Below are 54396 nucleotides of genomic sequence, written 5' to 3' on the forward strand. Positions count from 1 at the left end.
CGAAACGGTCCATCAGCTTGCGGCCCAGCGCCGGGCCTGTCATACCGTCGGCAAGCCTGAGATCAACCAAAGCAATGTCTGCTTTGTTGGCATAGGCAAGCGCCTGCTCCATCGTCGCTAAGGGCTCCAAGCTGCAATATCCGGCTTGCTCGACGATGCTCTGGAGATCCATTGCGATATAGTACTCGTCCTCCACGATCATGACGTTCATTTCCTCTTCCTCCTAAAGAGGAAATGTAGATCGCAAGTGTCAGCGTACCAGCGTCAATCGCGGGCCAATCGCGGAAAATTAAAGCTGATAAAGCCGCAATCGCGAAGATACAAACGTCGGACGGACGGTAACTTATCCTTTTAGCGTTAGAATCTGCTACTTGAAGGATTCTTGCCGGCGCCGGAACCCGCGCCGATCAGGTCCAACAGGTATGGCAAACTTACCGGCTTCGTCGAGCGTAACACAACCGCTCCCTCACGATCCACCAGAACAGCCTCGAACTCTTCTGGAGACGGGCCGTTCAGGTCGTGGCGGATTACGTCTGCGTCGATTTCCACCGGGCTATCCGTGCTTGAGAACACCCCGCCGCCTGCAACACGCAGAAGGGCGATGTCATGGGATCGGAGTGCATCTTGCTGGTTTTCCAGCAAATCCTCCTGCATTTCGGGCCGCTCGTCACTAGCTCCCTCAAATAGAACCAACACGTGGCACTTGTTGCGAAATGGCAGGAGGCTCGGGCAGCGTTCAAGAACTCCGGACGATGCACCGACGAGCTCCTTTAGAAGTGATTTCAGCATGTCTTCACGCCTTCAGGATCAAGGGAAATAGCAGTACGCCATCCGCCACTCTCCCTTAACGGGAACAGGCTCATTGCTTAGGTAACATCTCATCACTGTCAAAGTTCCTCGTAGCGTTCTTGGATGGATCGCGCAGCTCCTCGCCATGTTCACGCAGGTACTTCACAGTAGACCTGGCCGCACAGCGCCAATGTTTCTTTCATTGCTTTGACGCGGGCTTCCGCGTCCTCATGCGAATAGGCCCAGATGCTGGCCGCCCAGCAGGCGTCGCCCATCCGATACTCGATCGCGAAGCTAAACAGGTCGCGCCCAGCCGCATCCTGACGCCTGAATGCCGTGTCAGGCTCGGTGTCAAAAAGATGTCCAATGTGAATTACTGTCACGACTAAACTCCCTGGCGCAGCCCCTTTTGTGACAGAACCGGCCGGGACCACAACAGTTCCCTATATTTTGCCGGTCAGCATCGTTTTGATGACCAGGGCAAATCGACACCTCAAATATGTGGTGACACGCCTATGCAGCTGGGCGGTCCCCGCAAATTGCGGTAAGCTGGTCCCTTGGCCAATCAGAGCCTTGCGTTGCGCTCCTTCCAATCGCGATAGGGAAGCAGTAGCTGTCCGGGAAAGCGCCGCTCGATTTCGCTTTCCGCCAGAGCGATCCTCGAGAGAATTTCGTCGAGGTCTTGGCGCTGACGCGCCTCGCTCGCCTGTTCGAGAAACTCCATGGCTGCAAATAATTCGTCATCGATCATCGACGCAAAGCGGCGCGCCAGATCATCGACGGGTTCGCTGAGTATTTTTTTATCTGTCATAAGTCAGAGCCTGTGATTTCCAAACAAGATCGACAGCAACACGCATGGCAGGTTCCAAAATGGCCAGCCTGTTGCCCCATAACGTACACACTGCCTTGGAGATGATCCAAGACGATGGAGGCACATGCTCAACCCGATCCGACCGCGGTCCCCAGCAAAGACCATGGAGCCCGCGCCTGCGACCGAATGATTGCGAGGCTTGCGGCCTGCCTTTGCCTCACGATATTGTCCTGCCGCTTGGGATCTCTCTGGGTTTTCATCTCGGACCGAACTGATGAGCCCCATTTAACCTTCAAAATCGCCGGATGTTCCCGCGACAACTACGTCCAAATCGGCGGATATCGGATAACACTCAACTGCTCCCGCATTGCCAACAATGAATTTTTTTGACCCTGGAACCTGGCCCCCGTTTCGGGGTTAGTGAGCAGCGGAGGCGGAGATGTCTGACCGAAGAAGTGAGTGGATCAGCAAAAGGGCCTATGCGCTCTGGGAAGAGGCAGGCCGACCGGTGGGCCACGACGAGGAACATTGGATGAAGGCCGTTGCCGAGCGCGAACTGATGGAGCGGACACAGGCATCTTGCGATGGCCAAGAGGTTTTGGCGAGGAAAAGAGCTCTCGCTTTAGTGAATACCGTCGCTCCGGCGCGTGTGCTTTTAGTAGACGAGGTGGTGGCGCAACGGCATCATACCATGGTCGCTCTTGCTCGGGCCGGCATCAGTGCGGCCGAAGCTGGCAATGCTGACCAGGCATTGGTCCTTCTTAAGAAAAATCGCTTTGATGCAGTGATAACGGACATGAGCATGCCTGGGCATGTCAACGGCCTCGGTCTGGCGTCGTGCGTGCGGTCCTTGTGGCCGCGCACGAAGGTGATTATCGTATCTGGACTGGCGAAGGTACGAAAAGTGGACCTTGGTCCAGGTGTTTCATTCCTCGCAAGACCGGTCCCTGACGCCCGGCTGATTGCCGCTGTGCACGGCTCTATCAGGCACCGCTAGGCAGTCCTCCGTGCCCTTTTTCCCAAGAATGATCAAATTCCGACCGTATCAGCAGTGAATTTTTCTTACCGTGGCCTGGCCGCACGCTCCTCTTGTTGAACCCGCGAGGCTTCTTCGTTGCACGCCATAGGCCGATTTTCGTCCTATGTCCATCCAGGGACTGTCGGCCGCCTAAGGGCTTTCCCTCTTCTCCTCTTCGTGACCCGCTGAGCGTTCGTCGGGGGAGAGTGAGCGCTGAGGCTAGTTGAAGCCAGCTGGGCCGGCATAAGTTCGATCCTCGGCGAAGTCACAATTACAAATGAGCTCGATACGGAACAGGAACAAAGTCTAGGATAACACGTTGGAGGCTCGGCTTTGGCCCCTCAAAGCCACTCCTGTTGCAACTCCACCCCCGCAACCGCGACTGCGGGGGATTTTTGCTGCTAAGATCGGGTGCCGAGTAAGGCAAAGCCCAGAGCTGCTTACAAGGCGCGTAACGAGGTCCAACTTCTTTCGGGCAAGGCAGCTTTTAACGGCCGGGTTAGCAAAACTGAGATCATGGATCTCACCACCTGCCGAAAAATTATGCTTCTTCAGTGACCTCGTATTCCCGAGCCACTGCCGTCAACAGCCTCTTCAATTCTGGTTCCTTGACCCGGCGCGCCGCCTCCGCCGGCTTCATCCAGGCAACGCTCCGTTGGGTCATTTCCGGAAATCGCTTCTTCTGGCGCCGAACTTTCAAAAAATAGACTTCGACGATTGGTTCGACTTCACGGCCGTCGGCTAAAAGCTTGGCATACCGAAACCGACCGCAGCGTTTTCTCTCGACCTTCCCAATAGCGCCAGCCTCTTCCCAAGCCTCGCGCTTCGCGACCTGGTGAGGCCGCAATCCTCGGATCGGCCAACCCTTCGGGATCATCCACCGCTTCGTTTCTCTTGTCGTTATGAGAAGGATCTCTGGTCCATCCGACGTCCAGCGCAGGCAAAGCGCTCCGAACTGCCTTACGGTGGTATCCCCCACCCCCTCCTCCGACTTATCACTCTTCATATTCATTTTTGGGCTCGACGATTGAGCGCTCCTAACACTCTGGGCACCGCAGAGTTCCACGGACGGAAGTTTGGGAAACGGGACAGCCCTTCGGCACGTCGTTGAGCGGCGATGGCTTCGCAGCGACGATACCGTTCAGTCAAAGAGGCAGTCCGGCCATTAAGGGAACAATGAGTACTTGGCGTCGTTTGGGCCAACCACGGACATAACATTCGGACGAAAAGGATTTTGAATCATGATCACACCGGGGTGGCAGATCCTTTGCCGGAAAGCTGGAGGCACATCATGACCTCAATACAAAATGAGCCCGTGCTTCCAGGTGATCCAACGAGCCCCCCGATGCCGCCTCCCTTCAAACCAGACCCTCCCATCAAGGAGCCGGATCCAGACAGGCTACCTGACGAAGTGCCGCTGCCCAATCCGGACGAAAACAACTCTCCTCCGAAGGTCGCGATACGGGTTTGGGAGCCCTCGGATGCACAGAAAATTCTTGGCCAAGGATCAACGATCGATAGAGTCGACCCCGTAGCGTCGGTACGGCACAGGAACTACGAGAACCGCGATGTCAATGAGCGATTGCATCTTATCTGGTGAGCAGTTGGGCGCGGCAAGAGCGCTGTTGCGATGGCGTCCGGAGGACTTGGCCAAAGCCGCTAGTGTTTCGGTGTTGACGGTCAACGCGGTGGAGGCCCAAAAGGGCCCCCTTCCTCAAACGGCAACCACGCGGGCGCTCGCCGATGCAGTTGCTGCTGCCGGTGTCTTGCTCTTCGGCGAAGGGCCTGTCGATGGAGGACTGGGTGTCCGTCTGATTGCCAAGCCGTCGGCGACAATCGATGTCAACGAGGCCGAGACGGTCCAGTATCGTGAGTTTCTTGAGAATGATGCACCTCCAGGTGTTGGTGGCTAGGAAGCGAGCGGCTCGCTTCGACTTCCGCATAGCCCGAAACCAATCAGGTACGCGGTCATACCTGCCCGGTCAGGGGCATCGACACGAACGGTACGCTATCTGACCTTACCTCCACATTGCGAAACCGCTCATTGACGACTGAACCAAAGTCGGCGTGAATGGCAGCGCGGATTTAGTTTGGGAGAGGGACATGTTGTTTGCGGACCTTCTTGGAAAACATATTCTCGTCGTTGAAGACGACTATCTGCAGGCGAACGCGCTTGGCGCGGCTTTAGAAGAGCAAGGAAGCGAAATTGTCGGGCCGTTCCCTGGCCTGGAGGATGGGCTTTCCGCTATCGAGCGCGAGCCGGTCGACGCAGCCGTTCTCGATATCCAAGTGAACGAAACAAGAATATTCCCGTTGGCGGATAGGCTCGCCGAGCGCGGAATCCCGTTCGTCTTCGTGACTGGCTATAACAGGGATATTCTTCCGGCCCGATTTCATGGACGCGATTGCATTTTCAAGCCAGTTTGCATGGACGCTCTGGCAGTGGCATTGGCCACCTCGATAACCAAGGCCGATGGAGAGCACGGGCACAAAATTCCGCCCGCTCAAGTGACGTAACCAGAAAGTCAACCATCAAGCCCGCGTCATTACTCCCAGCCAAACACGCTACGCCCGCCAAACCCGGCGGAATCGCGAAACTCACCGGCAACGATTTCCTTGAAATCGGGTCCCATCGCATAATGTTCGACCCGGCGTGCTTGTTGATCGAGACGCCTCAAAGCGGCAAGTTCGTCCTCGCGGGCAAGCTTCCCCTTGGCAACCGCCGATTTCAAAATGCGAATTGTCTCGTCGTAAATCTTCAGTGGCACCGGAAAGGGATGCCGATCCTTGCCACCATGCGCAAGAGAAAACCTCGCCGGATCGGAAAAGCGGCACGGGGCACCATGGATCACCTCTGAAACCATGGCGAGCGCCCTCACGGTCCGAGGCCCTACCCCCGGAACGAGAAGCAGTTCCGGATAATCTGTTGGTCCGCGATCGGCAGCAGCGGCCAAGTTCGCGTAGAGGCGCTTCATTCTTACGTCACTTTCGCGCACGTCGTGATGCTCGGGCATGATCAGGTGAGGCAGCAGCGGCTCATCACAAGGATGCGGAACAACAGCGGTTGGGCGATCCAGAGCCACGGCTTCACGGGCGATACGGCCCGGATCGAGGGTCGCCAGAAGATCGAGTTGGCCACTTCGCGATCGATCGGCCCGCCGATCGGTAAGATTAATGATATTGCCCTGGCTGCGGCCCTCAATGGCGCTATGCGGCGAGTCCAGAAAATTCTCCAACCCCTCCGACAGCCAGTGATATCGTCTCGCCTGCCGTCTTTCCGGATTCATTCCCTGCTGCACGACGACCCATTGACCATCACTGGTCACAATGAAGCCGTGGAGGTAGAGATCAAAACCATCCTGAACAGCCGCGCTATCCACCTTCGCAATCAACCGGCTGACATTGGCCAACGCCGAGCCGTCAATACCGACACGGTAGCCTATGTCGATGAGCTCTGTCGGCGTTCTCCGAGAATGTGAACCTCGCCCACCGCAAACGTGCAATCCCAACTCTGCCGAAAGAGGCTTCAAGCCTCGCTTCAGGGCACCTAGCACGCTCGTCGTGACACCGGACGAGTGCCAATCCATGCCCATCACGGCGCCGAAGGATTGAAACCAGAAAGGATGAGACAGCCTGCGCAGCATTTCCTCGCGCCCATAATGATGCACGACAGCCTCTGTAATCAGAGCACCGAGCTTCGCCATCCGGTCGCTCAGCCAGCCTGGGACACGTCCACTATGGAGGGGCAAATCTGCACTTCCTGATCGCTTTGACATGGACCGGCTTCTCAGCTGCTAATCGAGACGTCTCCGCGCGCTTAGCACACTCGCGACGCCCATTTTCTTCGGCATATTTGGCTCTTTCGCTGCGTCGACGCAAGGCATGCTGAGCTTCCTTATTGCAGCAGTCATTTAAGCCGGAGACAAAAGGGCGACGCTCAAAGATGGGTCTTGTACAACCAGTCACGCAAGGCAGTAACAACATGTCCTATTGGATCGTTAGCCGCCCACTCACACGCCTGTCACGGCTCGGAGAAAACGGTTTCCTGGCCCGTGTCCTATGACGCTCCAGTCACCACCACTTTGTAGTCGCTTCCGTGGGATCACCCCGGCTCCAAATCCGCATAAAATTGCCGTTCGATGGAACATCCAGTTTTGCCGAGGGTTCCGACCGGGTGATCCACGACAACAACGAGGAGAATTCCGATGCAGTTCAAGATTCTTGCCGTGGCAGTGCTGTCACTTGGAATGGCGACATCGGCTTTTGCCCAGTCCAATCCGGTCCCCAACAACATGACAGGCGACAAGACCCCGGGGCAGGACGCAGGCGGCGGCGCAAGCGGTGACGTACAGACGCAGACAGGTACCAACAAGCCGATCGTCGTCGATCCGAACGCCACGAACAGCACGACTGGTGCCAACACCAATTCGACTGGCACGGTAGATCGCTCTCGTTGCCCCGCCCAACCAGCCCCCGGCTCAGTTGCGACCCAAGGCGGTAACGGTGGCGCATCCAAGAGTGAAGCCTGCCCGGACAACCAGTAGTGGTCGTTCTGACGAGGGTTAACGTGAGCCCTCGTCAGATATCTATCTCGCAAAAACGCTCATTTGGTTGGTTCTCTTCCCGGCCGGCTCAAGCGCGTGGCGTGCGTGCATGTCCGACGCCGTTAAAGGCTCTCAAGGCACTTGCGATAGCGACCGCGCCGCGGCGTGCTTCAGCAGAAGAGCTATCCGGGATCCATAAATTGAGCGAGTCGACACTTCATCCGGCGATACCGGACCAGCAAGGGGATGCCTGCGCCGGTCTTTCTTCCAGTTGGCATGCTCAGTCGATCAAGGAGCTTTCAAGATGTCACAGACGGTCGGTGACTTTGTGGTTTCACGCTTGTACGCCTGGGGGGTACGGCGAATTTTCGGGTATCCGGGAGATGGAATAAACGGTGTCTTTGGCGCTCTCAATCGTGCGGATGGCAAGATAGAGTTTGTTCAGGCGCGACATGAGGAAATGGCGGCCTTCATGGCGTCTGCCCACGCGAAGTTCACCGGCGATCTTGGCGTCTGCATGGCAACATCAGGTCCTGGGGCAACGCACCTCATCACAGGAATGTATGACGCGCGCGCTGATCATCAGCCGTTGCTTGCGATTGTCGGCCAGCAGGCGCGTGGCGCGATTGGCGGTCATTACCAGCAGGAAGTGGATCTCGCAGCGCTTTTCAAGGATGTTGCTCGCGACTTCGTCTATCAGGCCTCGATGCCGGCACAAGTGCGCCACCTCATCGACAGAGCCGTGCGTGTTGCGATCGCCAGGCGGACGGTGAGTGCCGTTATCCTCCCAAACGATCTCCAGGAAATGCCTTATGAAGAACCCGCGCGGGTTCATGGAACGGTCCATTCCGGCTACGGATACAGACCTCCCCGTATCGCAGCTCACCTCGACGATCTAAAGGATGCCGCTGATATCTTGAATGCGGGGGATCGCGTGGCAATTCTGGCAGGAGCGGGTGCGCTGCGCGCGACCGATCAGCTGATTGAGGTTTCCGATCGTCTTGGCGCCGGCGCCGCCAAGGCCCTGCTCGGCAAGGCTGCATTACCCGATGAATTGCCCTGGGTCACCGGCTCCATCGGGCTGTTGGGTACCAAGCCTTCATGGGACCTCATGAATGATTGCGACACGTTGCTGATGGTCGGGTCCGGATTCCCATATTCGGAGTTCCTACCTGCCGAAGGCCAGGTCAAAGCCGTTCAGATTGATATCGATCCGGCAATGCTATCCCTGCGCTATCCGATGGACGTCAATCTGGTTGGAGATGCATCCGAGACGCTGGCATCGCTGCTTCCCTTGCTCGACCAAAAGCCCGGCCAGTGGCGCGAGACCATCGAAAAGAACGTCACGCAATGGTGGGAGCTGCTGGAGAAGCGCGCGCTCGCCGAGGCCAAGCCAATCAACCCGCAACGCGTCGCCTGGGAACTGTCGCCTCGACTGCCGGACGATGCGATCATCACTAGCGATTCCGGTTCATGCGCCAATTGGTATGCGCGCGATGTCAAGGTCAGGCGCGGAATGATGGCCTCGCTTTCTGGGGGATTGGCCTCCATGGGAGCAGCTGTTCCCTATGCGATCGCGGCGAAGTTTGCGCATCCAGGCAGGCCTGTTGTTGGCCTGGTCGGCGACGGCGCCATGCAGATGAACAACATGGCCGAGCTTATCACAGTCGCGAAATACTGGCGCAGATGGGAGGATCACCGTCTTATCATCTGCGTGTTCAACAATCAGGACCTTAACCAGGTCACATGGGAGCAGAGGGTCATGGAAGGTGACCCCAAGTTCGAGGCCTCGCAATCGATCCCCGATGTCCCCTATCACCAATTCGCCAAACTGATCGGGTTGCGCGGAATTTTTGTCGACACTGCCGAAAATGTCGCTCCCGGTTGGGACGAGGCCTTTGAGGCTGATTGCCCCGTGGTTTTGGAATTCAAGACGGATCCGGAAGTGCCGCCCCTGCCGCCGCACCTCACGCTGAAACAAGTTCGTCATCTGACGGACGCGTTGCTCAAGGGCGATCCGAACGAGACCGGCCTCGTGCGCGGCACCGTCAGGCAGATCCTGAGCGCGGTTTTGCCAGCCCGCAAAGACGAGGAATGACAATCGAGAAATCCGCATGAGCCAGATTACGCTTCGTGCCGACCCTCTTGTTGACAGACGCCACCTTTTGCCTCCCAGGCAGCGCCAACAACGTCCAGAAGCGACCACGCTCTCTTTCTGGAACCATACGCAAGCTCGGTTGTTGGAGGATCGTCTTGGTCGCTCAGGAGGCAGATGCCGAACAGCCAGACAGACAGGCTATCCCCAACCGCCAACCGGTCCTAAGGAAAATTGCCCATGAAACCCGCTGCCCTTCCCTTTGTCCTCGCCGTCTTCATGGTGGCCCCAGCGTTTGCCCAATCGGCCGCGGAGAAATCCGGCGTAAACTCCCTGATAGGGGTCGCTCCAAAGACCGAAGACTTCGTGATGGAAGCGGCGACGAGCGACATGTTTGAAATCGAATCCAGCAAGCTCGCGGTCGAACGTTCCGACGCACCAACCAAGTCCTTCGCCGAACAGATGATCGCCGATCACCAGAAGACAACCGATGCATTGAAGGCGCTCGTCGCCAGTGGCGACGTGAAGGCTGCGCTTCCATCGGCAATGACATCATCACAGGAAAAAGAGCTGAATACCCTAAAGGGCCTTCAAGGCGTTGACTTCACGAAGCAGTATCACTCAGACCAGGAAGACGCGCACAAACAGGCAGTCGACCTTTTCAAGCGTTACGGCAACGAAGGTGAAAATGCTGCCTTGAAAGCTTGGGCCGCCAATACTCGCCCGGCGCTCGAGCAGCATCTACAGATGGCCAAGGATCTGAATGAGTGAGCCCGTGACTGGAGTTGCATTTGCGGGCAGCTTTGTTCTTCGTCAAGGAACGGCGCCTGCAAATGCGCCGTGGTCAGCGAAGTCTCGAGCAGAGCTCAAACCTGTCTTCATAAAACGAAAAGCTGAGATCCGTACGTTTCCCCACTAAGCCTTTCTGCCGACTTATCACCAGTACAGTGGAACGTGTATTCTTAATCTGTCCAACGCTGTCGGAAACGGGAGGTCTCCGAGCACCCTACATCGTGGGCCTCCCCGTCGGTTCAGCGGGGGTCTTTATGAGCCATTACGGAAATTCCGCCACAAGCTGCTCCGGATTTCCCCGCATTTGCAAAGGAGCGTCAGGATGCCGCGTTTGAAAGATCCGAAGCTGCCACGCAATACTGCGCGCCGGCATTTTTTGGGAGTGGCAACCGCTGCAGGCGCTCGCGTCGCAGCCCTTGCGATGGCAGCTTCCTCTTTGCCAGCCAGAGCAGCTGGCCTGCATTTGGGATTGGGCACCGGGAACGACAAGTCCGAGGGTGCGCAATGCTTCCTGCGCGGGACGTCGATCCTTACAGATTGTGGCAAAAAGCGCGTCGAGGATCTCCAGACTGGAGATCGTGTTGTTCTTCTGGGAGGAGATACCAGCCCGATAAAGTGGGTCGGCCTGCAAGTATTCCGTAAGACCGGCGCGTGCTGGTGCGAGGATGTCGTTCCCATCCGGGTGGCGCGCCACGCGCTCGGCAATGGCAAGCCAGATTCCGATCTTTACCTGTCGCCTGGCCATGCTCTGTTCCTGAATGGCGTTCTAATCCGGGTGAAGGATCTCGTAAATGGCACGACAATCGCGCCAATCGCACCGCATGATCAGATGGCCATTGAGTATTACGCCGTCCTACTTGCAACGCACCAAGTAATCCTTGCCGAAGGCGCTGCGGCAGAGACGTTTCATCCTTCTGCCAGCAATCGCGAAAATTTCTCGAACTTCCCCCAATACGAACGTCTATATGCTGGTGAAGAACACCAGGCGATGTCATCTTATGCGACGGTCCTGGGTGAGGAAGGCGGCTGGCAGCATCTAAAGGCCCTGCTTCTTCTCGGCGCCTGGCCTTTGGTGCCACGGCATGATCCGTTCGAGGATGCCTACGAGATGATCAATACTCAAGCCAAAGAGCTGTCGATCTAGACAGGCTGATTTTGGACGGCCTGCGCTTACTCTCTCGCGGAGCCCCTATTGTGCGAAACAAGCTCGACCCGGATGTCCACTGCTGGGCCTTGGACAGTCAGCTCTTGAGAGTCTCGACCCGCTGGAAGTCCCTTCGCCAACTCTACACCTTCAATGTGGCGGTTGCTCTTGGGTATTTTTTCCCTTGCCATCTACGTGCGGCGCTGTCTGCATGATCTCCCGCCCTGTGCTTGAGCACTACCCCTCGTCCGTAGCGCCGTGCAACGCTGACCATTTGGAGATGAAGATACCACAAAGATCGAGCCACTTTCATTGCTGAGTGAAGCAGGAACATTTCCAACGGAGTTTGGTTGTAAAATCAGAAAACCTAGGAGCCTCACCATGGGAAAAACACCGCAGGATGGCGCACCCGGCACGACCGACCAATCACCTCGCTGGGAAGGACCAAAGGAGAACAGACCTCGAGGATATCTTCCTGCAGAAGACGACCCTGATACCAATCGCGACGCTATGGAGGAAAACAATTGCGATCCAGAGATCAATGATTTCAGCGACGCGTTGAAACAAAAAAAGGATAAGCATCGGGACAATTGACGTCAGGCCTTCCAAACGAGTGAGAGGATCGACTCTCGACAGGAACGCAGGCAAGCAACCCTTAGCCCGTCGCTATAAAATTGGCGCTGCTGCAGCCGCTGACCGGCTCCGCAACGTTTCCGTTTCAATTCCGGTATATTCTGGACGACCACCTCGACATCGGTCGTCAGGAGATCGCCTCATCGAACAATCAAATCGTTCAGGCGTTGTACGTTGTTGGGGTTTGTCTCGTCGGGCGGGAGATTTCCTATGTCATCCGAAGTTGAACTCAAGCTTGAGCTGTCCAGCGAAGCTGCCAAGCGATTATCAGGCTTCAAAGCCCTGACCAAACCTGCCGAAGTCCTCAACCAGACGTCCACCTATTTTGACTTCGAGGATCAAAGGCTTTTTCGGAGGGGGTTCACCCTTCGCATCCGACGGACCGGTGATCTGCGTGTCCAGACCGTGAAAGCTGTGGGACGGAGCCGATCCCTTTTTGCTCGTTCGGAATGGGAGGTACCCCTAGACGGTGACGAGCCGATCCTCGACCATTCCAGTCCGTTGAAGACCGAATTCGGTGACGAGCTCGCAGTCTCGCCCGCCTTCGACGTGAAGGTCGAGAGGCGCCTCTGGACAATCGACGAAAATGGCTCCCAGATCGAGGTGGCGATCGACAAGGGATCGGTCGTTTCCGGTGACCGAAGTACACCCCTGCGGGAAGCCGAACTCGAACTGAAAGATGGCGACCCGAGGGACCTGTTCGTGTTCGCGCGCAAGATCGAAGCGGTTGCTCCAATCCGCTTTGGTGTCCGCTCCAAGGCGGAAAAGGGCTTCGCACTGATCGAGCAGCAGAGGTCCGTCTTCAAGGCGGAACATCTCGACCTCGAACAGGATATGCCCGCATCCGATGCCTTCCAGGCAATCGCGGCCTCATGCTTTCGACACTTCCGTCTGAACGAGGATGTGCTCCTGCGACAGAGAAATGCCGAAACGCTACACCAGGCGCGCGTAGCGTTGCGTCGACTGCGCTCGGCATTTTCGCTCTTCAAGCCATTGCTTCCGGACGCCGAGCCACAAAGGCTGAAGGATGAATTGCGCTGGCTAGCTGGCGTCCTCGGTGAAGCACGCGATCTCGATGTGCTGTTGCCAAAGGCGACCGACGCGGATCTGCAACGCCGGCTGGAGGTCGCCCGCGAGGCCGCTTACGACGACGTGGCTGAGGCATTGGAGTCCAGCCGCGCGCGTGCACTCATGCTGGATTTTAACGAGTGGCTTCGGTGCGGCGAATACCTTTTTCTTCCGGAGACCGACAAAATCAGGAACCTGCCGGCGGTCGAGTTCGCCGGCATGGCGCTGGGGCGGATGCGCAAGAAGCTGAAGAAGCACGGACGGGCGCTCGCAAAGGTCGATGACCAGCAACGTCATGAGGCTCGCAAGGACGCAAAGAAACTGCGTTATGCAGTCGAATTCTTCGCCTCGCTGTTCGACGGCAAGCGCAGCGTCCGTCGCCACCGGCGTTTCCTCAAGAAACTAACAGAGCTTCAGGACCAACTGGGTTCGTTGATTGACCTCGTGACCGGGCCTGACGTTCTGTCCAGGCTTGGACTCACAGACCATACAGCTAGCGACAGCATTATCTCCCATGCGGACAAAGACGCTCTTATCGAGGACGCCCAAGCTTCGCTTGACAACGTGCTGCACGCAAAGCGGTTCTGGCGTTGAACGAACAAGCGGTGCACTTCGCGTTGGCTCGAACGATTCAAAGAATTGGCAACAACGGGGTGGCAGCAAACGGGCGAATGGCGAGCTATTCCCAGGACATTTCAGAGCGAGACCGTGATGCCGCCGTCGACATACAGCACATGTCCGTTCACGAAAGAGGAAGCGTCGGAGGAAAGAAAGATGCAGGCGCCGACAAGCTCCTCCACCTTGCCCCAGCGGCCAGCCGGCGTGCGCTTTTCCAACCAGGCTGAGAAGTCCGGATCGGCGACAAGAGCAGCGTTCAGCGGTGTGTCAAAATAGCCCGGTGCGATTGCATTGCATTGCAGGCCATATTTCGCCCAGTCCGTCGCCATTCCCTTAGTCAAGTTGCCGACCGCGCCTTTGGTCGCCGTATAGGGCGCGATGCCGGGGCGCGCAAGCGCGGTCTGAACGCTGGCGATATTGATGATCTTGCCGGCACCGCGTCTGATCATGTGGCGAGCGACCGCCTGGCCGACGTTGAAAACTGTGGAGATGTTGGTTTTCAGCAACCGCTCGAAGGCATCGGCCGGAAAATCCTCCAGTGGCGTACGATGCTGCATGCCGGCATTGTTGACAAGGATGTCAATGGCGCCGACGTCCGCCTCAAAGCCATCGACAGACTTGCGCACCGCCTCATGATCCGTGGCGTCAAAAGAGAGCGTATGCTTCGCGCCGAGACGCTGGGCCGCCGCCCTCAGCTTCGCCTCGTCGCGGCCATTGAGGACAATTTCGGCGCCCGCTCTTGCAAGACCCTCTGCCATTGCATAGCCGATGCCTTGCGAGGAGCCGGTGATGAGGGCTCGCCTGCCCGTTAAGTCGAAGAGTCGGATGCTCATGTGTCTTTCCTTAAGCGAATGAGATGCACCGAAGGCGATCGATACGCTCGTCTTCTATCAGAAGCGATAACGGTAAAATCCCACTGCCGCGAGCCGAGTAGATAACGTCTCGCAGAAATGGTCAGCTCCACGAAAGGAGTTTGAAATGGGCTCGCGTTGACAACGGGACGCGAGACAACCGTTCTTGATGAAGACGATGACGCGTTCGCGCTTCCAAAATTACTTTGTGTGGGGCATCTCATGCTTGACACTCGTTTGCGCGTAATGTTTTTGCAGGTCTGGCTGTTGCTTGCGCTTGCACCAGCGAGATCATCGCGTCGCAATTTTACCGAATCGCCTGGTGCATCGATATTGTCTCCTCATTCTATAGACAATGAAACGTCAGCCTGAAGCGGCAGCCAAAAAGAAAATGTCTTTCCTCGAAACATACCGTCGAATGCCGCATCGTGGCGCCGGATAAACGGAGGCCGCCCATGCACACGCAATTGCACCACGTCACCTTGGATCGTCTTACCGCGAGGCGAATAGAAAACGAACAGCATGCTATTAACGTCGCGCGCGAGCTTGCCGACCGATTTGCATTGACGGCGTCAAAGCGAGATAGCGAGAGATTGCTGCCCTTCGCCGAGCTCGATGCCCTGTCGCAATCCGGCCTGCTTGGGATCACCGTTCCCGAGGAGTATGGCGGGCTCGACGTTTCCAACTCGGTGCTTGCGGAGGTCACCGCCATTCTTTCCGAAGCAGACGGATCGATTGGCCAAATCCCGCAAAACCATTTCTACATCCTGGAGGCGCTTCGCACCGATGGCACGGAGGAGCAGAAGCGCTTTTACTTCGATCGAGCGCTCGCAGGCGACCGCTTTGGCAACGCGCTTTCGGAACGCGATACAAAGACGGTCGGCCACTACAATACCCGCATCACCCGCGACGGCATTGGCTACCGCGTTAATGGCCGCAAATACTATTCGACCGGGGTTCTCTTCGCTAACTGGATTACGATCTTCGCGCTCGATGAAAGGGAACGGCTCGTGATGGCCTTTGTGCCGAACGGCACGCAGGGCGTGGAGATCATCGACGACTGGGATGGCTTCGGCCAGAGAGTTACCGGCAGCGGCACGACGGTTCTCAACAATGTCTATGTCCATGCCGATTCAGTCGTGCATCATCAAAAGGGCTTCGAGCGCCCGACGACGATAGGCTCAGTCGGGCAGATCATCCATGCCGGCATCGATCTCGGGATTGCCCGTGCTGCTTTTGCCGAAACGCTCGACTTCGTGCGGACCAAGTCGCGCCCGTGGACGAACAGCGGGGTCGACAATGCGTCGGACGATCCCTTGACAATTGCCAGGATCGGCCAGATCGCCATTCGCCTGGAGGCCGCAACCGCGATGGTCGAGCGGGCTGGCCGCAAGGTCGATGCGGCACAGGTCGACACCACGGAGGAGAAGGTCGTGGAAGCAACGCTCGCCGTGGCGGCCGCAAAGGTTCTGACGACAGAGATCGCTCTGGAAGCAACCAATACGCTCTTCGAGCTGGCCGGTACGGCATCTGTTAAGGTCGATCTCAATCTCGACCGGCACTGGCGTAACGCGCGAACCCACACGCTCCATGATCCGGTGCGCTGGAAGTACCATGTCGTCGGCAATTATCACCTGAACGGTGTCATTCCTCCGAAAAGCGGAGCATTGTGAGGCAGCGTTAAAGCAAAAACCCCATTCCCGCGCCGGGAATGGGGTGTCTCTCGCTCCAATCTACGGGAAAATTCAGCTGTAGAGACTGACCTGCGGAATCTTGTCGTTTAGAACGAACTCCCCCACTTCCTTGGCCTTGTAGAAGACCGGGTCGTGCAGCGTGTGGGTGCGTACGTTTCGCCAGAAGCGATCGAACCGATGCCGCTCCGCCGTCGAGCGCGCACCGGTCAGTTCGAAGATGCGTGACGTTAGATCAAGCGACACATGGGTTGCGTGGATCTTGGCGGCATAGGCCTCAGCCGCCGCTTCTCCACGCTCGCGCGCGGTCACCTGATGTCCCTTGTCCAGGTTCGCCTGAACGGCTGCCGCAGCACCATCCGCCAGGGCAGCCGATGCTTTCAGCGCAGCTGTGAACTCGCCGATGCGTTCAAGGATATAGGGGTCGTCGGTGGCGCGCTCGACGCCGGAGGTGACCCATGGTCGAGTGGTGGTGCGGACATAGTCGATCGCGGCCCGTAACGCTCCCTCGGCTGTGCCGAGATAGAAGTTGACAAACACAAGCTGGATCAACGGCGTGTTGAAGGTGGCAAGCACAGGCGGCGGCTGATCCGTCGCATCTACGAAATCCTCCGCGTATACCGGAAAATCGTGAAACTCGACGCTGCCGCTGTCTGAGAGGCGCTGCCCGAAATTGTCCCAGTCGTCGTTGGCCGTGTAGCCCGGGCGGCTTGTGGGAACCGCAAAGCCAACGATCTTGCCATCAAGGCTCGCATTCGCGTTGATGTAATCGGAAACATGCGCAGCCGTTGAGAAGGACTTTCGCCCGTTAAGCACATAACCACTGCCGCGACGTGTCAATACCAGACCGGGATCGCGTGGATTGACCGCGGCGCCCCAATAGAGGCTCTTGGCGGCCGTCTCCGTCCCCAGAACACGAGCACGCGCCTCATCGAACGCCCAGTAGACATACTGGCTATTGACGAAGTGATAGCCAAGCAATTGGCCGATCGAGCTTTCGCCGCGTGCGAGAATGCGAACCAACCTCAAGCCGTCCACCCAGTCCAATCCGCCGCCGCCGATCTCCGGCGCATGCAGAGCGTTCAAAAGCCCCGAGTTCTTGAGTTTGACGATCTCAGCAAGCGGAGGGCGCCCGTCACGGTCGAGGGCGGCGGCGCGTTTGGAGAGATCGGCGGAAATGTCCTCGGCACGAGAGAAGAGGTCCGCTCGACTGCTGTTGCGATTGGTGGCGAAGAGCACGTTGGAGTGGCTCATGGATAAAACTCCGGTTCTTGATTTGACCTCGGCGGGGCATCGCCGCCCCGCCGAGGTGACGAGGCAGGCAGCTTAGAAAAGCTTGTCCGGGATCCAGGTTGCAGTCGCCGCATCGCTCCTGCTGAACGCCGGCACCTTTTGTGCAAGATCCTCAATCGTCTTGACGCCGGCTGCGCGCAGGCTTTCCTGCGTGAGCAATGTCGGCTTTACGGTGATCTGCTGGGGTACGTCCTGACCCGCGACTTGCAGCGCTGCGACGCGCACCGACACCGCGCCGACCACGGCCGGATTGGTGGCAACGGTCGCAACCCACGGGCTGCCCTCCTCCGTGATCTCCTGGATGTCCGCGGTCGAAACGTCGGCTGAATAGATCTTCAGCTTCTTGGCAACGCCAAGATCGTTTGCCGCCAGTTTCACGCCGCGGGCGAACTCGTCGTAGGGAGCAAAGACCACGGTGATATCGGGATTGGCCGACAGAACAGCCTTCGCCTGATCGGCGGTGGACGTTGCCGTCGTATCGTTGACGACGCCGAACCGCGCCTTTTCCACGGCACCGGAATTTTCCGATCGAAACTTGTCCCAAACTTCGTTGCGGCGGTCGAGCGGCGCAAAACCGGCAACGTAGGCATAGCCTGCATTGAAGCTTGTGCCATTGTCTTTTACTGCCTGCTCAAGCGCCAGTTTTGCAAGCTCGTGGTCGCTCTGCTCCACCTGCGGGATCTTCGGATTGTTGAGGTTGACGTCGAAAGCGACGACCTTGATGCCTTTGTCCAATGCCTGCTGGGCCACATCGCCGAGGGATTCCGGCAGGCCGTGGTCGATCACGATCGCGGATACGCCGAGATTGATCGCCTGCAGTACCTGCTCGCGCTGCTCTGCCGCGTCCTGGCGACCGGGAAAGACCCGCAGGTCGATATCGAGCGATTTCGCCTGCGCTTCGGCGCCAGCCTGATAGGCCTGAAAGAAGTCACCCGCGGAGATGTAGCTGATCAATGCAATCTTGACGCCTCCCTTGTCGAACGGGGCGGGTGCGCCGCTGACGCCGCCGGCGAAGGTCGCTTCGGAGGCAAACAATGGAATGGCGGCGCTCAAAGCGAGCCGTAAGATAAGTCTCATCCTCAAGTTCCTTGTGATCATTCGAAAAATGCGTCGCCGTCTGATCGCCGCGACGCATCAATTATTAGAGATAATATCTAGGGTTTTAGTAGATTAAATTGTTCGATTTTGCAGTCCAGGGGAGATTCTTTGTTCCGCCGGAAACTGGCGAGCGGCAAAGGCTTGCCTGGAATTTCCCCTGTCCCCCAACCAAAATTAATCGTTCGAAGCTGCTCGGAATTGCAACAATGCCACTTCTTCATATCGAGAACCTCACGCACAGTTTCGGCGCCACCCGAGCGCTCGTGGGGATCGATCTAAAGGTCGAGCGGGGAGAGATTGTCGCCCTGATGGGTGCGAACGGCGCTGGAAAGTCTACTCTCGTCAAGATCCTCTCAGGCGTTTTGACCGCCGACGGTGGAACGATCGCCCTGAAAGAGCGCCCTTTCGCGCCAAAAACACCGCACGAGGCTGCCGGTGCAGGGATTGCGACCGTGCATCAATCCACTGATATCGTCGGAGTGCCGGGACTGACGGTTGCAGATGCGCTCTTGCTGCATCGCATCGCCGAACACCGCACGTCTCTTTTCGTCTCACGCAGCGGTCTGCGTCGCGAGGCAAAGGCTTTGATCGACGCCGCTGGCTTTTCGCTGCCTCTCGATCGCGATTTCGGGGAGCTTGCCGCCGCCGAGCGCCAGCTCGTCGCGATCGCCCGCGCCTTGGCGGACAAGGCGGACTTGTTGATCCTCGATGAACCGACCGCGAGCCTGTCGAGTGAGGAAAGCCAGCGGCTCTTCGACATCCTTCGACGGCTGCGCGCCCAAGGCATTGCGGTTCTTTATATATCCCATCGCACCGCCGATCTCCAAGCCATCGCCGACCGTGCGCTGGTGATGCGCGGTGGCCGGATTGTCGCTAGCTTCAGCCGACCGATCGACTTCTCAAGCGCCATTCAATCAATGATTGGCCGCAGGCTCGACGCTGTACGCCCGGATGCGCGCCCTGTTGGAAACCCGGTCCTCGAGATACGCAATGGGCAGCTTGCGGCGACAAGCGTGCCATTCGACCTGACCGTAAAACAAGGCGAGGTTGTCGCGATCACGGGACCGATCGGTGCGGGCAAGAGCCGGCTGCTTTCGGCGATTTTCGGCGTCGGGCGGTTCGCCTGTGGTGAGATGTTCCTGGATGGGCGACCCTATAGGCCGCGCTCTCCGGCCGAGGCGATTGCCGCTGGCGTGTCGATGGCCGCGGAAGACCGGCATCGCTCGTCTTTGATGCCAGCAGGTTGGCCGGGACATTCTCTTGCCGCCACGATCAGCCTTCCGCACCTCACGAAGTGGTATCGGAAAGGCTTCCTCTTCGGCAACCGGGAACGGCGCGAGGCAAACCGGGCAATTTCGCGCTTTGGGATCAAGGCTTCAGATCCTCTCGCCTCCGTCTGGAGCCTTTCCGGCGGCAACCAGCAAAAAGCAGTAATCGCCCGCTGGGAGGCCGAGCCAAGCCGGCTGCTTCTTCTCGACGAGCCCTTTCAAGGCGTCGATGTCGGCGCGCGCCGCGAGATCGTCGAGGCGATCCGCGTGCGGACCGATCGTGCAACATTGATCGCCACGTCCGATCCCGAAGAAGCCTATGAGGTCGCCGATCGCATTCTGACTATCGATCGCCACGCGCTGCTGCCGACGGCAGCCGATCCAACCACCAATTTAGCCATCACGGGGACATAGGCATGACGACAATCGATCAAACGGCTGTACCCGGGGAAGAGACGGCACCGGAACGCAGCCGCGCTGCGTTAAAGACCGCCGGTGCGCTGTTGCGCTCGGGTGCAGTCTTCATTTTGCTTGGTGCAATGCTGGTCGGCTTCACCCTTGCTGAGCCGGCTTTCTTCAACATCGGTAATTTGATGAGCATCCTGCAGGCAGTCTCCGTCGTGGCGATCCTCGGTGCCGGCGTTACGGTGACACTCGCCGTCGGCGGCTTCGACCTATCGATCGGCGCCGTTGCCGCCTCGAGTGTCATGGCGGCAAGCTACGCCATGATCGTCTGGCAACTCGATGCGTTTGCGACAGTGCCGCTGGTCTTGGCGTTCGGTGCTGCAATCGGCCTCATCAATGCACTGCTTATCGTGCGCCTGCGGGTGCCCGATCTTTTGGCGACACTCGCCATGATGTTCCTGCTGTCGGGCTTGCAGCTCATCCCAACGGCGGGCCGCTCGATCTCCGCAGGTGTTGCCCTCCCGGATGGATCGAAGGCGGAAGGTGCCTATGATCCTGCCTTCCTCCTGATTGGTCGCTATAACCTGTATTCTACGCTCCCCGTCTCGGTCGTTCTGATGGTGGTCGTGGCCCTCATTCTCTATGTTCTGACCGAACGAACGCGCATCGGAAGGCTGTTGTTTGCAACTGGTGGCAACGAGGTGGCGACCCGGCTCGCAGGCGCATCTCCCGCACGGCTAAAGACACTTGCCTATCTTATCTCGGGGACCCTCGCCTCTCTTGGCGGCGTTGTGATCGCCGCACGCGTCGGTCGCGGCGACGTCTCCTCTGGCGGTTCGCTTCTGATGGATTCGGTGGCCGCCGCGCTGATCGGTTTCGCAGTGCTCAATCTGCGCCGCCCAAACGTGCTTGGCACAATCGTCGGCGCCGTGTTTGTCGGTGTACTGCTCAATGGCCTGACGATGCTAAACGCGCCTTACTACACGCAGGATTTCGTGAAGGGCGCAGTACTGGTCGGCGCCTTGGCCCTGACCTACGGCCTCGGCCGCAATTGAAATTTTTCCGCCGTCCAGCGCATTTGGAATAGCGTTTCTCCTTAATGACCGAAATCCATATATTTTATGCACTAATTGAAACGTGAGGACTATTTCGATGACAGAGGGAACCGCTTCCGGTCTTGGACGCCGTGAAATCTTGAAGCTTGCCGCTGTTGCCGGGGCAACCTTTGCCGGTGCGGGCGTATTCGCTTCCGCACCGGCGAGCGCGGCGGCCGACGATGGACTTTCCCTGAAGGGCAAGCGCGTCGCAATCAGCGCCACCGGTACTGACCACTATTTCGATCTGCAGGTCTACAACGCCCAGATCGACGAGGTGAAGCGGCTGGGCGGGGAGCCAATCGCGGTGGACGCCGGACGCAATGACGGCAAGCTCATTGCCCAGTTGCAGACGCTGGTTGCCCAGAAGCCGGATGCGCTCGTCCAGATCCTAGGCACGCTCAGCGTCATCGACCCGTGGCTGAAAAGAGCACGCGATGCTGGCATTCCCGTGCTGACGGTCGATGTCGGCTCAACCAATTCGCTTAACAACACGACCTCGGATAACTGGGGGATCGGCAAAGACCTGGCCCTGCAGCTCGTCTCCGATATCGGCGGTGAAGGCAACATCGTGGTATTCAATGGCTTTTACGGCGTCACCCCATGCGCCATCCGATACGACCAGCTCGTCAACGTCATCAAGTATTTCCCGAAGGTCAAGATCCTTCAGCCTGAGTTGCGCGACGTCATCCCGAATACGGTTCAGGATGCGTTCACGCAGATAACGGCAATCCTCAATAAGTATCCGGAAAAGGGCTCCATCAAAGCCGTCTGGTCCGCCTGGGACATTCCGCAACTCGGCGCCACTCAAGCGATCGCCGCAGCCGGCCGCAATGAGATCCGCACCTACGGCGTCGACGGCAGCCCTGAGGTTCTTCAGCTCGTTGCCGATCCCGACTCTCCGGCAGGTGCTGATGCCGCGCAGCAGCCGGCCGAGATTGGCCACGTGGCGATCCGCAACGTCGCCAAGCTGCTTGCCGGCCAGACTTTGCCGCGTGAAACCTACGTGCCCGCCCTTCTCGCTGATAAGGAGAATGTCGGCGAGATCACCAAGAAGCTTGGTATCGGCTGACAATGCATGCGATGCGGCTCCCGCCGCATCGCATCCATCATCGTCAAGAGCGAGCAACATGACTGCAGCCGAAATAGCCCTGCATGGCGACGACATCATTCGTTTCGATCGTATCGTGAAGCGTTTCGGGGGCGCGCAGGCGCTCGCAGGCGCATCACTCGCCGTTCGGCGTGGAACGGTGCACGGGCTCGTCGGCCAGAACGGTGCCGGCAAATCCACGCTCATCAAAATCCTCGCCGGCTTGCATACACCCGACGAAGGGCACGTCGAGATCGAAAGCCGCGCCTACAATCGCCTGACCCCGCTTCTTTGCGAAGAGCTCGGTATTCACTTCATCCATCAAGATCGCCTCCTGGTACCGACCTTCACCGTCGGTGAGGCACTTTTCCTCGGCGCGGAGATGCGGATTGCCGGCACGCCGTTTCTTAATCGCCGCGCCATGCAGCGGCGTTCCGAGGAAATCCTAAGCAACTACTTCAAAATACGGTTGCCGAAGGATGCCCTGATTGGAGAGCTCTCCACCGCCGAACGGCAGATCGTCCAGATCACCCGCGCATTGCTCAACAAACCGAAGGTGCTGATCTTCGACGAGCCGACTGCCGCACTCGTCAGGCGCGAGGCCGAAACGCTTTTTGCCCTGATCCGTCGCCTCCGCGACGAAGGTGTTACCATCATCTATATCTCCCACTACCTCAACGAAATCGCGGAACTCTGCGACCACGTAACGGTTCTGCGCAACGGCCTCGATGTTGCCTGCCTGCCGATCACGCAAACTTCGGCCAAGGCCATCGCCAACCTGATGATCGAGCGAGACATCACCGAGATGTTTCCGAAATCGCAAAGAGAAGCGGGTGCCGAGATCCTCAGAGTTGACGCGCTCTCGGCACCTAATCGCTACGACAATGTCACTTTCACGTTGCGCCGCGGGGAGGTGCTCGGCATCACCGGTCTGCTCGGCTCAGGGGCCAAAGACCTCATCCGCACGCTCTTCGGATTGGAGCATGCTGCATCCGGTCAAATCGCAATTGATGGCAGCCCAGCGCAGCTGAGCAATCCCGTAGAGGCGGTCGACCGGCAGGTCGCGCTGGTGCCTGAGGACAGGCGCAGCCACGGCGTCGGCCTCGATCTCAGCCTGTCCGAGAACATCACCTTGCCGAGCCTTTCCCGGTACAACCGCTTTGGCTTCCTGAAACGCAATCGCGAGCGCTCTGACGTCGACGACCTGGTCCGGCGCCTGCAGATCAAGACCTCCGGGCGCGATGCCCTGGTGCATACGCTCTCCGGGGGCAACCAGCAGAAGGTCGCAATTGCCAAATGGCTGAACCGGCAGTCGGAAATCTACCTTCTGGACGAGCCGACGGTCGGGGTCGATATCGGCTCCAAGGTGGAGATATACACACTGATCGGCGAGCTGGCTGCGCGGGGCGCAGGTGTCGTCGTCGTCTCGTCAGACCTGTCCGAACTTATAGGCATTACCGACAGGATCCTCGTTTTCTTCCGAGGACAGATCGTGCGCGAACTCGTCTCTTCTAACACCACAACAGATGAAGTGCTGGCAGCATCGACCGGCGCTTCGGAAGGGCTGCCCCATGTCGGCTGATGTTCAATTCGCGTCCTTTTCCAGGGATTGCGCGGGCAAGAGGCTGAGGTTGAAAGGAAATCTAGCGGCGACAGGGCTCCGCTTCGGTTCCCTGCTCGTCTTCGCCTCCGTTCTGGTCATCTTCTCACTCACCGCACCCTACTTTTCGACGATCGGCAACATCGGCAATGTTCTCGGCCAGTCGGCCATTGCAGGCGTTCTTGCGATCGGCCTCACGATCGTCCTGATTGCCGGCGGTTCGAACATGGTCACCGGCGGAATAGATCTGTCGCTTGCGGCCAACATGGGGCTCAGTGCCGCCATTTATGCTTCGCTGATCCGGCTCGGCTATGGGGATCAAGCCGCTGCCGCGGGGGCAATCGTGACAGGACTTGCGATTGGCGCTGTCAATGCAGCCGCAGTCGTATTGGCCGGTATCGTGCCGCTTCTGGCGACCCTTGCCGTGATGAATGTCGTGGCCGGTCTCGAACTGGTTCTAACGCAGAATACAGTCGTTCCCGCCACTACCGACTTCTTGACGACGATTTCTGCCTCCGATGGCTTCGGTGTGCCGATCCTCGCCTATATCCTGATCGGCTTCGCAGCAATTGCGACGGCGATCATCCAATACACGCCGCTCGGGTTGCGGCTTTACGCGGTTGGCGAATTTCCCGAGGCTGCCCGTGCGGCGGGCTTGCCGCTGAAGCGTCTCGTCGCCGGCGCATTCATCGCCAGCGGCCTTTGCGGTGGACTGGCCGGTATCCTCTCCGTTTCCTACCTCAGCGGCAGCACGACAGGTTCCAGCGAGATGCTTCTGCCGGTCGTCGTCACCGCCCTGCTTGGCTCGGTGTTTTCGCGCCGCCTTGTTCCGACCGTCACCGGGACCCTGATATCGGCCCTTTTCGTCAGCTTCCTAATCAACGGCTTTCAGCTCCTGAACCTGCCGAGCACGCTGGTCAGCGGGGTGCAGGGTGTGCTGATCCTGATCGTCGTTTCCGCCACGACCCTGCTGCGCAAACGAAAGATCTGACCATGTCAGTTTCGATCCTTTTCGAGCGATCGCTCGCCAGCCTTTCCCGCTACGGCCTGATACTCGCACTGATAGCCGTCTTCTTAGTCTTTTCCGCCGCCGCCCCGACCTTCCTGACACCTGGCAATCTGCAAAGCATTCTGGTCAATAACTTCACGCTTCTCGCCATCGTCTCGATTGCGATGACGCTTGCAGTGTCGGCGGGCGGAATAGACCTTTCCGTCGGCACCGCGGTGGATTTCGCAAGCTTCGCGTTCGTCTTGGTTGTTCTTGCCGGCCAACCGGTAGCGCTCGCGCTCGCCGCCGCGCTTCTGGCCGGCGCTCTTGTCGGAGCCTTCAATGCAGTCCTGATTTCGGCCATCGGCGTGTCGCCGTTCCTTTCAACGCTCGGCACGCTATTCATCGGCCGCAGTATCCAGCAGTTGCTGACCGATGGCGGAAATCCCGTCTATCTACCGCCGAGCGGCGTGCCCGATGCCTTTCGTTTCCTCGGCCACGGAACCATCGTTGGCCTACCCGTTCCGCTGCTCATCGCCGCCGTCGTGATTGCAAGCGTGGCGGTGCTGTTTTCGCAAACGCCTTTTGGCCGTGTGGTGCTGTCGATCGGAATGCAGCAAAGCGTCGTGCGCTATTGCGGCATCGGGCCTGGCCGGCATGTCGCTGTTACCTTCATTCTTGCCGGCACGATTGCGGCTATCGCCGGGGTCATCCTGACGTCCACCGTTACGGTCTACATTCCTTCGTCAGGCAATGCCTTCCTATTGAATGCGATCGGCGCCACCTTCATCGGCACGACCTTCTCGCCGCTTGGCCGCCCGAACGTCGTCGGCACCGTGCTCGGGGTTCTGCTTCTCAGCATTGTCGCCAATGGTCTGCTTTTGACTGGCATGAATTTTTACTGGCAGCAGGTCGCCACCGGTAGCCTCATCTTCGCAGTGCTGACCTTCAGCTTCTTCAACAGGAAAGCGGTGGGCACTTGAACAAACCGAACCAAGACAATGCAGGAACGATGACATGAGCCGCGAAATCAGGCTGAACGCCTTCGACATGAACTGCGTCGGGCACCAATCCCCCGGCCTTTGGCGCCACCCGCGAGACAAATCCTGGACCTACAAGGATCTCGATTACTGGGTGAATCTTGCCAAGATCCTGGAGCGCGGCAAGTTCGACGGCCTCTTCATAGCCGACGTGCTTGGCGTTTACGACGTGCTGAACGGCAATGTCGATGCGGCACTGCGTCATTCCGCTCAGGTGCCGGTCAACGATCCGCTGCAGTTGATCCCCACCATGGCATATGAGACCGAACACCTTGGCTTCGGGCTGACCGCATCGCTTTCCTTCGAGCACCCCTATACTTTTGCCCGCCGGATATCGACACTCGACCACCTGACCAAGGGGCGCGTTGGCTGGAACATCGTCACCTCCTATCTCAACAGCGGCGCCCTCAATGTCGGGCAGCCGGCGCAGACGAACCACGACGATCGCTACGACCTCGCGGACGAATATCTCGAAGTCTGTTACAAGCTGTGGGAAGGCAGCTGGGAGGACGACGCCGTCGTGAGGGATCGCCAGAAAGGCATCTTCACGGACCCGCGGAAAGTGCATCCGATCCGCCATTCGGGGAAGCACTTCAGCGTGCCGGGTATTCACCTTAGTGAGCCCTCTCCGCAGCGCACGCCAGTGCTCTATCAGGCAGGTGCTTCGAGCCGCGGCAAGGACTTCGCGGGTGCCCATGCCGAGTGCATTTTCGTCGCCGCCCCCTCCAAGCCAGTTCTCAAGCGCTATGTCGCGAATGTCCGCCAAGCCGCCGAGCGCGCCGGCCGCAACCCTCGTGAAATCCTCGCCTTCAATCTGCAGACGATCGTTTTGGGCGAAACGGACGCCGAAGCGCAGCGCAAGTTTAACGAATACCGCCAATATGCATCCTTCGAGGGCGCGCTGACGCTGATCTCAGGTTGGACCGGAATCGACTTCGGCCAGTTCGGCCCGGACGAGGTGCTGCGCCACCGCTATACCAATGCCGTGCAGTCTGCCGTCGAGACCTTCACGACGATCGATCCCGGCAAGGAATGGAGCGTGCGCGAGATGGCGGAATGGGTTGGCATTGGCGGCTTCGGTCCAGTCTTTGTGGGCTCACCCTCGACTGTAGCCGACCTCATGCAGGAATGGATCGAAGAAACCGATGTGGACGGTTTCAATCTCGCCTACGCGGTGACACCAGAGAGTTTCGAAGACGTGGTAGAGCTTCTTGTGCCAGAGTTGCAGAGGCGCGGCGTCTACAAGACCGAGTATTGCCAAGGTACTCTGCGCGAAAAGCTTGGTGGACATGGTCCACGCCTTACAGCTCCGCATCCCGGCGCAGCCTATCGCGCTACTCCGCAATCGGCGGCCTTTGAGCTGCGTCCACATCTCCATCCTTAAGGGCCCGAGGGCGGGGTGATGATCTTGCAAGCTCCGGCGGGAGCCTGCGAGACCAATTTGCTAGAACGTCGAGAAACCGTGTGCAGTTCGAATTAGAGCGCGACGACGCGAAGCATGGATAGGTTTCGGCTATTCAGGCGGCCTTGTCGCGGCCGACAGCCTGAAGGCGCTCCCAGACCAGGCCGGGCTGGGGAATGTCGAGGTCGAACACGGTCTGGAACGTGTCGGCAAGGTGGTCGGCGCTGGTGATGCTCTCATGGCTGAGGCTGTTTGCCGTCACGCGGCGAAGACGGTCGTTCTGAAGGGCAACATAGCCGTCCGTCGTGTGTCGCAGGACCGCCAGCGCATTGGTGAACGGCGAGCCGGGATCCTGCATCAGCCAGCCATGCGTTGCGGCCATTGCGGCTTCGTCGATATGGTCCGGCCGGAAATCGAAGCTTTTCGCGATGCCGCGTGGATGGTTATTGAAGCGCAGCCAGCCGCCGTCCGCTGGCATGATCGAGAAGTCGAAGCCGCGCTGGCTGATCGGCCCGACGGCAAGCGGCACCGGCTCGATGATGGCGTCTGCGACGCCGACCTCGGCGAGATAGGGACGGTCGAGGTCGACACGCAGCGTCAGGTGGTTGCCGATCGCTATGTCGCCGAGCTTCTCCCGGTCAACGCCGCCACAAAGACGGGTCACTCGAAAACCGAGTTCTGCAAGCGCGGCGCCTAAGAGGCCGTTCATCTCGTAGCACCAGCCGCCGCGCCGCTTTTCGACCATCTTGGCAAAAGCGGATGCCGGGGTGATTGCGGATGGCCATCCCATGAAGGCGTCCAGTGCCTCCCATGTAAAGCTCGTGAGATGGGCGCGATGGAGCTGCGACAGGCTCAGGATGTCGAGGCTGGTCGGCCGCTCCATTCCTATCCTGGCGAGATAGGCGTCGAGCTGCGCTGCCGTCAGGGTCATTCCGTCTTTCTTCGAAGGCGCGTGTGTCATCCTTGGGTCTCCTTTCGATGGACCGTTGTTGAAGTTGCGTAGGTATGGTTGGGTGGGTCAGGCGACCTTGCGGTCGTCGCACGGAAAGATCAGGCCGAAGCCCTTGGCGACCGAGGCGATCTGTTCGGCAGTTTCGGGCCTGGAGAGCTCGACGATCGGAAAGAAGCTTTCGAACCCGCCAGGTGTGACGACGACCATGAGGTGGCCTTCAGTCTTGCCGATATTTCTGAAGCGGTGGGCTACACCACGTGGGAGGGCGATGCTGCCGCCTTCCGCCAGTTCGACATAGTCGTTGGCGCACCAGAAGCCGAAGTGGCCGGCAAGGACGTAGAAGAACTCGTCCTCGCGCTCGTGGACATGCAGCGGCGGTCCTTCGCCGGCCGGCACGAAAGCTTCGAACATGCCGAGCGAACCGCCGGTGCTGGCGGCCATTATGCGGATGACGTGCCTGCCGAATGCCATTGCCGGCGTCCCATGTCCTGGTGGCGAAACCGCAGCTTGGGTAAATGTCATCATGTCGGGTCTCCTTTTGCTCGAGAACACCCCACCGATTACTTTGCGTCCCCTCCCATGATAAGAGGGATAAAACAGCATCATTGTATGGATAATTGCACTTATGAAAACGCTGGATCCGCTTGACGGGATTGCCGCATTTCTAACGGTTTCCACGCATCTAAGCTTCACGAAGGCGGCCGAGGAATTAGGCATGTCGCGGGCGACTGTGGGTGCTCAGGTCAGGCAGCTCGAGGATCGCCTCGGCATCCGGCTCTTTCAGAGATCGACGCGCACGATTGCCCTCACCGAGGCCGGCGCGGCCTACAAGGAAGCGCTTTCGGGAATCCTGCCCCAAATACGAGAGGCCGAACGGGCCGCAATCTCGTTTCAGAAGGAAGCTGTCGGCCGATTGCGGGTGTCGGCGCCACCCGACCTCGGGCATCTGGTGATCGTGCCGGCAGTTTCGGAGTTCCTCAAACTCAATCCGGCTGTGTCCGTTGAACTCGACCTGTCGCATCGGCCCGTAAACCTGGTCGAGGATGGCTTCGACCTTGCAATTCGAGGCCGTCTTGAGGTCGATATCAATCTCATCACCCGACAACTGGCGACATCATCGATCGTGATTTGCGCTTCACCGGCCTATATTGCCGAACACGGGGCACCATTGACGCCGCATGACCTCGCTCACCACGCCTGCCTCCACTTCGCCGAACTGAGATGGGGGCGGATTTGGCCGTTCAGCAGGGACGGTGAGGAGTTTCGCATTCCCATCGTGCCCCGCCTGGAACTTAATCACAGTCTTGGTCTGCGCGACGCTGCCTTGCTGGGACTGGGCATCGTCCTTCTGCCCGACTTTATCGTCGGGGAAGACCTCAGGCAGGGCCGGTTGGTCCGTCTTCTCCCCGATTGGCACATCAGTACGATACAATTACAAGCGGTCTATCCGGCCAATCGCCATATCGCGGTAAAGGTCCGACGCTTCGTCTCGTTCCTGGTAGGCAAACTGCGGCTATAGACAAGGCAAACCCGCACCCAGGATTCTTGAGCCTTGCCGAGCCTTGCTTGCGCGACCAACCTGTCCATTAGGTTGACTGCCGCCACTCACCGCCAGGAGCTTCCGACAATTCACCTTTGTCGCTGAAGCGATCTGAACCCCGCGGCCGAAGTGGTCTGAACTGCGGGATCCTTGTGCGAAACGCATGACTGGACCGGCCCGATCACAACGCTGCTCGTCATGTTGCGCCGGTCAGGATCATTATTTTCCGTCCGATTGTCCTGTTGCCTGCGGCATCCCTGCCTGCAAGTCTGCCTCATCGGCAACAATGGCGGTGGCCTCGTCCAGCAACACGTCCTTTGCCTTCTTGCGGGCATTTTCAATAGCAATCTCACTACTCAGGCTACGCTCGTTTGCCTGCAGGCCATCATCTCCACCAGGGTCTTCGCCATCGCTGACTTGCGCACGAGACTTCATTCGACGTTCTCGGGCGGCCGCTTCCTTGCGACGTTCTGCTTCGTTGAGGGAGACAACCCCTTTGTCGCGTTGTGCCTTCAGGTCCGCAATGTCGCTTAGCAGGCCCTGGAAGTCCGGATCGATCTTTGTCCGCGCATCATGGCGGCTTTGTAGTCCCGGCAGCAATGTCCCTACAGCGCCGTCGGGCTCGTAGTTCGCGGGCTTGATCTGCGCCCATGGCAGGGCGTTGTCATAACTGGTCTCGCCAAAGGTTTTCGGATCCGAAAGTCCCGGTAGGCTGATATCGGGCGTCACGCCACGCAGCTGGGTCGTACCGCCATTGATCCGGAAAAACTGCGCGATCGTCACCTTCAGCTCACCCAACTCGGGTTTGCTGTTGCGCACCATCTGGTCGAGATCGACGACAGTTTGAACAGTACCCTTACCGAAGCTGGGTTCGCCAACGATCACGCCTCGATCATAATCCTGGATCGCAGCGGCAAAAATCTCCGAAGCCGACGCCGAGCCGCGATTGATCAGGACACCAACCGGGCCAGTCCAGACCGGCGTCGGAAAGTCGGCGCTTCTTACCGTGATCTTGCCGTCACTACCGCGTTGCTGAACGACCGGCCCATTGCCGATGAACAGACCGGTCAAATCGATTGCCTCGTCCAACGAACCGCCGCCATTATTGCGCAGGTCAATGAGAACGCTGTCGGCCCCTTCTTGCTTCAGTTCGCCGAGAAGCTTGGCGACATCGCGGCTTGCGCTTTTGTAGTCCTTGTCTCCTTTGTGGCGGGCTTCAAAATCCTCATAGAAAGCCGGCAGAGTAATCACCCCGACTTTGTGAGTGGCCTCGCCCACCTTCACGGGCAGCACTGCCTTGCTGGCCGCCTGTTTTTCGAGGCTGATCTTGTCGCGCATCAGACTGATAACACGATGCGCACCTTCAGGACCGGCATCCGCGGGTAAGATCTCCAGGCGCACCACGGAGCCTTTTTTCCCTCGTATCAACTGTACGACTTCATCAAGGCGCGTGCCCACTACTTCCTTAATTGCGCCATCCTTGCCTTGACCAACGCCGATGATGCGATCTCCGACCAAGAGCTTGCCGGACAACTGCGCCGGCCCGCCAGGCACGAGTTCGCGGATCGTCGTGTAGTCGTCGCGTTCCTGCAGTACCGCGCCAATTCCAAAAAGCGAGAGCTTCATGGAGATATTGAAATCGGCCGAAGCGGTCGCGCCGAAATAGTCCGTGTGGGGGTCGACCGAGGTTGTATAGGCGTCCATGAAGGATTGGAAAACGTCGTCGCTCTTATACTTGTAAACGCGCTCGAGAGTGTTGGCATAACGTTTGTCGAGCGTTTCGCGAATAGCCGAGTCGGTCTTGCCTCCCAGCTTCAACCGCAACCAGTCGCTTTTGACGCGTTTGCGCCATAGCTCGTTGCTCTCGGCTTCCGACTGGGGCCAAGGCTCTTTGTCGCGCAGCACAAAATAGTTTTCCTGCGCACCGAAATCGAAATCCCGTTCAAGCAAGCTGCGCGCGTAGGTCATGCGGTCGACAATGCGCTTCTCATAGACGTTGAAGATTGAAAACGGGATCTTCAAGTCTTCCCGTTTGATCGCATCGTCGATCTCGCTGCGGTCAGACATGAACCTGTCGATGTCCGCTTGCAAAAAGAGCATGCGATCCGGATCGAGGGACTTGATGAATCGATCCATGATTCTCGCTGACAAGGCGTTGTCGAGTGGAATGGGCCTATAGCTGAAACGGGTCAAAAATTGTGCACTCAACTGAGCGGCTTGAGCCTGCTGTTTCAGCGGCGCCAAAACAGGTGGTGAGGCGACTTCAGCATAGGCGGACTGCGCGACCGCAAGAAATGCACCAAGGAAAATGTGTGATATGCGCATTCAGCGTTGATCCAATTCTTAAGGCCGATTGTCGATGCGCGACTAGGTGAAGCAATTATGGTTTTTTGGCAACCGGCAGGATCATATGCGCCAAAAGTGCGACAAAAATCCGCTCACACACCAGACAAGCACCCGAGGGAAGCCGCCGGAGCCTGGAGGCGTGAGGGATGACACCGTTATGGTGCATTGTCTCGCATGCGCCGGCGTTGTACGGTAAAAAGGTCAAATGCACGCGAGTGCTTTGTAAACCGGAGGCAAAAGTCCGGTCGCGCGTTTCAACCCATGACTGCGGAACGGCCGACCATGGAGCTTATCGTCGCTCTTAGCCTGATCGTCTTCAAGGTCGCCCTGCTGATTGCGATCCTGTTGTTGCTGCCTTTGCCACTGACTTGGCTGGAACGCAAGATTGCCGGGCATATGCAGCAGCGCATGGGGCCAATGCGGGTGGGCTGGCACGGGCTGCTGCAGCCGGTGGCGGACGGAATCAAGCTCTTGACAAAAGAAGACCACATCCCGGCCGACGCTGACCGCTTCCTGTTCAAACTCGCCCCGCTCCTGGCCCTTGCTCCGCCCTTTGTCGTGTTTGTCGCTGTCCCTTTCGGCGAGTCCATCTCGGTTCTCAATGCACAAGTCACCCTCTATGCTTCCAACCTGAACGTTGCATTGCTTTTCGTCTTCGCGGTGATCGGGCTGGAGGTCTACGGGGTGATCTTCGGCGGGTGGGCGGCAAACAGCAAATACGCGGTTCTCGGGAGCTTGAGAACCTGCGCGCAGATGATCAGCTACGAGATCCCAATGGGGTTTGCTGTCGTCGGCGTGATCATGCTGGCGCAGTCGATGAGCCTTGTGGATATAGTGCGCGCCCAGAGCGACACGTGGAACATTGTATATCAGCCGGTCGGCTTCTTCGTGTTCTTCGTCGCCGGAATGGCCGAAGCGCAGCGCATTCCCTTCGACCTCGCGGAAGCGGAAGGCGATCTCGGCGCCGGCTTTCATACCGAGTACAGCGGCATCCGTTTCGCGTTCTTCATGGTCAGCGAGTATGTGATCATGCTGCTCGTATCCGTGCTTGCTGTGATCCTGTTCTTCGGCGGCTGGAATGGCGCACTGATCCCGTTGCCGCCCCTCCTCTGGTTCGCATTGAAGGTGGCGTTCTTCGTCTACCTCTTCATGTGGCTTCGTTTCACCTTGCCGCGCTACCGCTATGACCAACTCATGGCGATCGGGTGGAAAGTCTTGCTTCCTCTGTCGATGGCGAACATAATCATAACCGGTATCCTTTTAGGGGCCACGGCGGCCCCGTAGCGGGGCGGCAATGTCGCACGCACAGCATAGACTTGGAACATGGATCGGCTGGGGCTTCTTCGCGGATCTGGCGAGCGCCTTGGCGCTGACCTTTGGTTACATGTTCTCCAGACCCGTCACCATGCAGTATCCGGATCAGGAAAAATGGTTGCCGTACCCGCGCTACCGCGGACACCATTATCTGAACCGCGACGAAACTGGCGAGATCAAATGCGTCGCCTGCGAACTCTGCGCCAAGATTTGTCCCTGCGATTGCATCGAGGTCGTGCCGTACGAGGACGAAAACGGCAAAAGACACCCAATAAAATTCGAGATCGACACGGCCCGGTGCCTGTTCTGCGGCCTGTGTGAGGACGCCTGCCCGGCGGATGCGATCGCACTTGGCCAACAGTACGAATTCTCGAGTTTTTCCTCGGGCGATCTCGTGATTGGGCGCGATGATCTGCTCACCAAGCCGCACAAGGCGGTCACCGGCGGCGGAGTGGTCGCTGCCCGCCTGAATACGAAGAAGGATGTGCTCGTCGAGACGAAAGAGACGCAGGGCTATAACTGGTGGCGAAATATCCGCAGAACGTGAACGCTGCCAGCTCAAAAACCCGAGGCGCTCGCAAAGGAGGCTCAGATGTTTGTCGGCGATATCATGAAGAACAAGGGTTTCGGTGTCATCGCGGTCAGTCCCGACCAGACGATGGTGGAAGTCCTGAGACTGTTTCGAGCCAATAATATCGGTTTCGTCGTCGTCAGCCGCTCCAACAGCGAATATCTGGGTTCGCTGTCAGAACGGGACTGCTGCAATGCGGTGGCCGAATACGGAACAGATGCGCCGACGATGCGGGTCGGTGATATCATGAACCGCGATATGGCAACCTGCTCGACTCGCGATGTGTTGCCCGTCGCGATGGCGATCATGACCGAGCGGCGCACACGTCACGTGTTGGTCATGGATGACGGCGACGTCATCGGCGTGGTCAGCGTCGGTGACGTGGTCAAACACAGGCTCGATGAAGCGCAGCGTACGGAGCAGGACCTCCAAGACTATATCTGCGGGAACAGGTATCACTGACACCGGTCAAGGCAGCCCACCACCCATGCCCTGGTTGTGGTCCTGAGGACTTGATGCTGCGTCGGTTTGATGGGCGGCAGTCGTGGCCTCTTGCACCTCGACCGGGCACGGATACTCGCCCTTCCGCATCAGTTTGTTGAGCTGCAGGGATCTGTAGTTTTCCGGCACGAAGACGAGACCTTTCGGGAACGCTTTGTCGATCTTGAGTTTCGCCTCCAGCTCACCCCTCGCCGAACGCACAACTACCTGATCGCCATCCGAAAGGCAAAGCTCGGCGGCATCCTCCTCGCTGATCGCGACATAGGGGTCGCTTGCTACCGTATTCAGGATTTCCGAGCGTTCGGAAAGATAGCCGTTATGAAACAGGCAATTGCCCGTGACCAGCATGAGCCCGTCGACTGGCTTGGGCGCAGGCGGCGGCGCGAAGAACTCTCCGGTCTGTGATGTCGGCACTGTTCTGGTGAATATGCCGTCAGCATGAAGCCCGCCCAGCGTCACTTCCTGATAGGCTGGCACCAGCCGGGCAATCTCGCTGAAAATGTCCTCTGGTGTCGATGGCTCCAAACGTTGGCCCCTGAGCGCTGCGACAAAGTCGAAGATCGCCAGATTGTCTCGCGCCTCGAAGGCGGGCTCGCGGAATTTTCGAACCTTTTGGATTCGGCCCTCGTTGTTGGTGAATGTACCGGATTCTTCGCCATAACCCGCAGCAGGCAGAATGACGTTTGCAAGGCCAGCAGTATCCGTGAGGAAGGCATCCTGCACAATCACCAGATCGGCCCCGCCCAGCGCTCGCGTCACGAAGTCCCGGTCGGGATAGGCTATCAGGGGATCGGTTCCGGCAATGTAAAGCGCACCCATCCGCCCTTCGATGCAGAGTTCCAGCATCGCGTGAAGATCTGCGCCGGGTTCAGATGGGATATCACTCCCCCAGTTTCGTGCGAGAGCATCACGGGCGGCATCATCGGCGACGGCCTGCCCCCCTGGCAGGGTCGCCGGCAGGACCCCCATGTCCCATGCTCCCATCTGGTTGGCGCGATCAAACAGGAACTGCATCGCCGGAGCCTTGCCGAGCAGGCGCAGAAGCTGCAGCAGATTGTTCAGCTGCCGCAAGGTCGCGCGCGCCTTGGGTGATCTGAGGAGGTCGACGCTGACCAGCAACGTGACGCTGCGGCCTTCAAGGAGTGCTGTTGCCAGAGGACCCTGCCCGTCACTGTTTGAGTCTATCGCTTGGCTGCCGACAGCGGCTTCGGTGACAGCAAAAGCTTCGCCCGGCAAGGTATGACGAGCCGCTGCCCTGAGCCCAGCGACCACAGCCGCAATGCTCGCCGCTTCTTCGCCCGGCCGGGCGCGAACAACCGCCCGGGCATCAGCGTCCAGGCGGCAAGGCCGCGCCGAGAGTATCAGCAATCTCGTTTGCCGCCGCCGGACGCTATCACGCAGCAGATATTCGGTGACCGGGTTTTCTTCGGTGACGTTGCCGCCGACGACGAGCACACAGTCATTGCCAATCACCTCGTCCAGCGGCGCACGGCTGTAGAAGCCTGTAATCATCGGGCCGAGCACGTCAAAGGGCGCGCACCAGCGCGACGAGCAATCGATGTTGTTGGTCCGGAATACGCTACGCATCAGCTTCTGGAACTGGTAGAGCGCCTCGTTGGGCAACCGGGCTGACGCGAGCCCGCCAGCTGGCTTGTGCGCGGCGGCCGCAAGGCGCTGGCGCAAAAAGTCCCCGGCTTCACCCCAGGACACTGGAACCAGCGCACCGTCGCGACGGATCATCGGCCGTTTGATCCGATCCCCACCCTCGATAAAGTCGAGCCCGAAGCGTCCGCGTACGCAGAGCGTTTCGCGATTGACACCGTGTTCCTGTTTGGAGTGGACCCGCATGAACTCCCCTTTGCGTGTGCCAACGGTAAGCTGGCAGCCGGTGCCGCAGTGCGGGCAAATCGTGTCCGTCTCGGCCAGATCCCAGGGGCGCGCCTTATAGCGGTAGGGAAAGCTCATCAGCGCGCCAACCGGGCAGACTTCGACGCAGTTTCCGCACTGATCGCAACTCGCAAGGCTGCCTTCAAAGCCGGTGACGGCAGTATCCATCCCTTTCTCGATCGTGCCGAGGGCGACAGCTCCGACGACCTCCTCGCACATTCGCACGCATCGCTGGCATTGGATGCAGCGGTTTACGTTCATGATGATGACCGGACTGAGACGAATGTCCCTGGAGTGGAATACACGTTTGGGATCGCGGAACTCGCTGCGGCTGGGGCCGTAGGCCATGACCATGTCCTGAAGCTCGCATTCGCCCCCCTTGTCGCAGATCGGGCAGTCGAGCGGATGATTGGCAAGCAGCATGTCGAGCATGGAAGAACGCGTTTCGTCGATCAGCGGGGTGTTCGTCCGCACGACCATGCCATCGGTGACCGCGGTGGCGCAGGCAGGCTGCAGGCGCCGCAGGCCTTCGATCTCCACCAGGCACATGCGGCACGACGCCAGCGGCGGCAGCCTCTTCAGATAACAGAACGTCGGGATTTCGATGCCGAGACGCCGGGCAGCCTGCAGCACGGTCGATCCAGCCTCGACTTCCAGCACCTGTTCGTTGATCGTGACTTTAGGCATGGTTTCCTCACGGCCCTGCTTCAGCGTGCTCCTTCAGTGATACGGGCACTTTCGCTCCTCGATATGGGCAACAAATTCATCGCGGAAATGCGCCAGAGCCGCCCGCAATCCCATCGCCGCCCCGTCCCCGAGGGCGCAAAACGTGTTGCCGAATATGCCCTTGCAGAGCTTCTCCAGCTGCTCCAGGTCGCCTGGGGTACCTTCCCCGGCTTCGATCCGGCGCAGGACCTTTACGGCCCAGTTCAATCCTTCCCGGCATGGCGTGCATTTGCCGCACGACTCATGATGGAAGAACTCGACGATACGAGTGGCCACCTTGACCATGCAGGTCGTGTCGTCGATCACGATGACGCCTGCCGAGCCGAGCATCGTTCCGGCGGCGGCCAGCGAATCGAAATCCATCCCCACGTCCAGACCGCGCTCCGGTATGACCGGCGCCGATACGCCTCCGGGTATCACGGCCTTGACCTTGCGTCCCGGCAGCGGTCCGCCGGCATGCTCCTCGACGAGCTCGCGCAACTGTATGCCCATTGGCAGCTCGTAGAGGCCGGGTTTGCGCACCTGGCCGCTGAGGCAATAGAGCTTCGGACCAGGGCTCTTGTCCGGGCCGATGCCGCGGAACCATTCGGCGCCCCGCACAACGATATGCGGTACGCAGATCAGCGTCTCGACATTGTTGATGACCGTGGGGCTCGCGTAGAGCCCGGCCACGGCCGGAAACGGCGGTTTCAACCGCGGCTGGGCCCGCTTTCCCTCAAGCGACTCCAGCATGGCGGTCTCCTCGCCGCAGATGTAGGCGCCGGCGCCGCAGTGAATATGTATGGTGAAATTGAAAGCCGAGCCGAGTATGCGCGCTCCCAGATAACCCGCAGCACTAGCCTCTGCGATCGCCTGCTCGAGGCGGCGAATGGCCGTCACATACTCCCCGCGGATGTAGACATAGGCGGTTTCGGCCCCGATCGCGTAAGCGCTGATTGCCAGTCCCTCGATGAGCTGGTGCGGATCGCGCTCCATGATGATCCGGTCCTTGAAGGTCCCCGGCTCGCCCTCATCGGCGTTGCAGCAAAGATATGTCGGCTTGCCGCTTTGCTTCGGCACGAAACTCCATTTCATTCCCGTCGGGAACCCGGCACCGCCGCGACCGCGCAGGTTTGACTGTTTGACGAGTTCGATGACCTCGTCAGGCGTGTAGTCGCGCAGCGCCTTGGCCAGAGCCTGGTAGCCACCGCCAGCTTCGTAGGTGGACAGCAGATGACCAGACCGGATATCGACACTCTTGAGGAGGACCGGCTCGAACATTGGCTACTCCCCGAACGATGATGCGGCGGCGAGATCGGCAGCAGTGGTCGCCTGCGTTCGCAATTTTTCGAGAAGCAGGTCGATCCGTGCGCTGTCGAGATGGCCGTGATAATTGTCGCCAACCTGCATCACCGGAGCCATTTCGCAGGCGCCAAGGCATTCGACGGTCGAAAGTGTGAACAGCCGGTCCGAGGTTGTTTCGCCCTTTTTGATCCCGAGCGTCTCCTCCAGATGCGTCAGCAGGTCCTCTGATCGGCGCAGCATGCAGGAGACGTTGTCGCAAAGCTGCAGGTGGAACTTCCCGACAGGCGCGGTATGGAAGAGGGTATAGAAGGTCGCCAGTTCGTAGACCCATATTCGCTCGACGCCGAGGATGTCGGCGACCTCTTCCAGCACCGGACCGGGAAGATGGCCGTGTTCGCTCTGTGCGATCAGCAGCGCGGGCATGATCGCCGAGCGCTGGTCGGGATACCGCGCAGCCGCTTCTTCGATCTTTTCGCGCATCGTCATCACATCCAGATCCCTGCTACTTGTCCACCTCCGCCATCACCGGATCGAGACTGCCGAGCACGGCAATCATATCAGCCAGATAGTTGGCATTCGTCACCCCGAACAGCGCTTGAAGGTTGACGAACGAAGGTGCCCGCACCTTCATGCGGAATGGTTTTGGCGAACCGTCGCTGATGATGTAGAAGCCAAGCTCGCCCTTCGGCGCCTCGATTGCCGAATAGACCTCGCCCTTCGGCACCTTGAAGCCATAGGCCGACAGGTCGAAATGCTGGATCAACGCCTCCATCGAGCAATGCACTCGCTCCTTGTCTACCGGGAACGCGATCGTCGGCATGTCGATCTGGAACGGTCCCTCGGGCATCTGGTCGATGCATTGCTTAATGATTTCGATGCTCTCGAGCATCTCGTCGAGCCTGCACCGCCAGCGCGCATAACAATCGCCCTCTTTGCGGGTGACGACCTTGAAATCAAGCCGGTCGTAAATCTCGTAAGGCTCATCGCGCCGGATGTCCCAATCAACGCCCGAAGCACGCAAGTTCGGGCCACTCAGGCCGAGATCTATGGCGTCCTCAGCGCTGATCACCCCGATCCCGTGCGTGCGCTTCAGGAACACCCGGTTGTACTCGAGCAACCGTTCATAGTCGCGAATCCGGTTCGGGAAGATGTCGATGAACTCACGGATCTTGGGAAAGAAGCCGTCAGGCAGGTCTTCGCGCACCCCGCCGACCCGGCAGAAGGAAGTGTGCATCCGCGCACCGCTGATCATTTCCAGGAGATCCATGATCATTTCCCGTTCGCGCATGGCGTAGAGCAATGCGGTCATGGCACCGAGATCCATCGGCAGCGCGCCGGTGATCAAGAGATGACCGGAGATGCGTGCAAGCTCCGCCATCATCACCCGGATGTATTGGGCCCGGATCGGGGCCTCTATGCCAAGCAGCTTTTCCACTGCCAAGGCGAAGGCGAGATTGTTCGAAGGTGGACAGAGATAGTCGAGACGGTCGGTCAGCGGGAAGATCTGGGTGTAGGTGAAGCTTTCCGCCAGTTTTTCAGTGCCACGGTGCAGATAGCCAATATGGGGATCCACCCGCTCAACATACTCGCCGTCCAGTTCGAGGACGAGTCGAAGAACCCCATGAGTGCTTGGGTGCTGCGGCCCCAGGTTGAGAAGCACTTCCTTGCTGTTGAGTGCTTCACCTTCCGGCCTCATGAGCTCGGTGACTTCGGTCATCTCAACTTTCCGGCGTCCGGCGGCCTCCTTGTGGAATTTGGCGGGTGGCAAGGTCAGGCTGTGTCGGCGGGGGACCTTCGGCACCAAATGGGTTCAGGCTGTCCTTGTAGCCCCTGAGCGGGAAGTCCTTTCGTTGGGGAAATCCCTCGAAGCCTTCCCACATGTAGATTCGGCGCAAATCCGGATGTCCGTCGAAGCGAATACCATACATGTCCCAGGCTTCGCGCTCGTGCCAGTTGGCGGTGCGCCAGACCCCTGTGACCGAAGGAACGACCGGCGGATCATCAAGCCAGCACTTGATACGAACCCGCCACCGGTTGGCCAGCGAATAGAGGTGGTAGACCGTCTCGAAGCGCGGCACTTCGGGATAGTGATCAACCCCGCAGATATCGGAAAGGAAATTGAACTGCAGCGCCGGATGTTCTTTCAGGAACCGGCAAAACTTAACAATCATTCCTGGCTGTACGGCAAAGACATCGATGCCGTGCATGGTGCCAAGATCCTCGATTTGTTCTTCGAAGCGTTCAAGGATCGGCGCGCGATTGAGGGGTGGCACGACACTCATGACGCAGCAGCCCGATCCACGGTCGTCCCGGTCAGTGCGCGGGACCGCTTGATCTTTTCTTGAAGCAGGAGGAAGCCATGCATCAACGCCTCGGGCCGCGGCGGACAGCCTGGCACGTGTACGTCGACCGGCACGAAGGTCTCCGACCCCTGCACGACGGCATAGGTATTGTAGACCCCGCCCGAAATGGCGCAGGTGCCCATCGCAATTACCCAGCGCGGCTCCGGCATCTGGTCATAAAGCCGGCGTACCACGGGCGCGAACTTCCGGGTGACAGTACCGGCGATGATCATCACATCGGACTGCCGCGGCGAAGGGCGGAACACGACCCCAAACCGATCGAGATCGTAGCGAGCGCAACCTGCCGAGATCATCTCGATGGCGCAGCAGGCAATGCCGAAGGTCTCGGGCCACAATGCCGACCTTCGGCTCCAATTGATGATGCTGTCGGCCGTGGTGAACAGGACGCTATCGCTGATGACGTTTCCTACTCCTCCCATTCCAGGGCTCCTTTCAGCCAGGCGTAGGCGAAGCCCACGAGAAGCAGCACGATGAAGACGAACATTTCGACGTAGCCGACCATTCCGATCTCTTTAAGGACGACAGCCCAGGGAAAGAGGAACATTGTCTCGACATCGAAGACCACGAGCAGGATCGCGAGGACGAAGAACGGCACCTTGAAGCGCCCCCCGGCGGCTTCGCCCGCCGGGTCCATGCCGCATTCATATGGCATGTTCTTCGCTGGATAAGGATTTGATGGGCGCAGCAACGAGGAGACAAAAAGCGTCGCCCCCACCACCAGAACAATTCCGGCGATCATGAAAAGAACCGGCAGGAATTCCATAGCGGCCACGGCCATCCACCTGGGCTTTGCTCAGGTCGCGCTTCGGGAGCGTTGGTGCAGTCGCCCCGGGAAGCGACTTGGGCAATCCTTTCTTGAATTGCCAGTCTATTCCGCTGTAAGGATCATTGCAAATCCAATCAATTAGCCTCTTAGGAGTCTGACTACAAAGTCAGCCAGAGCACGATCTCGCCCAGAGCATGGGTTCTCAGTCGATTGCCCCAAACCCGACTGAACAAGCGAATGGACCGGCAAGGGCGAGGATCTTCGAGATATATGTTCCAGTTCAAGCGACGCTTCCCACGGGCGCAAGCGATCACATCGGAAAGTCTGGGTGGTTTCAGATCGTCCCGTGAGAATTAAGGGCGAAGTTTCAGCTGGAAAAATACTGCTATGCCCGCATATCCCACGGGTTCACCAGCGCCACTCCCAAGGCCTCGAAATCTTCGACGTTTCGCGTGACCAGCGTCATATGCCGGGTGAAGGCTACCGCCGCGATATAGGCGTCGTTGATCGGCTTGGGATTGAGTACATGCCATTTCGCCGCCTGAACGGCTGCAGCCTCGTCCAACGGCAGAATACGCCCGGAAAATGCCGTGAGGACGACGTTTTCCAACCAGTTGCGCAGGGCCTTTCCTGCGACGGCCCGATTATGCTCGACCAGGCGGACGCCAATCTCCAGCTCGTGCAGAACTACCGACGAAATGAAGGTTTCGGCCGGATCAATGGTTTCGTTCCAGACCGTAACATTGGGATCTGCCTTGCCGCTTGCGACCTTGCGCAACTCTGACACGACATTTGTATCGAGCAGCAGCATCAGGACAGGTCGACCGGTTTGGCAAGTTCAGTGCGCTGCGGAAGCACCAGGTCAACGTCTTCCGCTCCGGGTGCGGCCAGCATATCACCGAGCGTCCGCATTTTGCCGGTAAGGCGCTTGTATTCGTCGAACGATAGGAGGACGTGCGCGGGCCGCCCCCTGTCAGTAATGATAACAGGGCCGTCCTTGGCGGCGCGCTTTGCGCGGCCAAGATCGTTGTTGAGTTCACGACCTGAAATCGTGGTGATGGTCATGGCAACGTTCGCAGAAATTGTGGTTACGTAACCACATCTAATTCAGGGGAGCTGGAATTGCAAGAAGCTGGCACAGCCTCACTGCGACCTCGTTTCTGAGCGCGCTGCCGTCAAGTACCGATGGTCTGGGTTGATCGTTTTCGCTCCACACATGGTTTCTGAAACGCAGGTTGCCCAATGCACGATAGATGGCTTAGCGGGTTATATGGTGCAGGGCGAGGACAAATCTTGCTCAATGTCATCTGCCCTGCCGTCGATCAGAATTTCTCCCATTCGGTGCCGGCGACCGCGGCGTTGCCATGGAAGGCGGCGCTCACTTTGGCTGCCATCGTCCGCGCCGGGGATGCGACCGGCCGAGAGGCTGCAGTTGCGGCAGTCGGCATTGAGTGACGCAAGGCCGCGCGATTTCCGATAGAGAACTGCCCGAGCAACTGGAACAGCGCGTCCGCCTCCTTCGCAAGGCTGTGGCAAGCAGCAGTCGACTCTTCGACCATGGCCGCATTCTGCTGCGTACCCTGATCCATCATGTTGACCGCCTGGTTGATCTCCTTGATCCCGGTCGCCTGCTCCCTGGCGGCCTCCACAATCGCCTCGACATTGGCGTTGACCTGCTGGACCTGCGACACGATCGTCTCGAGCACACTGCCCGTCTCGCCAACCAGAGCCACGCCGTTTTTAACGTGCGTGTTCGAATCCGTGATCAGTTCCTTGATCTCCTTCGCAGCCTTGGCAGACCGCTGGGCAAGTTCGCGCACCTCCTGGGCGACGACGGCAAAACCCTTTCCGGCATCGCCTGCGCGTGCTGCTTCGACGCCCGCGTTGAGCGCCAGCAGATTGGTCTGGAAGGCGATCTCGTCAATGACACCGATGATGTTGGAGATTTCCAAGGACGAGTTCTCGATCTTGCCCATCGCCGCGATGGCACTGCGTACAACTGCGCCGGAATGCTCGGCATTCCCGCGCGTCTTGCGGACAAGCTCACCGGCTTCTTCCGCACGCTGGCTGGAATCGGCCACTGTCGTGGTGATCTCTTCCAGCGCGGCGGCCGTCTCTTCGACCGAGGCGGCCTGTTGCTCCGTCCGTTTCGACAAGTCGTCCGAGGCCGAGCGTATCTGTTGCGAGCCGGCAGCAATCGCGCTGGCATTCTCAGCCACCGCTTGCATCGCATCGCGCAGCTTCTCGCTTGCGCGATTGAAGTCGGTACGAAGCTTTTCCAGCGTGGGAATGAATGGGGTGTCCAGTGTCTGCGTGAGGTCGCCATCGGAAAGTTTGTTCAGGGCGTCTGCCAGCCGATCGACGTTGTTAACCCGGGCAGTGACATCGGTCGCGAATTTGACGACTTTGAAGACCTTTCCGTTCATGTCGAAGATCGGATTGTAGGAAGCCTGGATGTAGACCTTTCTCCCGCCCTTGCCGATGCGCAGGAATTCGTCACTCACGAAGGTACCATCCGACAGACGCTGCCAGAAGCGCCGATAATCGTCGCTGCTCGTATAGGCACTGTCGCAAAACATCGAATGGTGTCGCCCCTGGATTTCCGAGAGTTGATAGCCAAGTGTCGAGAGGAAATTCTGGTTTGCCGACAAGATCTCGCCGTTCGGTGTGAACTCGATGATTGCCTGAGCACGGGAAAGTGCATCGAGTTTTCCGGCGTCCTCGGCGCTCTTCAGCTTTTGCTCGGTAATGTCGGTTGCAAACTTGACGACCTTGTAGGGCTTGCCGCGGCTGAAAACGGGATTGTAGGACGCTTCAATCCAGATCTCCTTGCCACCCTTGCCTATGCGCTTGTACTGGCGCTGGTCGAACTCACCTCGACCAAGCTTGGCCCAAAACTCGTAATATTCCGGCGAGGTCGCCTCGGCTGGATCGACGAACATGCGGTGATGCTGGCCGACAATCTCGGATGCGTCATAGCCGAGGGCGCGGCAAAAATTGGCATTGGCCCTCAGGATCTTTCCCGTGCAATCGAATTCAATGATGGCCTGCGATTTGCTCATCGCGGACAGGATTGCTTTGGCGTCGATGCCAAGGCCGAATGCTATTCCCTTCATGCTGTTCCCCCGAGCTCAGGACAATTGAGTGACTGGAATCGCCCTTCTCGCTTTGCGTGGAACGAGCAATTTGAAAACAAGAATCCGTAAAATTCATTAAGCTTCCATTAACTGCATCGGCCCGGACTTGCTCTCATCTGCTGCTGCCGGGCCCAATAAACATTGGGTTGCAATATCAATGCATTGCCGGACGATCTTTGCAACAAATCTCAACCTGAGAGTGTTTGCGTTCCTTAAATCAAGCAGCTTCCGGCCGGCGTATTCTCCACAATTTTGAAGCGGAAATCGGAAAATTTCATTTACCTTTTGTTAAGTTTTTACTACCTGCACGAAATCCCTGCGATGGCTGCTTGCCTTCACCGCCTTCCCTCCGGTCTTTATCCGGCAGGGATAGTCGCTAGATCGGAGACGGGAATGAAGCTGGTGGCCGAGTTCGATCGGATTGAGGAAATCGCTGGAGGCTTCAAGACCCACTACGACGTCTTCAAATACATGAAAGCTCTCACTCAAGAGCTTGAAATGAACGCGTTCCTGATCATGACGCTTCCCACCGTCGACATCGTCGAAATCGGAGCCACGAAGATCATCACCAACTGGCCAGCGGAGATGGTCGATTACTATGATGGGCACAACTTGCTGATCGACAGCCCCGTTATTCGGCGGATGCTAAGATCGACAAGTCCGTTCAACTATGATGTCGACATCATCAACGCCACCCGCGGCGAAGGCAAGAAAGCCACTGTGGTCGAGCTTTTCAAGCGACATCGTATGGAAAAGGGGGCGTATTTTCCCGTTCATGATGCGGCTGGCGGACGCGGTGCCATGTCAATTTCGGGAGAACGGAATTTCAGCATGATCGAATTGGCGAAGCTCCTGTTTATCGCCACGCTCATATATGATCGTCTGTCGCAACTGACCCTGAAAGAGCAGCACCCGCCCGTTGAATTCACGCGGAACGAACTCGACTGTTTAAGAATGACAGCAGCGGGCAAGAAGGGTCATGAAATTGCTAATGCGCTTGGCGTATCGGAACACGTGGTGAATAACCACATCAGCAGCGCAATAAAAAAACTTGGCTGTACGACAAGGACGCAGGCCGTCGTGAACGCTTTGCGCCTGAACATTATCCGTTGCTAGATACGTAAAATCACGCTTCCTTGAACCGAACAGGACAGCGCAACAGTGCGCCTAGCCGCCAAGAATGGACTGTTGAGCAAGCTTCAGAAACCACCCGGGAAACAGGCCGATGCCAATCGTGCCTGCGGCGGTAACGGCAAACGTGGCGCTGACCAGCGGTGTCAGCGCCGGTTCGAACGTCCGCTCAGGTTCGCGCATGAAGATGATCATGACGATGCGGATGTAGAAATAGGCGGCGACCGTGCTCAGGAGCACGGCAATCACCGCCAGCGTAACAAACCCACGTTCGACGAGCGCGACCAGCACGTAAAACTTCGCGAAGAAGCCGGCCGTCGGTGGAATGCCTGCCAGCGAAAATAGATAGAGCAGCATCAACAGCGCCAGCCCAGGATGCAACTTGGCCAAACCCGCATAGTCGTCAATAACCTCACCTGCGAAATCTCCGTTCCGCATCATGATGACGGCTGCGAAAATGCCGAGATTCATGAAGGCGTAGATCAGCACGTAGAGCATCACGCTTGCGATCCCATCCGTACCGCCGGCAACAACGCCAAAAATTGCGAAGCCGGCATGAGCGATGCTGGAATAGGCGAGCAGCCGCTTGAAATTGTCCTGCACCAGAGCTGTGAAACTGCCGAGCGCCATCGTCGCCACCGCAATGACAGCGACGATGATCCAAACGTTCGAAGCTGCGACCAGCGGGTTAAGGAATACCCGCAGGATCACCGCAAAGCCCGCCGCCTTCGGGCCAACCGACATAAAGGCGGTAATGGTCGTCGGCGCGCCTTCGTAAACGTCCGGCACCCACATATGGAACGGGACCGCTCCAACCTTGAAGACGAGCCCGGCAACGATGAAGACCACCGCCAGCAACAATGCAGGGTCGAGTGGATTGCCCGTGACCAACGCCGCCATCCGGTCCAGTTGGGTCGTGCCGGTGAGGCCATAGACAAGCGAGACACCATAAAGAAAAATTGCTGTCGAGACGGCGCCAAGGATCACGTATTTCAGTGCCGCTTCATTCGACCGCTGCTCGCGTCGCAGAAAACCGGTCAGCACATAGGTTGAGAGAACCATCAGTTCGAGGCCAACATAGATCGACAAGAGATCACTCGCCGAGGCCATGATCATCATTCCGGAAAGCGCAAAGAGCAGGAGCACATAATATTCGCTGCTCCCGATCCTCTCGATGTCGGCATACTTTCGCGACAGCAGGAAAGTCAGGACGGTCGCCAGGTAGAATACGAACTTGAAAAAGGCCGCGAAGGGATCGGCGATGAACATGCCCGCATAAGCTGCCCTTACCTCGCCGGCAAGTGCAAATGTCTCGATGGCCGCGAGCAGGACGATTGCGGCGCTGGTCCAAACAAGGAAATGGGTCCGTTGCTTTTCTACGATCTGCCCGAGGAGCAGCACGAAACAGGCTCCCGCAACTACCGTGATCTCAGGCAGGCTTGCGAGAATCGACGGATAAAGTGCCGCTCCGGTCATGGGCCACCCTTGCCGTGCACTTGTTCCAAAAGGTGCATCACCGAGGTGTCGATGATCGAGAGAAAAGGCTTGGGATAGAATCCAACCCAAAGGACGAAGCCAGCGAGCGGCAGAATAGCAACCATCTCGCGGGAGTTGACGTCACGGACCTTGAACCGGTGGCCGACGTCCGCCGGACCAAGCGCGACCTTTCTGTACATCCCAAGCAGATAGGCCGCACCCAGCAAAGCACCTGGGATTGATGCCGCGCCGATGATGAGATTGGCCGCAAAGCCACCCGACAAAACCAGCAGTTCACCCACGAACGAATTCGTCCCGGGCAGCGCCATCGACGAAAGCACGAACAGAGCAAGAAAACCGGTATAGATCGGCGCAACCTTCATCAGACCGCCATAATCGCCGATGCTGCGGGAATGGGTCCGCTCGTAGATCAGGCCGACGAAGAGGAACAGCGCGCCAGTTGTCACGCCATGATTGAACATTTGCAGGATGCTGCCTTCGAGCCCGCGCAAGTTAAGAGCAAAAATCCCAAGCGTCACGAAGCCCATGTGACTGATGCTGGAATAGGCCACCAGCTTTTTGAAATCGTCCTGCGCTAACGCAAGCAAGCCGCCATAGACAACAGCAAGTGCTGAAAGCGCCATCATGAGCGTCGAATAATAGACGGACGCTTCCGGCAGCATCGGCAGCGAGAACCGCAGGAACCCGTAGGCGCCCATCTTCAGGAGCACGCCGGCGAGAATGATGCTGCCCGCCGTCGGTGCCTGCACATGGGCGTCTGGCAACCACGTATGGAGCGGGACCATCGGCACCTTGACCGCGAAAGCGATGAGGAATGCAAAGAACAGCCATGACTGCGTCGCGAACGGCAGATGCTGCGTCATCAGGACGAGTATGTCGAAGGTCTTGCCGCCGCTGAAATAGAGCACGATCACGCCGACCAGGAACAGGACGCTGCCAGCCAGCGTGTAGAGGAAGAACTTGAACGCCGCATAGACTCGGCCCTCTCCACCCCACACACCGATGATCAGATACATCGGGATCAGCATGGCTTCCCAGAAGACATAGAACAGGAACAGGTCGAGCGCTAAAAACACGCCCAGCATCAAAGCCTGCATGGCAAGCAAACTGATCATGAACGCCTTCACCTTGCGGTCAATGGCAACCCACGAGGCGAGCACGGAGACCGACCCCAACAAGGTGGTGAGAAACACGAAGAGCGCACTGATTCCGTCGATGCCGAACGCATAGTTAATGCCGAGCGCGGGCACCCACGGGCGCCTCTCGACGAACTGCATATCATGGCTCGAAGTGTCGAAACTCGCGAGCACCGCGACGGCGAGCAAAACGTCGAGCAGCGTGAAACCAAGCGCCACCCAACGCACCACCTCGTCCTTGCGCAGAGGCGTCAGCACAACTGCCCCCGCGGCGGGTACAAAGACGATGAGGCTGAGCAGCGGGAAGGTCATCGCGCCTCCTATTGCCACGCGACGACGAATATGGCGGTCGCCGCAATGACACCGGCAATCATTGCCAGCGCGGAATGGGTCACAATGCCGGTCTGGAGCCTGCGCAACGCCCCGCCGCCGCGCAGGATCGAGCGGGCAACGCCGTTGACGACAGCGTCAACGGCGCTGCGATCGATCCGGAACCCCACCCGTGCCGCCCCACGCAGTAAGGGTAGCGCCGCAGTCTCCGAGACGTTGCTTACCGCCTGCTCGTAGCGCGCCAGCGGCTTTTCGGCGAACCACATGAAATATCTCGCGCCCTTGCGGTAGAACCAGTCGGTGTCGATGCTGATCGTGTTTTCGGGGGTGAGCGCTTTAAGGCACAAGAAAAATCCCAAGGCGGTGAACATCAGCACACCGAGGCTCTCGGTGACATGCATGCCAGTGTAGGGTTCGAAATCGACCGGATAAGGCAGTAGCGCGTAGAGCGGCTGAGGAAACACCCCGATTGCAATGCAGAGCACCGCTGCCAAACCCATTGCAACGAGCATGTTGCGCGGCGGCTCTCGCGCCTGAAGCCCTCGGTCGGTGCCGAAGAACATGAAGTACGGAAGTTTGAGCCCGGTATGCAGGAACGTTCCCGACGACGCCATCGTGAGCGCCAGCACCACCCACGCGCGGTGATCCTCTCCGGCGGCTGCCACCACCATCGACTTGGTGACGAAGCCGGAGAAGAACGGAAATGCCGAGATCGCAAAGGCGCCGACCATATAGAGCGCCACGGTGAGCGGCATGGTTTTGTAAAGCCCGCCGAGCTCGGTAAGCTTGCGCCGCCCGGTGGCGTGGATCACGGCGCCCGCTCCCATGAACAGTAGCCCTTTGTAGAGGATATGGGCGAAGGCATGGCTGGTGGCACCGTTCAAGGCCATCTCCGTGCCGATGCCGACACCGGCGACCATGTAGCCCACCTGGCTGACGATGTGATAGGCGAGCAGACGCCGACAATCGTTCTCCAGCACCGCATAGACGACGCCATAGAGCGCCATTACAGTCCCAAGCCAAACCAGAAGCTCGGTGCCCGGAAAGGCCCGCGCCAGCACATAGACTGCGGTCTTGGTTGTGAAGGCGCTCATGAACACGGCCCCGGTGACGGTCGCCTCTGGATAGGCGTCGGTCAGCCATGCGTTAAGAGGGGGCACGGCGGCGTTGAGCAGGAACCCTGTCAAAATCAGATAGGCGCCAGCCTCCATCCCTGCCCCGATCGGGGCAAAGAGCAGTGAGCCCGTGGAAAGGCCATGGAGAACGATACCGCCAAGCAGGACCACGCCGCCGGTGATGTGCACCATCAGGTAGCGGAAGGCGGCGCCGATCGCCTGCCCGCCTCCCTGGGCGAACACCAGATAGGCAGAGGCAAGCGCCATCGTCTCCCAGAACATGTAAAGGGTGAGGTAATCGCCGGCAAATAACACGCCGAGGGCGCCGCCGACATAGACGAACGCCGCCACATGCTGATCGGCATGCGTCAGGTGCAGCGCGTAGACGGTGCCGATCAGCGCCATGATTGTGAAGACGGTGGCAAAGACGACGCTCAGCTTGTCAACTTTCGCAATCAGGATTTCCTGCCCGATGAACTGCAATGCGCCGTAGTTTCCCGGTTGCATCGTCAGCACCGCAAGAATTGCGAGCGCAGGGATCACCAGCAGATACGCCTTGCGGACCCTGCCGTTCAGGAAGGGGATCGGCAAGGCGCCGAGAATAAATATGACGGCGGGATGGACGAAGTCAGTCATAATAGTCCTCGCGCCGCATGAGCCCGCCCTGATGGCCGAGGAACTTGGACACGAAGATCAGCAGCACGCAGGAGCCGAAGCCGTAAACGGCGGACCAGCCGGGCAGCCGGTCCCATAGATATTCGGCGTGGTCGCGAGAAACCAGGAAGTCGGCGGCAACGATCAGAACAAGCACCAGATAGAACAGCCGGCGGCGCGCAGCCAGATATCTTCCGTCACCGAAGAAATCGACGATACGCTTGATCATCGGACCACTCCTTCAGCAAGGGCGAGGAAATAGCCTGGAAAGATGCCCATCAACACCGACAGGGCGGCGGTCGCGACCAGCGGCACGGCCACCATCGGAATTTCGCGCACGGTCTCCGCCCCGCCTGGCGCCTCCGTTCCGAAAAAGGCGAGATAGCTGACCGGCAGGAAATAGGCCGCATTCAGCACAGAGCTTGCCAAAAGAACAGCCAGGAAGGCCATCTCACCTGCTTCAACCGAGCCGGCCGCCAGATACCACTTGCTGACGAAGCCTGAGGTCGGCGGCACTCCGATCATGCTCAGGGAGGCGACAAAGAATGCGCCCATCGTCCAGGGCAGCCTGCGGCCAATGCCGGCCATTTCGCTGATGTTTCGTTTTCTGGAGGCGCAATAGATCGATCCGGCGCAGAAAAAAAGCGTTATCTTGGAGAAGGCGTGCGCCGCAATGTGAATGATGCCGCCGACCATGGCCACCGGGGACAGGAGAACTGCGCCGAGCACGATGTAGGAGAGCTGACTGACCGTAGAATAGGCGAGCCGCGCCTTCAAGTCGTCGCGCGTCAGGGCGTAGACGGACGCCATCAGGATCGTGAAGGAGACCAGGTAGGCTGTGGCAACGCCAAGCCCGAGCTCGCTCATGAGCCCAGTGCCGAAAACATGGAACACCAGCCGCAGCACGCAGAACACGCCCATCTTGACCACGGCCACGGCATGCAAGAGCGCGCTAACCGGTGTCGGCGCCACCATCGCGGCGGGCAGCCAGGCATGCATTGGCATCACTGCGGCCTTGGCGAAGCCAAAGAGGTAGCAGAAGTAGATGACCGTCAGCAGCGCAGCCGAGGCATCGGCCCTTGCAAATAGTCCTCCCACCACAAAGTCGAGCGAGCCTGTGAGTTGGTAGGTCAGCGCCAGTGCGGCGAGAAGCACGCTTTTCGACGCGCCCATCAGATAGACGAGGTACTTGCGGCTGCCTGCCCAGGCTTCCTCATCCTCATGATGATAGACGAGCGGATAGGTTACCAGGCTAAGCACCTCGTAGAAGATCACCAGCGTGAACAGGTTGGCAGCGAAGGCACCGCCGACGGCGGCTGCGAGACTGGCGGCGAAGCAGGCGAAGAAGCGCGTCTGGGCGTGCTCATTCAAGTGCCGCATATAGCCAATCGAATAGACCGCTGCCGCGATCCATAGCAGCGACGAGACGGTGGCAAACACCATGCCAAGTGGGTCCACCCGGAAGGCGAAGTCGATTCCTGGCAGGATCTCGAATAGGCGCAAATCCAGCGTGCGACCAGCTAGCACCGTCGGTGCCATCGATGCGACGATCGCGAACATGGCAACTGCGGCTAACGGCGAAACGGCGTCGCGGAGTTTCTCGTGCTTGTTCAGAAGGAGAACTGCAAATGCGGCCAGCGCGGCCACAGCGATGGCAAGTAGCGGCCGGATTGAGATCACCGGATCCAAGCCGCTATCCTTTCATCAAGGTCACGTCGTCGATCTTGAGGGTGGCACGGTTCCTCACGAGGGCGACCAAAATACCGAGGGCCACGGCGACCTCCGCCGCGGTAATGGCAATAACGAAGATCGCGAAAATCTGCCCGCGAAAATCGGCGTGGTAATGTCCGAAGGCTATGAAATTGATGTTGACCGAGTTGAGCAGCAACTCCAGCGACATGAGAACGACCAGGATGTTACGCCGGAGCAGCACGCCGGCGGCCCCGATTACGAACAGGACAATGGAAAGCGAAACGTACCACCCGAGTGGGACCATTACGACCACTCCTTCCGCGCCAGAACGATGGCGCCGACGAGGGCAGCCAGCAGGATGACGGAGGCGGCTTCAAACGGCAGGAGATAATCGGCGAACAGTGTCGTACTGAGCTGCCGGATCTGATCGCCGCTGCGCGCGGCGATAGGTACGGTCGCCGAAAGGAGGTCACTCCAGAGCACCAGCACAAGCATTTCCGCCGCAAGCAGGACGAGCAGCACCAGAGCCGGTAAGTTGCCGCCCGGCAGGAAGCGCTGCAAGACCGCCTCCCGCACGTCGATCATCATGATCACGAACAGGAAAAGGACCATGATCGCACCAACATAGACGAAGATCTGGACGACCGCGAGCAGCGGTGCCTCGAGCAGGACGAAAATTGCCGAGATCTGCAGGAAACACGCCATCAGCGCCAACGCGCTGTGAACTGGATTCCGCGCCAGGACCACCGTTAGGGCCGTGACCACAGCCCCCGCAGCAAATAGAAGGAAGAACCCCTGGCCCATAGACGCAGCCCTCCTACGCGAACTATCCTTCGACACAGAACGGCCGAATTCAAGATAGCGCCGCATCCAAAAAATGCGTTTATAAATTGTGCCCTAGTCGCAGATCTTTCACAAGATTATTGTCGCCCGGCGACCGGAAGCGTTCAACGTGCAGTTCGCGCACAACGAGGCGATTGCTGCCGCAATCTTGCCAACGAACAGCAGCGCTCAGATGAACCCGGCAGGTTTTATGGAAGTCAGCCGACCGCGTGTTTCGGGCGTTGCGAGGAAGAACACAGCGAATTCCAAAAAAAGCAAACCATAGCTTCATTTTCGTTTGAGAGCTGATTTAAAACAAGCCATAGCTGCGTCAGCGCTATATATTTGTCCAAGAAAACCGTTGAACAAAGGTATGATTTTCCAAATGACCCCACGCTTCTCGGGACCAAGCGGCACAACTTTGGCATGAACCAATCTCATCACGTCTGAGGTCTGCCCCGCCTGCCACTCCATCGATTATTCCGCAGCATCCGCTTTCTAGCTTCCTCCACCCGCTATACCAACTTGGCCAAGGTCGCCCGCGAGCAACATGCGTCACTCGATGCTGTCACCTTCGCGTCCAGACGCCGTCGATCTCGATAGCGGGTTGACCGTCGGCATAGTAGCTTGGCTGTTCTGCGGTGACCTTGCATCTGAAGTTCTGCGTCGAATCCTTGCAGAACACTTCCTTGCGTGCGGCCGGTTCGGTCCAGTAATGGTTGCCGACGCGCTGCTGCATGGTCGGTAGGCCAACAAGGTCAAGCAACACCTGCGGATAGACCTCGTAGATCGGGTCGCCGGCCCGGAAGAGTGGAACGGGGTTCGTTCCGGGAGGTGTGGGCACCAACTCCGACCGCAGATACCAGTTGCCGTCGGCGCCACACACCCTGCCGTAGTTCAGCGTATAGGCATAGGCCCCGCCAATCACAGCCTGCTGCCCTGCTTGGTGACATATTCGCCCGCAAGCGCAAAAACTCCCGGATCCGAGATCGTCTTGTTGCGTATCTCGACCAGAGCTCGATGCCATTGCCGGGCGTCAGAGCGCCCCCGGCACCCGCCTCTACGTGTCGAACGGCGGCCGGCTGCTTGTCAACACCGCGCTCAATTCAGCATTCCCGTGGGCGGCCAGATCAATTCCTACTCCGACTCCGACATGCTGATTGTAGACGGCACCCAGTTTGCACTAATCAAAACTCATTCGTTCTGCCCGAGATAAGAACCTTGCCATGGTTAGGCCACGTGCCGGGCGAGCGCGCAGCGTGACCAGAGCGAATGCAGGGCGTCGACGAGATGCTCGATA

The 54396-nt window shown here is 58.6% G+C and carries 52 protein-coding genes (1 of these 52 only partly in view); 22 read left to right on the top strand and 30 right to left on the bottom strand.

The window, feature by feature from the left end:
* The 4 genes from BN77_RS20815 to BN77_RS20830 all read right to left on the bottom strand — a co-directional run.
* Nucleotides 1–211, bottom strand: partial view of a response regulator gene (locus BN77_RS20815; protein ID WP_007535698.1) — the 5' portion only. 170 nt of this gene lie to the left of the window's left edge; the window shows 211 of its 381 coding nt (coding positions 1–211); it begins with the start codon at nucleotides 209–211; its stop codon lies beyond the left edge, outside the window.
* Nucleotides 212–357: 146 nt separating this feature from the next.
* Nucleotides 358–789, bottom strand: a complete 432-nt coding sequence (locus tag BN77_RS20820; RefSeq protein WP_007535700.1) for a DUF4174 domain-containing protein — start codon at nucleotides 787–789, stop codon at nucleotides 358–360.
* A gap of 149 nt (nucleotides 790–938) precedes the next feature.
* Complete coding sequence (locus BN77_RS20825) at nucleotides 939–1172, bottom strand: hypothetical protein (RefSeq protein ID WP_007535702.1); 234 nt, start codon at nucleotides 1170–1172, stop codon at nucleotides 939–941.
* Between the two features lie 182 nt (nucleotides 1173–1354).
* Nucleotides 1355–1600: a hypothetical protein gene (locus BN77_RS20830; protein ID WP_007535704.1), complete on the bottom strand. Its 246-nt coding sequence runs from the start codon at nucleotides 1598–1600 to the stop codon at nucleotides 1355–1357.
* 439 nt (nucleotides 1601–2039) lie between these two features.
* Between BN77_RS20830 and BN77_RS33635 the strand changes: the two genes are divergently transcribed.
* Complete coding sequence (locus BN77_RS33635) at nucleotides 2040–2597, top strand: response regulator (protein ID WP_007535706.1); 558 nt, start codon at nucleotides 2040–2042, stop codon at nucleotides 2595–2597.
* 562 nt (nucleotides 2598–3159) lie between these two features.
* Here BN77_RS33635 and BN77_RS20845 read toward each other — a convergent pair.
* Nucleotides 3160–3630: an NUDIX hydrolase gene (locus BN77_RS20845; RefSeq protein ID WP_244426223.1), complete on the bottom strand. Its 471-nt coding sequence runs from the start codon at nucleotides 3628–3630 to the stop codon at nucleotides 3160–3162.
* A 562-nt stretch (nucleotides 3631–4192) separates the two neighbouring features.
* Here BN77_RS20845 and BN77_RS20850 point away from each other — a divergent pair.
* Both BN77_RS20850 and BN77_RS20855 read left to right on the top strand, forming a co-directional pair.
* Nucleotides 4193–4531, top strand: a complete 339-nt coding sequence (locus BN77_RS20850) for a helix-turn-helix domain-containing protein (protein WP_040678578.1) — start codon at nucleotides 4193–4195, stop codon at nucleotides 4529–4531.
* 190 nt (nucleotides 4532–4721) lie between these two features.
* Nucleotides 4722–5135, top strand: a complete 414-nt coding sequence (locus BN77_RS20855) for a response regulator (protein WP_007535714.1) — start codon at nucleotides 4722–4724, stop codon at nucleotides 5133–5135.
* A gap of 29 nt (nucleotides 5136–5164) precedes the next feature.
* On the opposite strand, the gene BN77_RS20860 is transcribed toward BN77_RS20855, so the two are convergent.
* Complete coding sequence (locus BN77_RS20860) at nucleotides 5165–6394, bottom strand: DUF763 domain-containing protein (RefSeq protein ID WP_040678238.1); 1230 nt, start codon at nucleotides 6392–6394, stop codon at nucleotides 5165–5167.
* A 429-nt stretch (nucleotides 6395–6823) separates the two neighbouring features.
* On the opposite strand from BN77_RS20860, the gene BN77_RS20865 reads away from it, so the two are divergent.
* The 6 genes from BN77_RS20865 to BN77_RS20890 all read left to right on the top strand — a co-directional run bounded on the left by BN77_RS20865 (nucleotide 6824) and on the right by BN77_RS20890 (nucleotide 13488).
* On the top strand, nucleotides 6824–7162 hold the full coding sequence (locus tag BN77_RS20865) for a hypothetical protein (RefSeq protein WP_007535718.1): 339 nt from the start codon (nucleotides 6824–6826) through the stop codon (nucleotides 7160–7162).
* A gap of 304 nt (nucleotides 7163–7466) precedes the next feature.
* Nucleotides 7467–9260, top strand: coding sequence for a thiamine pyrophosphate-requiring protein (locus tag BN77_RS20870; RefSeq protein WP_007535720.1), 1794 nt, complete (start codon nucleotides 7467–7469; stop codon nucleotides 9258–9260).
* Nucleotides 9261–9497: 237 nt separating this feature from the next.
* On the top strand, nucleotides 9498–10028 hold the full coding sequence (locus BN77_RS20875) for a DUF4142 domain-containing protein (RefSeq protein WP_007535722.1): 531 nt from the start codon (nucleotides 9498–9500) through the stop codon (nucleotides 10026–10028).
* Nucleotides 10029–10371: 343 nt separating this feature from the next.
* The gene (locus BN77_RS20880) at nucleotides 10372–11193 is read left to right on the top strand and encodes a Hint domain-containing protein (protein ID WP_007535729.1); all 822 of its coding nucleotides are present in this window, start codon (nucleotides 10372–10374) and stop codon (nucleotides 11191–11193) included.
* 381 nt (nucleotides 11194–11574) lie between these two features.
* The gene (locus BN77_RS32355) at nucleotides 11575–11787 is read left to right on the top strand and encodes a hypothetical protein (RefSeq protein WP_081593586.1); all 213 of its coding nucleotides are present in this window, start codon (nucleotides 11575–11577) and stop codon (nucleotides 11785–11787) included.
* A 249-nt stretch (nucleotides 11788–12036) separates the two neighbouring features.
* Complete coding sequence (locus BN77_RS20890; protein ID WP_007535735.1) at nucleotides 12037–13488, top strand: CYTH and CHAD domain-containing protein; 1452 nt, start codon at nucleotides 12037–12039, stop codon at nucleotides 13486–13488.
* Between the two features lie 101 nt (nucleotides 13489–13589).
* Here BN77_RS20890 and BN77_RS20895 read toward each other — a convergent pair whose 3' ends face one another.
* Entirely contained in the window at nucleotides 13590–14345 is a 756-nt protein-coding gene (locus BN77_RS20895) for an SDR family oxidoreductase (protein ID WP_007535737.1), read from the bottom strand.
* 473 nt (nucleotides 14346–14818) lie between these two features.
* Here BN77_RS20895 and BN77_RS20900 point away from each other — a divergent pair, with 473 nt between their 5' ends.
* Nucleotides 14819–16036, top strand: a complete 1218-nt coding sequence (locus BN77_RS20900) for an SfnB family sulfur acquisition oxidoreductase (protein WP_007535740.1) — start codon at nucleotides 14819–14821, stop codon at nucleotides 16034–16036.
* Nucleotides 16037–16108: 72 nt separating this feature from the next.
* Here BN77_RS20900 and BN77_RS20905 read toward each other — a convergent pair whose 3' ends face one another.
* Nucleotides 16109–17308: an acyl-CoA dehydrogenase family protein gene (locus BN77_RS20905; RefSeq protein WP_007535741.1), complete on the bottom strand. Its 1200-nt coding sequence runs from the start codon at nucleotides 17306–17308 to the stop codon at nucleotides 16109–16111.
* Nucleotides 17309–17380: 72 nt separating this feature from the next.
* Nucleotides 17381–18424: a substrate-binding domain-containing protein gene (locus BN77_RS20910; RefSeq protein WP_007535742.1), complete on the bottom strand. Its 1044-nt coding sequence runs from the start codon at nucleotides 18422–18424 to the stop codon at nucleotides 17381–17383.
* Between the two features lie 227 nt (nucleotides 18425–18651).
* Between BN77_RS20910 and BN77_RS20915 the strand changes: the two genes are divergently transcribed.
* The 7 genes from BN77_RS20915 (at nucleotide 18652) to BN77_RS20945 (ending at nucleotide 27314) form a co-directional block, all read left to right on the top strand.
* On the top strand, nucleotides 18652–20127 hold the full coding sequence (locus tag BN77_RS20915) for a sugar ABC transporter ATP-binding protein (RefSeq protein WP_007535744.1): 1476 nt from the start codon (nucleotides 18652–18654) through the stop codon (nucleotides 20125–20127).
* A gap of 2 nt (nucleotides 20128–20129) precedes the next feature.
* The gene (locus tag BN77_RS20920) at nucleotides 20130–21173 is read left to right on the top strand and encodes an ABC transporter permease (RefSeq protein ID WP_007535747.1); all 1044 of its coding nucleotides are present in this window, start codon (nucleotides 20130–20132) and stop codon (nucleotides 21171–21173) included.
* A 97-nt stretch (nucleotides 21174–21270) separates the two neighbouring features.
* Nucleotides 21271–22284, top strand: coding sequence for a sugar ABC transporter substrate-binding protein (locus BN77_RS20925; protein WP_007535749.1), 1014 nt, complete (start codon nucleotides 21271–21273; stop codon nucleotides 22282–22284).
* Between the two features lie 58 nt (nucleotides 22285–22342).
* On the top strand, nucleotides 22343–23884 hold the full coding sequence (locus BN77_RS20930) for a sugar ABC transporter ATP-binding protein (protein WP_007535751.1): 1542 nt from the start codon (nucleotides 22343–22345) through the stop codon (nucleotides 23882–23884).
* Nucleotides 23874–24893, top strand: a complete 1020-nt coding sequence (locus BN77_RS20935) for an ABC transporter permease (protein WP_007535753.1) — start codon at nucleotides 23874–23876, stop codon at nucleotides 24891–24893. The genes BN77_RS20930 and BN77_RS20935 overlap by 11 nt, the downstream gene beginning before the upstream one ends.
* 2 nt (nucleotides 24894–24895) lie before the next feature.
* Nucleotides 24896–25873, top strand: a complete 978-nt coding sequence (locus BN77_RS20940) for an ABC transporter permease (protein ID WP_007535755.1) — start codon at nucleotides 24896–24898, stop codon at nucleotides 25871–25873.
* Between the two features lie 34 nt (nucleotides 25874–25907).
* Nucleotides 25908–27314 (top strand): LLM class flavin-dependent oxidoreductase, encoded by a 1407-nt coding sequence (locus tag BN77_RS20945; protein ID WP_007535756.1) that lies wholly within the window; start codon nucleotides 25908–25910, stop codon nucleotides 27312–27314.
* 133 nt (nucleotides 27315–27447) lie between these two features.
* On the opposite strand, the gene BN77_RS20950 is transcribed toward BN77_RS20945, so the two are convergent.
* Together BN77_RS20950 and BN77_RS20955 are read right to left on the bottom strand one after the other, a co-directional pair.
* A complete protein-coding gene (locus tag BN77_RS20950; RefSeq protein ID WP_007535757.1) occupies nucleotides 27448–28293 on the bottom strand; it encodes an arylamine N-acetyltransferase family protein in 846 nt (281 codons plus the stop codon).
* 57 nt (nucleotides 28294–28350) lie between these two features.
* Nucleotides 28351–28809, bottom strand: coding sequence for a cupin domain-containing protein (locus tag BN77_RS20955; RefSeq protein ID WP_007535758.1), 459 nt, complete (start codon nucleotides 28807–28809; stop codon nucleotides 28351–28353).
* Between the two features lie 100 nt (nucleotides 28810–28909).
* On the opposite strand from BN77_RS20955, the gene BN77_RS20960 reads away from it, so the two are divergent.
* Nucleotides 28910–29803, top strand: a complete 894-nt coding sequence (locus tag BN77_RS20960) for a LysR family transcriptional regulator (protein WP_007535759.1) — start codon at nucleotides 28910–28912, stop codon at nucleotides 29801–29803.
* A 240-nt stretch (nucleotides 29804–30043) separates the two neighbouring features.
* Here BN77_RS20960 and BN77_RS20965 read toward each other — a convergent pair whose 3' ends face one another.
* Nucleotides 30044–32149, bottom strand: a complete 2106-nt coding sequence (locus BN77_RS20965; protein WP_007535760.1) for a carboxy terminal-processing peptidase — start codon at nucleotides 32147–32149, stop codon at nucleotides 30044–30046.
* A 303-nt stretch (nucleotides 32150–32452) separates the two neighbouring features.
* Between BN77_RS20965 and nuoH the strand changes: the two genes are divergently transcribed.
* From nuoH to BN77_RS20980, 3 genes are read left to right on the top strand one after another with little or no spacing between them, the layout of a single operon-like run.
* Nucleotides 32453–33454 carry an NADH-quinone oxidoreductase subunit NuoH gene (gene nuoH / locus BN77_RS20970; protein WP_040678583.1) on the top strand — a complete coding sequence of 334 codons (1002 nt, stop codon included), beginning with the start codon at nucleotides 32453–32455 and terminating at the stop codon, nucleotides 33452–33454.
* 10 nt (nucleotides 33455–33464) lie between these two features.
* Nucleotides 33465–34031: an NADH-quinone oxidoreductase subunit I gene (locus BN77_RS20975; protein WP_007535763.1), complete on the top strand. Its 567-nt coding sequence runs from the start codon at nucleotides 33465–33467 to the stop codon at nucleotides 34029–34031.
* Nucleotides 34032–34076: 45 nt separating this feature from the next.
* Nucleotides 34077–34517: a CBS domain-containing protein gene (locus BN77_RS20980; protein ID WP_007535764.1), complete on the top strand. Its 441-nt coding sequence runs from the start codon at nucleotides 34077–34079 to the stop codon at nucleotides 34515–34517.
* A 6-nt stretch (nucleotides 34518–34523) separates the two neighbouring features.
* On the opposite strand, the gene nuoG is transcribed toward BN77_RS20980, so the two are convergent.
* The 10 genes from nuoG to BN77_RS21030 all read right to left on the bottom strand — a co-directional run bounded on the left by nuoG (nucleotide 34524) and on the right by BN77_RS21030 (nucleotide 44698).
* A complete protein-coding gene (gene nuoG / locus BN77_RS20985; protein ID WP_007535765.1) occupies nucleotides 34524–37130 on the bottom strand; it encodes an NADH-quinone oxidoreductase subunit NuoG in 2607 nt (868 codons plus the stop codon).
* 33 nt (nucleotides 37131–37163) lie between these two features.
* Complete coding sequence (gene nuoF, locus BN77_RS20990) at nucleotides 37164–38429, bottom strand: NADH-quinone oxidoreductase subunit NuoF (protein WP_007535766.1); 1266 nt, start codon at nucleotides 38427–38429, stop codon at nucleotides 37164–37166.
* Between the two features lie 3 nt (nucleotides 38430–38432).
* Complete coding sequence (gene nuoE, locus BN77_RS20995; protein WP_007535767.1) at nucleotides 38433–38939, bottom strand: NADH-quinone oxidoreductase subunit NuoE; 507 nt, start codon at nucleotides 38937–38939, stop codon at nucleotides 38433–38435.
* Between the two features lie 16 nt (nucleotides 38940–38955).
* Complete coding sequence (gene nuoD / locus BN77_RS21000) at nucleotides 38956–40170, bottom strand: NADH dehydrogenase (quinone) subunit D (RefSeq protein ID WP_040678241.1); 1215 nt, start codon at nucleotides 40168–40170, stop codon at nucleotides 38956–38958.
* 1 nt (nucleotide 40171) lies between these two features.
* Nucleotides 40172–40735, bottom strand: coding sequence for an NADH-quinone oxidoreductase subunit C (locus BN77_RS21005; protein ID WP_007535777.1), 564 nt, complete (start codon nucleotides 40733–40735; stop codon nucleotides 40172–40174).
* Nucleotides 40732–41235, bottom strand: coding sequence for a NuoB/complex I 20 kDa subunit family protein (locus tag BN77_RS21010; protein ID WP_007535778.1), 504 nt, complete (start codon nucleotides 41233–41235; stop codon nucleotides 40732–40734). Before BN77_RS21010 ends, BN77_RS21005 begins: the two co-directional genes overlap by 4 nt.
* Entirely contained in the window at nucleotides 41223–41588 is a 366-nt protein-coding gene (locus BN77_RS21015) for an NADH-quinone oxidoreductase subunit A (RefSeq protein WP_028747944.1), read from the bottom strand. Before BN77_RS21015 ends, BN77_RS21010 begins: the two co-directional genes overlap by 13 nt.
* 379 nt (nucleotides 41589–41967) lie before the next feature.
* Entirely contained in the window at nucleotides 41968–42393 is a 426-nt protein-coding gene (locus BN77_RS21020) for a type II toxin-antitoxin system VapC family toxin (RefSeq protein WP_007535780.1), read from the bottom strand.
* Nucleotides 42393–42647 (bottom strand): type II toxin-antitoxin system Phd/YefM family antitoxin, encoded by a 255-nt coding sequence (locus BN77_RS21025; protein ID WP_007535787.1) that lies wholly within the window; start codon nucleotides 42645–42647, stop codon nucleotides 42393–42395. The genes BN77_RS21020 and BN77_RS21025 overlap by 1 nt, the downstream gene beginning before the upstream one ends.
* Nucleotides 42648–42904: 257 nt before the next feature.
* The gene (locus BN77_RS21030) at nucleotides 42905–44698 is read right to left on the bottom strand and encodes a methyl-accepting chemotaxis protein (protein WP_007535789.1); all 1794 of its coding nucleotides are present in this window, start codon (nucleotides 44696–44698) and stop codon (nucleotides 42905–42907) included.
* 414 nt (nucleotides 44699–45112) lie between these two features.
* Here BN77_RS21030 and BN77_RS21035 point away from each other — a divergent pair, with 414 nt between their 5' ends.
* Nucleotides 45113–45835 carry a LuxR family transcriptional regulator gene (locus BN77_RS21035; protein WP_007535791.1) on the top strand — a complete coding sequence of 241 codons (723 nt, stop codon included), beginning with the start codon at nucleotides 45113–45115 and terminating at the stop codon, nucleotides 45833–45835.
* Between the two features lie 51 nt (nucleotides 45836–45886).
* On the opposite strand, the gene BN77_RS21040 is transcribed toward BN77_RS21035, so the two are convergent.
* From BN77_RS21040 to BN77_RS35570, 8 genes are all read right to left on the bottom strand, one after another.
* Nucleotides 45887–47326: an NADH-quinone oxidoreductase subunit N gene (locus BN77_RS21040; RefSeq protein WP_007535793.1), complete on the bottom strand. Its 1440-nt coding sequence runs from the start codon at nucleotides 47324–47326 to the stop codon at nucleotides 45887–45889.
* Nucleotides 47323–48795, bottom strand: coding sequence for a complex I subunit 4 family protein (locus BN77_RS21045; RefSeq protein WP_007535795.1), 1473 nt, complete (start codon nucleotides 48793–48795; stop codon nucleotides 47323–47325). The genes BN77_RS21040 and BN77_RS21045 overlap by 4 nt, the downstream gene beginning before the upstream one ends.
* Before the next feature lie 8 nt (nucleotides 48796–48803).
* Nucleotides 48804–50564, bottom strand: coding sequence for a Na(+)/H(+) antiporter subunit D (locus BN77_RS21050; protein WP_007535797.1), 1761 nt, complete (start codon nucleotides 50562–50564; stop codon nucleotides 48804–48806).
* A complete protein-coding gene (locus BN77_RS21055; RefSeq protein WP_007535799.1) occupies nucleotides 50557–50811 on the bottom strand; it encodes a hypothetical protein in 255 nt (84 codons plus the stop codon). The genes BN77_RS21050 and BN77_RS21055 overlap by 8 nt, the downstream gene beginning before the upstream one ends.
* Nucleotides 50808–52271 carry a monovalent cation/H+ antiporter subunit D family protein gene (locus BN77_RS21060; RefSeq protein ID WP_007535801.1) on the bottom strand — a complete coding sequence of 488 codons (1464 nt, stop codon included), beginning with the start codon at nucleotides 52269–52271 and terminating at the stop codon, nucleotides 50808–50810. The genes BN77_RS21055 and BN77_RS21060 overlap by 4 nt, the downstream gene beginning before the upstream one ends.
* Nucleotides 52272–52275: 4 nt before the next feature.
* Nucleotides 52276–52578, bottom strand: coding sequence for an NADH-quinone oxidoreductase subunit NuoK (nuoK, locus tag BN77_RS21065; protein ID WP_007535802.1), 303 nt, complete (start codon nucleotides 52576–52578; stop codon nucleotides 52276–52278).
* On the bottom strand, nucleotides 52578–53078 hold the full coding sequence (locus BN77_RS21070; RefSeq protein WP_007535803.1) for an NADH-quinone oxidoreductase subunit J: 501 nt from the start codon (nucleotides 53076–53078) through the stop codon (nucleotides 52578–52580). The genes nuoK and BN77_RS21070 overlap by 1 nt, the downstream gene beginning before the upstream one ends.
* A gap of 586 nt (nucleotides 53079–53664) precedes the next feature.
* Entirely contained in the window at nucleotides 53665–54123 is a 459-nt protein-coding gene (locus BN77_RS35570; protein ID WP_157224493.1) for an autotransporter outer membrane beta-barrel domain-containing protein, read from the bottom strand.
* Nucleotides 54124–54396 lie beyond the last annotated feature (273 nt).

Origin of the sequence: Rhizobium mesoamericanum STM3625 (genome assembly GCF_000312665.1) — a bacterium.
GTDB lineage: Bacteria > Pseudomonadota > Alphaproteobacteria > Rhizobiales > Rhizobiaceae > Rhizobium > Rhizobium mesoamericanum.

Excerpts from the sequence above, each read along its gene's own strand:
- BN77_RS20820 (WP_007535700.1), bottom strand. The coding sequence starts at position 789 with ATGCTGAAATCACTTCTAAAGGAGCTCGTCGGTGCATCGTCCGGAGTT.
- BN77_RS20830 (WP_007535704.1), bottom strand. The coding sequence starts at position 1,600 with ATGACAGATAAAAAAATACTCAGCGAACCCGTCGATGATCTGGCGCGC.
- BN77_RS33635 (WP_007535706.1), top strand. The coding sequence starts at position 2,040 with ATGTCTGACCGAAGAAGTGAGTGGATCAGCAAAAGGGCCTATGCGCTC.
- BN77_RS20845 (WP_244426223.1), bottom strand. The coding sequence starts at position 3,630 with ATGAATATGAAGAGTGATAAGTCGGAGGAGGGGGTGGGGGATACCACC.
- BN77_RS20850 (WP_040678578.1), top strand. The coding sequence starts at position 4,193 with ATGAGCGATTGCATCTTATCTGGTGAGCAGTTGGGCGCGGCAAGAGCG.
- BN77_RS20855 (WP_007535714.1), top strand. The coding sequence starts at position 4,722 with ATGTTGTTTGCGGACCTTCTTGGAAAACATATTCTCGTCGTTGAAGAC.
- BN77_RS20860 (WP_040678238.1), bottom strand. The coding sequence starts at position 6,394 with ATGTCAAAGCGATCAGGAAGTGCAGATTTGCCCCTCCATAGTGGACGT.
- BN77_RS20865 (WP_007535718.1), top strand. The coding sequence starts at position 6,824 with ATGCAGTTCAAGATTCTTGCCGTGGCAGTGCTGTCACTTGGAATGGCG.
- BN77_RS20870 (WP_007535720.1), top strand. The coding sequence starts at position 7,467 with ATGTCACAGACGGTCGGTGACTTTGTGGTTTCACGCTTGTACGCCTGG.
- BN77_RS20875 (WP_007535722.1), top strand. The coding sequence starts at position 9,498 with ATGAAACCCGCTGCCCTTCCCTTTGTCCTCGCCGTCTTCATGGTGGCC.
- BN77_RS20880 (WP_007535729.1), top strand. The coding sequence starts at position 10,372 with ATGCCGCGTTTGAAAGATCCGAAGCTGCCACGCAATACTGCGCGCCGG.
- BN77_RS32355 (WP_081593586.1), top strand. The coding sequence starts at position 11,575 with ATGGGAAAAACACCGCAGGATGGCGCACCCGGCACGACCGACCAATCA.
- BN77_RS20890 (WP_007535735.1), top strand. The coding sequence starts at position 12,037 with ATGTCATCCGAAGTTGAACTCAAGCTTGAGCTGTCCAGCGAAGCTGCC.
- BN77_RS20895 (WP_007535737.1), bottom strand. The coding sequence starts at position 14,345 with ATGAGCATCCGACTCTTCGACTTAACGGGCAGGCGAGCCCTCATCACC.
- BN77_RS20900 (WP_007535740.1), top strand. The coding sequence starts at position 14,819 with ATGCACACGCAATTGCACCACGTCACCTTGGATCGTCTTACCGCGAGG.
- BN77_RS20905 (WP_007535741.1), bottom strand. The coding sequence starts at position 17,308 with ATGAGCCACTCCAACGTGCTCTTCGCCACCAATCGCAACAGCAGTCGA.
- BN77_RS20910 (WP_007535742.1), bottom strand. The coding sequence starts at position 18,424 with ATGAGACTTATCTTACGGCTCGCTTTGAGCGCCGCCATTCCATTGTTT.
- BN77_RS20915 (WP_007535744.1), top strand. The coding sequence starts at position 18,652 with ATGCCACTTCTTCATATCGAGAACCTCACGCACAGTTTCGGCGCCACC.
- BN77_RS20920 (WP_007535747.1), top strand. The coding sequence starts at position 20,130 with ATGACGACAATCGATCAAACGGCTGTACCCGGGGAAGAGACGGCACCG.
- BN77_RS20925 (WP_007535749.1), top strand. The coding sequence starts at position 21,271 with ATGACAGAGGGAACCGCTTCCGGTCTTGGACGCCGTGAAATCTTGAAG.
- BN77_RS20930 (WP_007535751.1), top strand. The coding sequence starts at position 22,343 with ATGACTGCAGCCGAAATAGCCCTGCATGGCGACGACATCATTCGTTTC.
- BN77_RS20935 (WP_007535753.1), top strand. The coding sequence starts at position 23,874 with ATGTCGGCTGATGTTCAATTCGCGTCCTTTTCCAGGGATTGCGCGGGC.
- BN77_RS20940 (WP_007535755.1), top strand. The coding sequence starts at position 24,896 with ATGTCAGTTTCGATCCTTTTCGAGCGATCGCTCGCCAGCCTTTCCCGC.
- BN77_RS20945 (WP_007535756.1), top strand. The coding sequence starts at position 25,908 with ATGAGCCGCGAAATCAGGCTGAACGCCTTCGACATGAACTGCGTCGGG.
- BN77_RS20950 (WP_007535757.1), bottom strand. The coding sequence starts at position 28,293 with ATGACACACGCGCCTTCGAAGAAAGACGGAATGACCCTGACGGCAGCG.
- BN77_RS20955 (WP_007535758.1), bottom strand. The coding sequence starts at position 28,809 with ATGATGACATTTACCCAAGCTGCGGTTTCGCCACCAGGACATGGGACG.
- BN77_RS20960 (WP_007535759.1), top strand. The coding sequence starts at position 28,910 with ATGAAAACGCTGGATCCGCTTGACGGGATTGCCGCATTTCTAACGGTT.
- BN77_RS20965 (WP_007535760.1), bottom strand. The coding sequence starts at position 32,149 with ATGCGCATATCACACATTTTCCTTGGTGCATTTCTTGCGGTCGCGCAG.
- nuoH (WP_040678583.1), top strand. The coding sequence starts at position 32,453 with ATGGAGCTTATCGTCGCTCTTAGCCTGATCGTCTTCAAGGTCGCCCTG.
- BN77_RS20975 (WP_007535763.1), top strand. The coding sequence starts at position 33,465 with ATGTCGCACGCACAGCATAGACTTGGAACATGGATCGGCTGGGGCTTC.
- BN77_RS20980 (WP_007535764.1), top strand. The coding sequence starts at position 34,077 with ATGTTTGTCGGCGATATCATGAAGAACAAGGGTTTCGGTGTCATCGCG.
- nuoG (WP_007535765.1), bottom strand. The coding sequence starts at position 37,130 with ATGCCTAAAGTCACGATCAACGAACAGGTGCTGGAAGTCGAGGCTGGA.
- nuoF (WP_007535766.1), bottom strand. The coding sequence starts at position 38,429 with ATGTTCGAGCCGGTCCTCCTCAAGAGTGTCGATATCCGGTCTGGTCAT.
- nuoE (WP_007535767.1), bottom strand. The coding sequence starts at position 38,939 with ATGACGATGCGCGAAAAGATCGAAGAAGCGGCTGCGCGGTATCCCGAC.
- nuoD (WP_040678241.1), bottom strand. The coding sequence starts at position 40,170 with ATGACCGAAGTCACCGAGCTCATGAGGCCGGAAGGTGAAGCACTCAAC.
- BN77_RS21005 (WP_007535777.1), bottom strand. The coding sequence starts at position 40,735 with ATGAGTGTCGTGCCACCCCTCAATCGCGCGCCGATCCTTGAACGCTTC.
- BN77_RS21010 (WP_007535778.1), bottom strand. The coding sequence starts at position 41,235 with ATGGGAGGAGTAGGAAACGTCATCAGCGATAGCGTCCTGTTCACCACG.
- BN77_RS21020 (WP_007535780.1), bottom strand. The coding sequence starts at position 42,393 with ATGCTGCTGCTCGATACAAATGTCGTGTCAGAGTTGCGCAAGGTCGCA.
- BN77_RS21025 (WP_007535787.1), bottom strand. The coding sequence starts at position 42,647 with ATGACCATCACCACGATTTCAGGTCGTGAACTCAACAACGATCTTGGC.
- BN77_RS21030 (WP_007535789.1), bottom strand. The coding sequence starts at position 44,698 with ATGAAGGGAATAGCATTCGGCCTTGGCATCGACGCCAAAGCAATCCTG.
- BN77_RS21035 (WP_007535791.1), top strand. The coding sequence starts at position 45,113 with ATGAAGCTGGTGGCCGAGTTCGATCGGATTGAGGAAATCGCTGGAGGC.
- BN77_RS21040 (WP_007535793.1), bottom strand. The coding sequence starts at position 47,326 with ATGACCGGAGCGGCACTTTATCCGTCGATTCTCGCAAGCCTGCCTGAG.
- BN77_RS21045 (WP_007535795.1), bottom strand. The coding sequence starts at position 48,795 with ATGACCTTCCCGCTGCTCAGCCTCATCGTCTTTGTACCCGCCGCGGGG.
- BN77_RS21050 (WP_007535797.1), bottom strand. The coding sequence starts at position 50,564 with ATGACTGACTTCGTCCATCCCGCCGTCATATTTATTCTCGGCGCCTTG.
- BN77_RS21055 (WP_007535799.1), bottom strand. The coding sequence starts at position 50,811 with ATGATCAAGCGTATCGTCGATTTCTTCGGTGACGGAAGATATCTGGCT.
- nuoK (WP_007535802.1), bottom strand. The coding sequence starts at position 52,578 with ATGGTCCCACTCGGGTGGTACGTTTCGCTTTCCATTGTCCTGTTCGTA.
- BN77_RS21070 (WP_007535803.1), bottom strand. The coding sequence starts at position 53,078 with ATGGGCCAGGGGTTCTTCCTTCTATTTGCTGCGGGGGCTGTGGTCACG.
- BN77_RS35570 (WP_157224493.1), bottom strand. The coding sequence starts at position 54,123 with ATGGCATCGAGCTCTGGTCGAGATACGCAACAAGACGATCTCGGATCC.